Here is a 55695-nt window from a genome sequence, read left to right as displayed (position 1 = left end):
GTTCGCAGTCGCGCATTTTTAAATGCTCCACGTGGAACATCGACGTATTTAACTTTCCACAGCGGGTGTCACACTCTCCAATCGATACCCGTACCCGTAGATCGTCAACAGCTGCCAGCCGCGATCCGCCGTCAACCCTAGCTTGTTACGCAGGCGGTAGATGTGGGTGTCCAACGGCCGCGACGAGACCATTTCTTCGTGGCTCCAGAACCGCTCATACAGGTACTCGCGAGACAATGGCCGGGCCAGGTTGGCAAATAGACAACTTGCCAGGCGGTATTCCCGTTCTGTCAGGTTGATGGGTTTGCCTGCGCGTGTGACGGTCAGTTCGGCATCGTCGAATGTCAGGTCGTTAAAGCTCTGCACTTCCTGGCTAGCCGACTTCTGCAAACCGTGGCGCCGCAGGACGGCGCTGACTCGAGCTTTGAGCTCGTTGGGCCTAAACGGCTTGCTGACATAATCATCCGCCCCGCTATTCAACGCCGTCACGATGTCGCTCTCGGCATCGCGACTGGTGAGCATGATGACGGCAGGGGGCGATTCCATGTGCTCGCGAGTCCAGCGCAATAACGCTATCCCGGAGATGTCCGGCAGTTGCCAGTCGAGGATCAGCAGGTCAAAGGTTTCCCGACGTAGCTGGCGCAGCAGGTCTTCACCGCGCTCAAAGAAATGCAGAGACCAAGGCTGGTCAGCCGGGCCGGGAATCTGTCGCAGTGTCTGTTCCACCCGTCGCAACTCCGCGGGTTCGTCATCCAGTATTGCGACACGCATAGGCGGGGTCCTTCCTACAAAAATACGGGGGCTTGAATGGGGGGCACATGTTGTACAAATGCCGGCCTCTGAATCTGAATAATTATGGACGGATTCTACAGTGCTTGGATCTCTCGATACGCTGAAAGCGCCGTAAACTCAATTCACTACGATCTTCGAAGAAGATGCCGGCTCCTGTTGGTGTGGAAAAGGCTCTGTGCCGATCGCCTCGCCGGTGCCTCATGCCTGCTCCAATGTGCGGTATCGTTCATTGCGCGGTCGTGGGAAGTCCTCCAATGAGACCGAAATAAGCTTCACTGGTTTCAGAACACCGCATGCACTTCATCGCAACCCCATGGAGAGGGATCCTGGGCTTATGACACTTTTACTTAATGACCATCAATGCCTCGGCACGCTCGTGGCGGTAGCCCTGTGAACCTATGGCGCAAAGCCGAGAAACGCCAACCTACCCAGGCCCAGCTTTTGTTCCATGGGTTGGTTCGTGAATGGCTGCTGATCGGTCTGGTACTCCTACCCTTTACCGCCTACTTATCCTTGAGCGCTGGCCTGGCGCTTAACAATCCGCTCTATGACAGCCTGCGCCGCCTCACGCCCTTACCGGTAGACCCACGCATCGTTCTGGTGACCATCGATGCGCCGAGCCTGGAAGCACTCGGCCCGTGGCCTTGGCCGCGTAGCGTACATGCCGACCTGATTGAACGCCTGAACGCCGCCCAACCGGCGGGTATTTTGTTTGATGTGATCTTCAGTGAGAGCGGCAACAGTAATGACGACCAGCGCCTGGCCGATGCCGTATGCAAAGCCGGCAATGTATTGCTGCCCATCGCCGGGGATAGCAGCGTCAGCCCCAAGGCCCAGGTAACGCCGTTGTCGCCACTGCTCAAGTGCGCCAAGGGCGTTGGGCACATCAACGTCGAAGCGGATAAAGACGGTGTGGTGCGTAGCGTGTATCTACGTGAGGGCCCTGCGGGAAGCACACTCCCTCAGTTGGCGTGGCTGGCATTCGCCATGAGCGAGCATGCCGAGACGATGCCGGGCCTGCCGCAAGAGCCTACTGGAGGGCACTGGCACCAGGAACATGAGATTCGTGTGCCGTTCACTTCGGAACCAGACCATTTTCCCAGTGTGTCCTACGTCAGCGTATTACGCGGCGAGGTACCTCCCGAGTCGTTGCGGGGTCGCCTGATTCTGATCGGCGCCTCAGCCTATGGCATGGCCGATCGTTTCGTGACGCCGCTCTCTTCCACCGTGGGCACCACTGCGGGGGTTGAGATCCAGGCTGAAGTACTGAATGGTTTATTGCAGGGTCGCAGCATCGTCGATCTGCCCGGCTGGTTGGCGGCGTTGCTGGCAACGTCCCTGGTGGCCCTGTTGTTGGGCCTTCTGCTGGTGCGCCCCCGCTACGCCCTGTGGATGACCTTGGCAGGCATGGGCGCGGCGTTGCTGGGCTCATGGGCTCTATTGCGCCTGGGCCACTGGTGGAGCCCCGCAGCGTGTCTGATCGGTTTGTTGCTGAGTTACCTGATCTGGAATTGGCGACGCCTGAGCGTAATCCTCGCCTACTTTGGCTGGGAACTGGCACGCCTGGATAACGAACCCAAGGTGCTTCCGGAGCGTCGTCGCGCGCCCGCCAGCAAGGGCGATGTGTTGCAAGGGCGGATTTTTGCCCTTGAACAAGCCGTCAGCCGTACCCGCGATACGCGGCGCTTTATGGCGGACGGCTTGGAGTGCCTGCCGGTAGCGACCCTGATCACCGACCCCCAAGGCAGCATCCTGTTGGCCAACCGCGTGGCCCGTGAAGTATTCGGCAATGACCTGGTCGGTGAAAACCTCGTCGAACAGCTTGCTGATCTAGGTTATCCCCCGCTGCACAATGGTGTACGCCCTGCCCTGTCGGCGCTGGAACTGGTCGAGTTTCGCGATATCCACCAACGCAGTTTGCGCATGGAACTGGCTCCTTTGCTGCCTGCCGAAGGTGATTTTGCCCTCGGCTGGTTGTTGAGCCTCACGGACCTGAGCAAGGAGCGTGAAGCCCAGCAGCACCGCGAGACGATGCTGCGTTTCCTTTCCCACGACCTGCGTGCGCCGCACTCAGCGATCCTTGCCCTGCTGGACGTGCACAACGGAGAGTCCCCGGTGTTTTCCCAAATCGAACAGCAGGTACGGCGGGCCTTGAGCCTGACCGAATCCTTTGTGCAATTGGCCAAGGCTGAAGCGGACGGTTACCAGTTCCAACCCACCCTGTTTGCCATGCTGGTGATGGACGCCTTTGATCAAGTGGCGGTGATTGCGCAGTTGAAGGGCATCCATTTGGTTCACGACCTGGATGAGGCGGACGAGGCCATGGTCTACGCCGACCAATCGCTGCTCACCCGGGCGTTGTTCAATGTGCTGGAGAACGCGATCAAATACTCCCCATCCGGTACCACCGTCAGGTTGAGGCATAGCAGTGCGCAAGGTTGGTTGGAATGCAGGATAAGCGACCAGGGACCGGGGATTGCGCCTGAGGATCTGCCGGAGTTGTTTAACCAATACCGACGTTTCGATTCGGCTCAAGGCAGTGAGGGTCTTGGACTGGGGCTGACCATGGTTAAAGCAGTGTTGGAGCGGCACGGTGGTCGCATCGTGTGTGAAAGTGAGCTGGGCAAGGGCTCGACGTTTATCCTGCTGCTGCCGTTATTGGAGGACTGAAAAAGCGGCTTTTCTGCTGTGCATAAAAAACCGGTCACAAGGACCGGTTTTTTTATGAAGAAAAAACTTATGCACGTTTTTCCGAATTTTATGAGCTTCAGAAATATGTAAGTAAATCAGCTTGTTATGATGCAAAAAAGCCAATTCGCCAACAAAGCGTACACAGGTTATCCACAGATGCTCAAACTGCAGGCGTCTCCACCACCACCGGTTCCGGAGGCAGGGAGCCCATGGCCCGTTGCTGCGCCTCATTCCACGCCGCAGCGCGGTCGTTCAGGGCGGCGATGGCACGTGGTCCTTCGCCTTCTGCGTACATCGGTTCGCCGATCACCACGGTGATAGTGCCTGGGCGTTTGGCCCAGCCAGTCTTGGGCCAGAACTTGCCGGCGTTATGCGCAATTGGCAGCACAGGCAGGTTGGCGTTGACCGCCAAGGCGGTACCACCGCGTGAGAACTTGCCCACCGTGCCGTAGGGCACCCGCGTGCCCTCAGGGAAGATCAGCACCCAGACGCCGTCCTTGAGCAACTCATCGCCCTTCTTGGCGACATGCTTGAGCGCAGCCTTGGGGTTGTCACGGTCGATGGCGATCGGTCGCAACATGGCCATGGCCCAGCCGAAGAACGGCACATACAGCAACTCGCGCTTGAGCACCTGGCTCAACGGCGAGAAGTACGCCGAGAGGAAGAACGTCTCCCAGGTGCTCTGGTGGTTGGAGAGAATCACGCACGGTTGATCAGGGACGTTTTCAGCGCCTTTGATCTCGAAACGAATGTTCAGGAACACCTTGCTCAGCCACAACGCGCAGCGGCACCAGTAGACGTTGATAAAGCGATAGCGCGCCTTGAAGGGCAGGAACGGTGCAATAAAAAAGCTCAGGGTGCACCAGAGAAACGAACTGGCGCCCAGCAGCAGGTAAAAGAAAAAGGTTCTGATGGCCTGCAAGATCGACATGGCGGCATTTACCGTTGCGGGACACGGCCCGCCTGTTAAAAGCGCACTCCCGAACAGTCCTTGGTCAGGAAGTCGAGGGCGGCTAGTTGTTGATAAGTTCTGCGGCAACGGCCGCCAGATCGTCAAAAATCAAGGTGCCTACCGGCAGGTTTTTAGCCTGGGTCTTTTCGCCTTTCCCGGTTTTAACCAAAACTGGCTGAGAGTCGACGGCTTTGGCCGCCTCCAGGTCACCGAGGCTGTCCCCGACGAACCATATCCCAGCCAAGGGCACCTTGTAATGTTCTGAAATAATTTTCAACATGCCAGGCTTGGGCTTGCGGCAATCGCAGCCCTCATCCGGCCCGTGGGGGCAGTAAACCACCAGCCCCACCTCACCGCCCTGTTCGGCCACTAACGCGCGCAAACGCGCGTGCATGGCCTCCAGGGTCGCGATGTCGTAGTAACCGCGGGCGATGCCGGACTGGTTGGTGGCGATGGCCACCGTCCAGCCGGCTTTGCTCAACTGCGCGATGGCCTCGATCGAACCGGGCAGTGGGATCCACTCCTCCACCGACTTGATGTAAGCGTCGGAGTCGTAGTTGATCACCCCGTCCCGATCGAGAATCAGCAGTTTCAACATGGTCAGCCCAGTACGGAGATGTCGGCGATATTGATGAACAAGCCACGCAGGCGCGCGAGCATGGCGTAGCGGTTTTTGCGCACGCCAGCATCGTCGGCATTGATCATCACCGCTTCGAAGAACGCATCCACCGGCTCACGCAAAGACGCCAGGCGCGCCAACGCTTGCGCGTAGTCACGCTCGGCGATCAGCGGCTTCACGGCATTCTCGGCCTTGGCGATGGCCGAGTTCAGCGAGAACTCCTTGGCATCGGCGAACAGGCCCGGGTCGACTTCAGCAGTGCCGAGGTTGTCGGCCTTGCTCAACAGGTTCGACACGCGCTTGTTCACGGCGGCCAGGGCATCGGCTTCCGGCAGCTTGCGGAACGCTTGCACGGCTTGTACACGCTGGTCGAAGTCCAACGCCGAGCCCGGTTGCAGCGCACGTACCGACAGGTAGACGGAAACGTCCACGCCTTCGTCTTCGTAACGCGCACGCAGGCGGTCGAACACGAACTCCAGCACTTGCTCGGCCAGGCCGGCTTGCTTGACCTTGGTGCCGAACTGGCCGACGGCGAATACCACGGCCTGGGTCAGGTCGAGGTCCAGCTTTTTGTCGATCAGGATACGCAGCACGCCCAAGGCCGCACGGCGCAGGGCATACGGGTCTTTGCTGCCGGTAGGCAGCATGCCGATACCGAAGATACCCACGAGGGTGTCCAGCTTGTCGGCAATGGCCACGGCCGCACCGGTCAGGGTGCTCGGCAGTTCTGCACCGGCACCGCGCGGCATGTACTGCTCGTTCAGGGCCAGGGCGACATCATCCGGCTCGCCGTCGTTGAGGGCGTAGTAGTAACCCGCCACGCCTTGCATCTCTGGGAACTCGCCGACCATTTCGGTGGCCAGGTCGCACTTGGACAGCAAGCCGGCACGGGCGGCCCAGGCTGCGTCGCCGCCAATGCGTGGGGCAATGTAGGCCGCCAGCTTGGAAACACGCACGGCTTTGTCATAGACGCTGCCGAGTTTTTCCTGGAACACCACGTTTTGCAGGCGCAGGTTGAAGTCTTCCAGCTTCTGCTTCTTGTCTTGCTTGAAGAAGAACTCGGCGTCGGTCAGGCGCGGGCGCACGACTTTTTCGTTACCGGCGATGATCTGCTGTGGGTCTTTGCTTTCGATGTTGGCCACGGTGATAAAACGCGGCAACAACTTACCGTCCACGTCCAGCAGGCAGAAGTACTTCTGGTTGTCCTGCATGGTGGTGATCAAGGCTTCTTGCGGCACGTCGAGGAAACGCTCTTCGAACGAGCACACCAGCGGCACCGGCCATTCCACCAGGGCGGTCACTTCGTCGAGCAGGCTTGGCGGCACGATGGCAGTGCCTTCCTGCAGACGGGCCAGCTCTTCGGTGCGCTTGCTGATCAGCTCGCGACGCTCATTGGCGTCGGCCAGCACATAAGCGGCGCGCAGATCGTTGAGGTAGTTGGCCGGCGAAGTGATGCGCACGCTTTCTGGATGATGGAAGCGGTGACCACGGGAATCACGACCAGCCTTCTGGGCGAGGATGGTGCAATCGATGACCTGGTCGCCGAGCAGCATCACCAGCCATTGGGTTGGGCGCACGAACTCTTCCTTGCGCGCACCCCAGCGCATGCGCTTGGGGATAGGCAGGTCGTTCAGGGAATCTTCAACGATGGTCGGCAACAGGCTGGCGGTCGGTTTGCCGGTGATGACCTGGCTGAAACGCAGTTTCGGGCCACTTTGGTCGATCTCGCTCAGCTCTACGCCACACTTCTTGGCAAAGCCAAGGGCGGCCTGGGTCGGGTTGCCGTCGGCATCGAAAGCCGCCTGACGCGGTGGGCCGTCCAGGTTGATGCTGCGGTCCGGCTGCTGGGTTTCCAGCGCGGTCAGCAGCACAGCCAGACGGCGCGGCGCGGCGTAGACTTTTTTGGCTTCAAACTTCAGGCCGGCAGTCTGCAGGCCTTTTTCGATACCGGCCAGGAATGCATCGGCCAGGGTATTGAGGGCCTTGGGTGGCAGCTCTTCGGTGCCCAGTTCAACCAGGAAATCTTGAGCACTCATTGTGCAGCCTCCAGCTTAGCCAACACTTCATCACGCAAGTCCGGGGTTGCCATCGGGAAGCCCAGCTTGGCGCGAGCCAGCAGGTAGGCTTGGGCGACGGAACGCGCCAGAGTGCGTACACGCAGGATGTATTGCTGGCGTGCGGTTACCGAGATGGCACGGCGCGCGTCCAGCAGGTTGAAGGTATGGGAGGCCTTCAACACCATTTCATAGCTTGGCAACGGCAGCGGCTGGTCGAGTTCGATCAGCCGCTTGGCTTCGCTTTCATAGAAGTCGAACAGTTCGAACAGCTTGTCGACGTTGGCGTGTTCGAAGTTGTAGGTGGACTGCTCCACTTCGTTCTGGTGGAACACATCGCCGTAGGTCACCTTGCCGAACGGGCCGTCAGCCCATACCAGGTCGTAGACCGAGTCCACGCCTTGCAGGTACATGGCCAGGCGTTCCAGGCCATAGGTGATCTCGCCGGTGACCGGGTAGCACTCGATGCCGCCGGCTTGCTGGAAGTAAGTGAACTGCGTCACTTCCATGCCATTGAGCCAGACTTCCCAGCCCAGGCCCCAGGCGCCCAGGGTTGGCGATTCCCAGTTGTCTTCGACGAAACGGATGTCGTGCACCAGTGGGTCCAGGCCCACATGTTTCAGCGAGCCCAGGTACAGCTCCTGGAAGTTGTCCGGGTTGGGCTTCAATACCACCTGGAACTGGTAGTAGTGCTGCAGACGGTTCGGGTTTTCGCCGTAGCGGCCGTCAGTCGGGCGGCGACTGGGCTGCACATAAGCGGCGTTCCAGGTTTCCGGGCCGATGGCCCGCAGGAATGTAGCGGTGTGGAAAGTGCCGGCGCCTACTTCCATATCGTAGGGCTGAAGTACCACACAACCTTGCTCGGCCCAGTATTGCTGGAGGGCGAGGATCAAGTCTTGGAAGGTACGCACGGCTGGCGTAGGCTGGCTCACGAAATTCACCTGTTACTTGGGCTGCGATTTAAAGAGCGGGAGTATACCCGATTCGGCCCCGCCACCACTCCCTGGAGCCTTATGCCACGCTGCTTTTGGTGTTCTGAAGATCCGCTGTACATGGCTTATCACGATCAAGAGTGGGGAACGCCGCTGCGCGATGCGCAGGGTTTGTTCGAGTTGCTTTTGCTCGAAGGGTTCCAGGCGGGCCTGTCCTGGATCACCGTTTTACGCAAACGCGAGCATTATCGAAAGGTGTTGTTCGGCTTTGACGCGCAGCGTCTGGCGCAGTTGAGCGATGAAGAAATCGAGGTGCTGATGCAGGACCCGGGCATCGTGCGCAATCGCTTGAAGCTCAACGCTACCCGGCGCAACGCCGCGGCCTGGCTGGCGCTGGAGGATCCGGTGGGGTTGCTGTGGTCGTTTGTCGGCGGCAAACCCAAGGTCAATCACTTCAAGGATCGCAGCGACGTCCCGGCGATTACGCCCGAAGCCGAAGCCATGAGCAAAGCCTTGAAAAAGGCCGGCTTCACCTTCGTCGGGCCGACCATCTGCTACGCCTTCATGCAGGCCTCGGGCATGGTCATGGACCACACCCAGGACTGCGACCGTTACGCGGACTTGGTCAACGCCGGTTAGAATGCCGGCTTTGCGCACCACACACGATCAGGAGTGACCTGTGGAAAAGTTTAAAGGCGCCTTGCTGGTAGGCGCTCTTCGGTTGTTTGCCCTGCTGCCCTGGCGCGCCGTACAAGCCGTCGGCACGGGGATCGGCTGGATCATGTGGAAAACCCCCAACCGTTCCCGCGATACGGTGCGGATCAACCTCTCCAAATGCTTCCCGGACATGGACCCGGCAGAGCGCGAGCGCCTGGTGGGCCGCAGCCTGATGGACATCGGCAAGTCCCTCACCGAGAGCGCCTGCGCGTGGATCTGGCCGGCGCAGCGCTCTATCGACCTGGTCCGCGAAGTCGAAGGCCTGGAAGTGCTGCACGAGGCCCTGGCTTCTGGCAAAGGCGTGGTAGGCATCACCAGCCACCTGGGCAACTGGGAAGTGTTGAACCACTTCTATTGCAGCCAGTGCAAACCGATCATTTTCTATCGCCCGCCCAAGCTCAAGGCTGTGGACGAGTTGCTGCGCAAGCAGCGCGTGCAGTTGGGCAACCGCGTGGCGGCGTCCACCAAGGAAGGCATTCTCAGCGTGATCAAGGAAGTGCGCAAAGGCGGTCAGGTGGGCATTCCTGCCGACCCGGAGCCGGCTGAGTCTGCCGGCATCTTCGTACCGTTTTTTGCCACCCAGGCGCTTACCAGCAAGTTCGTGCCGAACATGCTTGCGGGTCACAAGGCGGTGGGTGTGTTCCTGCATGCCCTGCGGCTGCCGGACGGCTCGGGCTACAAGGTGATTCTGGAAGCAGCGCCGGAGGACATGTACAGCACCGATACCGCGACGTCCTGTGCGGCGATGAGCAAGGTAGTAGAGCGTTATGTCGGCGCTTACCCAAGCCAGTACATGTGGAGCATGAAACGCTTCAAGAAACGCCCACCGGGTGAGGCGCGGTGGTATTGATTCACTACTGACTTAAATTCGCTGCAAAACCAATGTGGGAGGGGACAGGCCTAATACCTGTAGGAGCGAGCTTGCTCGCGAAAAACCAATAGGCGCCGCGTTTATTCAGGAAGCACGCGTTATCGCTGAAGTTTTTCGCGAGCAAGCTCGCTCCTACAGGCAGCAGGCAAGCCCCCTCCCACATTTGAGTTCTGTATCAAGCCTGGCGATCGAGTTTCTTCAGGAACACTGCCATTTCTTTTTCGGCCTGTTTGTCGCCATGGGCCAACGCCGCTTCTATGCCTTTTTCCCAAGCGTGTCGTGCCCCAGCGTTATCACCCTGCCCCAATTGCGCCTTACCCAACAACTTCCACGCCGCCGAATACTTCGGATCGAACTCGACGCATCGCTGCAAATGCTCGGCCGCCTTGGCGTTGTCCTTCAGGTCCAGGTAACCCTTGCCCAGGCCAAAGCGCAGTAATGAATTGTCCACGCCCTTGGCGAGCATTTTTTCCAGGGACTCCAGCATCGGTTCACTCCTTGATCAGAAAAAGCTCAACCCCACGTGGAACAGCTTCTCCACATCGCGGATATGTTTTTTATCCACAAGGAACAAAATCACATGGTCTCCGGTGGCGATCACTGTGTCGTCGTGGGCAATGATCACTTCTTCATCGCGAATGATCGCGCCAATGGTGGTGCCCGGCGGTAGGCCGATATCGCGGATGGCCTTGCCGATGACCTTGCTCGACTTCGAATCGCCGTGGGCAATCGCCTCGATGGCTTCCGCTGCACCCCGGCGCAACGAGTGCACACTGACAATGTCGCCACGGCGTACGTGGGCGAGCAAGGTGCCAATGGTCGCCAACTGCGGGCTGATGGCAATGTCGATATCGCCGCCCTGGATCAGGTCCACATAGGCCGGGTTATTGATGATGGTCATCACCTTCTTCGCGCCCAATCGCTTGGCCAGCAAGGACGACATGATATTGGCTTCGTCATCGTTGGTCAGGGCCAGGAAGATGTCGGCGTCGGCGATGTTCTCTTCCATCAGCAGGTCACGGTCCGAGGCGCTGCCTTGCAGTACGACAGTGCTGTCGAGGGTGTCGGACAAATGCCGGCAACGCGTCGGGCTCATCTCGATGATCTTCACCTGGTAGCGGCTTTCGATGGCTTCGGCCAAACGCTCGCCGATCTGCCCACCGCCGGCGATGACGATGCGTTTGTAGCTTTCGTCGAGCCTGCGCATTTCGCTCATGACTGCGCGAATATTCGCCTTGGCGGCGATGAAAAACACTTCATCGTCAGCCTCGATCACCGTATCGCCCTGGGGCAGGATCGGCCGGTCACGGCGGAAAATCGCGGCCACGCGGGTTTCCACGTTCGGCATATGCTCGCGCAGCTGGCGCAGTTGCTGGCCCACCAGCGGCCCGCCGTAATAGGCCTTCACCGCCACCAGTTGTGCTTTGCCTTCGGCGAAGTCAATCACCTGAAGCGCACCTGGAATTTCGATCAGGCGCTTGATGTAGTGGGTCACCACCTGTTCCGGGCTGATCAGTACGTCCACCGGAATGGCGTCGTTATCGAACAGACCGGCGCGGGTCAGGTACGCCGCTTCGCGCACCCGAGCGATCTTGGTCGGGGTGTGGAACAGGGTGTGGGCGACCTGGCAGGCGACCATGTTGGTCTCGTCGCTGTTGGTCACGGCCACCAGCATGTCGGCATCGTCGGCGCCGGCCTGGCGCAGCACCGTCGGAAACGACGCGCGGCCTTGCACCGTACGGATGTCCAGGCGGTCGCCCAGGTCGCGCAAACGCTCGGAATCGGTGTCGACCACGGTGATGTCGTTGGCTTCACCGGCCAAATGTTCGGCCAGCGTGCCACCGACCTGCCCTGCTCCAAGGATGATGATTTTCATCCGGTCACTCCCTTAAAACCATTCAGCCGCGTGCGGCGGCGATCTTGATCAGTTTGGCGTAGTAGAAGCCATCGTGCCCGCCTTCTTGCGCAAGCAGTTGGCGACCGTGGGCCTGCTTGATGCCGGCCGTGGTAGCGAGGTCCAGCTCACGCGCGCCGCTGGTGCGGGCGAGGAAGGCTTGGATGACCTCGGTATTTTCGGTGGGCAAAGTGGAGCAGGTGGCGTAAAGCAGGATGCCGCCGACTTCCAAGGTGGGCCACAGCGCGTCGAGCAGTTCGCCTTGCAGCACCGCCAAGGCGGCAATGTCGTCGGGCTGGCGGGTCAGCTTGATGTCCGGATGACGGCGGATCACGCCGGTGGCCGAGCAAGGGGCGTCCAGCAGGATGCGCTGGAAGGGCTTGCCGTCCCACCAGGCGGCGGTGTCGCGGCCATCCGCGGCGATCAGCTCGGCGCTCAAGCCCAGGCGCGTGAGGTTTTCCCGCACGCGCACCAGGCGCTTGGCTTCAAGGTCCACCGCGACTACACCGGCCAGGCCTTTTTCCACTTCAAGGATGTGGCAGGTCTTACCGCCGGGCGCGCAGCAGGCATCGAGTACACGCTGGCCGGGGGCGAGGTCGAGCAAGTCGGCGGCCAACTGCGCAGCTTCGTCCTGCACACTGATCCAGCCTTCGGCAAAGCCCGGCAGGCTACGCACATCGGCAGCCGCTTCGAGCACGATGCCGTCCGTGCTGTACACACAGGGCGTGGCGTTGATGCCAGCGTCTGCCAGTAACTGCAAATACGCGTCACGGCTGTGGTGGCGGCGGTTGACCCGTAGGATCATCGGCGGGTGCGCATTGTTGGCCGCGCAGATAGCCTCCCATTGCTCGGGCCAGAAGGCTTTCAGGGATTTTTGCAGCCAGCGCGGATGGGCCGTGCGCACCACCGGATCATGTTCCAGCTCGGCCAGCAGGGCTTCGCTTTCGCGCTGGGCGCGGCGCAGCACGGCGTTGAGCAGGGCCTTGGCCCAGGGTTTTTTCAGTTTGTCGGCGCAACCGACGGTTTCACCGATGGCCGCGTGAGCGGGCACGCGGGTGTAGAGCAATTGGTAGAGACCCACCAGCAACAGCGCCTCGACATCCGCGTCCGCCGCTTTGAACGGTTTTTGCAGCAGCTTGGCGGCCAGCGCAGACAACCGTGGCTGCCAGCGGGCAGTGCCAAAGGCCAGGTCCTGGGTGAAACCGCGATCCCGGTCTTCTACCTTATCCAACTGCGTCGGCAGCGAACTGTTCAGCGAAGCCTTGCCGTTGAGGACGGCGGCGAGAGCCTTGGCGGCGGCCAGACGTGGGTTCATTGAGTGACCACCCCAAGCGTGGTGCCCAGGGCGAATTTCTCACGACGGCTATTGAACAAATCGCTGAAGTTCAGCGCCTTGCCGCCGGGCAATTGCAGACGCGTCAGGCACAGCGCCTGTTCACCGCAAGCCACCAACAGGCCGTCTTTGCTGGCGCCGATGATCTCGCCGGGAGCGCCTGTGCCATCGGCCAGGGTCGCGGCCAACACTTTCAAGGCTTCGCCGTTGAGGGTGCTGTGGCAGATCGGCCATGGGTTGAAGGCACGTACCAGGCGCTCCAGCTCCACGGCCGGGCGGCTCCAGTCAATGCGCGCTTCGTCCTTGTTCAGCTTGTGGGCGTAGGTGGCCAGGCTGTCGTCCTGGATTTCGCCTTGCAGGGTGCCGGCAGCGAGGCCGGCGATGGCCTGGATCACAGCGGGCGGGCCCAGCTCAGCGAGGCGGTCGTGCAGGCTGCCGCCGGTGTCTTGGGCGGTGATCGGCGTGGTGACCTTGAGCAGCATCGGCCCAGTATCCAGGCCGGCTTCCATGCGCATCACGGTCACGCCGCTCTCGCTGTCGCCGGCTTCAACGGCGCGTTGAATCGGCGCCGCACCGCGCCAGCGTGGCAGCAGTGAAGCATGGCTGTTGATGCAACCCAGGCGCGGGATATCCAGCACCGCCTGGGGCAGGATCAAACCGTAGGCCACCACCACCAGCAGGTCCGGTTTCAGCGCGGCCAGTTCGGCCTGGGCCTCGGCGTTACGCAGGGTCGGCGGCTGCAACACGGGAATGTTGTGCTCCAGCGCCAACTGCTTGACCGGGCTCGGCATCAGTTTTTGCCCGCGACCGGCCGGGCGATCCGGCTGGGTGTACACCGCGACGATGTCATAAGGGCTGGCAAGCAGCGCCTTGAGGTGTTCGGCGGCAAATTCAGGAGTGCCGGCAAAAACAATGCGCAATGGCTCGGTCATGGGAGTTCTCGGTTAAAAACAGTCACAAAAGAAAAAGGCTTGCCGCAGCAAGCCTTTGGAAGAAGGGCATCAGGCTTGCTGGCGATGCTTTTTTTCCAGCTTCTTCTTGATGCGGTCACGCTTGAGCGTGGACAGGTAATCGACAAACAGCTTGCCGTTGAGGTGGTCGCATTCATGCTGGATGCACACCGCCAGCAGGCCTTCGGCAATCAGCTCGAAAGGCTTGCCGTCACGGTCCAGCGCCTTGATCTTCACGCGCAGCGGGCGTTCCACATTCTCGTAGAACTCCGGCACCGACAGGCAGCCCTCCTGGTATTCGCCCATCTCTTCGGTCAGCGGTTCGAACTCAGGGTTGATGTACACCCGAGGTTCGCTGCGATCTTCCGACAGGTCCATGACCACGACGCGCAGATGCACGTTGACCTGGGTCGCGGCGAGGCCGATGCCTGGGGCTTCATACATTGTTTCAAACATGTCATCGACCAACTGACGAACCTTGTCGTCCACTACGGCCACCGGCTTGGCGATCGTGCGCAGGCGCGAGTCGGGAAATTCGAGGATGTTCAAAATAGCCATAAGCGTAATTGCTGCACATGTGAGGAAGAGACAAATCGGCGGTGGGATGGACCCATACGGCCGGTGTGAAACGCTCGGAAGCCGCGAAGGCCATGGCATTTCACGCGAACGCACATAATAAAGGAGATTCACCCCATGAGGAAATCGCTACTCGTCTTGCTGCTGTGGGCCCCGTTCGCCACGGCATTGATTGCGCAACCCACTGAGCGTCTGGATCAGGCCGCGCAACAGGCCATCCAACATTTTTTACTGCACAACCGTATTTTTGACTCCCCCCACGACCTGGACAAAGCGCCTTACATTATTGCCGCGCAAGGCGGGCGCGTGCTGGGTGCCAATGACGAGCATGTGCATGCCCGCGGTAGCCTTGACCCGGCCCAGCCAAGCTACGGGATCTTTCGGCGGGGCAAGGCCTACACCGACCCCCATACTCAGGAGCTGTTGGGTATCAATGCCGACGATATCGGCACTGCGCGCTTTGTGCTCGCTGACAGCCTCACCACCCTCGCAGTGCAACGGGTGACCCAGGAAGTTCGCCCAGGTGACCGCTTGTTGCGCGCCGAGCCTCCCGCTGCTTTGCCCAACTTGGAACCCTTAAAACCCGCACCCTTCATTACAGGGCACATCATCGACATCCCCAAGGGCGTCACGCAGATTGGCGTGCTCGACGCTGTGACCCTCAACAAGGGTCGCCGCGATGGATTGGTGGAAGGCCAACTGCTCACAGTGATCAAGGCTGGCGCCACCGTGCGAGACGCCCTCACCGGCACGCCCACTCCCCTCCCGGATGAGCGAGCCGGCACCCTGTTGGTGTTTCGCACCTATGAAAAGCTCAGCTATGCCCTGGTGCTCAGTGCTTCACGGTCGCTGGCCGTGCAAGACCGTTTCGAGACGGCTGATCAAGCGCAATAAATAGCCTGCTAAATAAGTTACCAACAGAGTTATCCACAGCTTGTTCCGGTCAAGGATGATCATATGAATCCGATAAACAGTAGCGATATTTCCCCGGCAGAGCTGGAAGCCAGGCTACGCTTGCACAGGCTGCCAGAACTGGGGCCCAAGCGTTTTCACGTATTGATCCAAGCCTTTGGTTGCGCTTCCAAGGCCCTGAGTGCTCCCGCCAGCGCCTGGCGTTCCCTCGGTTTGCCCGCCATCAGTGCCGAGGCCCGACGTAGCCCCAAAGTACGTGACGGTGCCAGTGAGGCGTTAGCCTGGCTGGCGCGCCCGGCCCAGCATTTGCTGATGTGGGACCAACCGGATTACCCGGCATTGCTCGCGCAGATCGACGATGCGCCGCCGCTGTTATTCGTTGCGGGCGACCCCGGTATTCTGGAAAAACCACAGTTGGCCATGGTCGGTAGCCGGCGTGCCTCGCGCCCAGGCATGGATACGGCAGCGGCCTTTTCCCGCAGCCTGGCGAGCGCCGGTTTTGTCATCACCAGTGGGCTGGCGGTGGGCATTGATGGCGCGGCGCACCAGGCGGCATTGGACGTGGGCGGCCATACCATCGGCGTGCTTGGCACTGGCCTGGAAAATTTTTATCCACAGCGCCATCGCAAGCTCGCCGCGGCGATGATTGCCCAAGGCAGCGCCGTGGTTTCCGAGTTTCCGCTGGATGCCGCGCCCCAGGCCGGTAATTTCCCAAGGCGCAACCGGATCATCAGCGGGTTGTCGTTAGGCGTGCTGGTGGTGGAGGCCAGTGTCGCCAGCGGCTCGCTGATCACCGCACGCCTGGCCGCGGAGCAAGGGCGTGAGGTTTACGCGATACCGGGTTCCATCCACCACCCCGCCGCCAAGGGCTGTCATCAACTGATCCGTGATGGCGCGGTGCTGGTGGAAACCATCGAGCACATTCTTGAAAGCCTGCGCGGTTGGCAGCGGTTGTCCCATGCTGCGCCGGTGCCCGTGACCCATCCGCTGGTGGCGCTATTGCACGCGGCACCGCATAGCAGCGAAGCCTTGGCGATTGCCAGCGGCCGGCCGTTGTCCCAAGTACTGGCCACCCTTACGGAGCTGGAGTTAGAGGGCCAGGTGATTTGCGAAAGCGGGCGCTGGCTGGCGCGGTGTCCGCTTTTGTAGTGGCCCGTTTTTGGCGCTAGGTTTTGTAACGAAGATCGGTAAACTGCCCAGAGCTTTAGTCCGGAGAGTAAACAATGGTCAACAGGTGGCGTGTGCTGGAAGCCGCACGGGAAATTCGCGCAGGCGCAGTGATCGCCTATCCGACCGAAGCGGTCTGGGGCCTGGGCTGCGACCCGTGGAACGAAGAAGCAGTGGATCGGCTGTTGGCGATCAAGAACCGCTCGGTCGACAAAGGCCTGATCCTGGTGGCGGACAATATTCGTCAGTTCGACTTTCTGTTTGAGGATTTCCCGGACACGTGGGTCGAACGCATGGCCAGCACCTGGCCAGGGCCGAATACCTGGCTGGTGCCCCATCAAGACTTGCTGCCCGAATGGGTCACGGGTGTGCACGACACCGTCGCGTTGCGGGTCAGTGATCATCCGCTGGTGAGAGATTTGTGCGCCGAGGTCGGCCCGTTGATTTCCACCTCGGCCAACCCCCAGGGCCGCCCGGCAGCCCGCACGCGGATTCGCGTGGAGCAGTATTTTCGCGGGCAAGTGGACTTGGTGTTGGGCGGCGCCTTGGGTGGGCGCAAGAACCCGAGCCTGATTCGGGACCTGGTGACGGGTGATGTGGTGCGCCCCTCCTGAGACCGCAGTGCACTCATCGCAGGCAAGCCAGTTCCCACATTTGATCAGTGTTCGCCGTCAAATGTGGGAGCTGGCTTGCCTGCGATGAGGCCCTTAAGGCAGCAGAATGGTTGAGCCAGTCGTGCGCCGCCCCGACAACTCCGTCTGCGCTTTGGCCGCCTCCGCCAGCGGGTAGCGCTGGTTGATATCAATGCGCACCTTGCCGCTCTTGATCATCGAAAACAGATCGTCCGCCATCGCCTGCAGGTTCGCTGGATTGTTCGCATAGGTCGCCAAAGTCGGCCGGGTGACGTACAGCGAACCCTTCGCCGACAGAATCCCCAGGTTCACCCCGTCCACCGCCCCCGACGCATTGCCGAAACTCACCACCAAACCCCGCGGCGACACGCTGTCCAGTGAGGTCAGCCAGGTATCTTTGCCGACGCCGTCATATACCACCGGGCACTTCTTGCCGTCAGTCAATTCCAGAACGCGTTGTGCGACATCTTCCTTGCTGTAGTCGATGGTTTCCCAGGCGCCCAGCGATTTGGCCAAAGCGGCTTTTTCCGGGGAGCTGACGGTACCGATCAACTTCACCCCCAAAGCCTTGGCCCATTGGCAGGCCAGGGAGCCCACGCCACCGGCGGCGGCGTGGAACAAAATGGTTTCACCGCCTTTGAGCTCATAGGTTTGGCGCAGCAGGTACTGCACGGTCAGGCCTTTGAGCATGGCACCGGCGGCCTGTTCAAAGCTGATCTCATCCGGCAGGTGCACCAGGTTGGCGGCGGGCAACACGTGCGACTCGCTGTAGGCACCCAGCGGGCCGCTGCCGTAGGCCACACGGTCGCCGACTTTGAATTGGCTGACTTCACTGCCAACGGCATCGACTACGCCAGCACCTTCCGCACCCAGACCCGATGGCAGGGCCGGCGGCGCATAGAGGCCACTGCGGAAGTAGGTGTCGATGAAGTTCAGGCCGATCGCCTCGTTGCGCACCCGAACCTGCTGTGGGCCAGGTTCCGCTGGCGTGTAGTCCACATATTCAAGTACGTCGGGGCCGCCATGGGCGCTGAACTGGATACGTTTGGCCATCTGCACTTCTCCTTGGGTTCGAATCTGCGTAGCCCCCTATCGGACTCCTAAGCTTGATCTTCGTCAACTGCCGCGCACCTAAGTGCAGTGGCATCTAAGCGCAGTGGTATCCTGTGCGCCCATTTGCCGCCGACGCCCCATGGGCCTCGCGTAGCTTTGCCCGATTCAAGGTGATGCCATGACTACCCGCACCGAGGCCGTTAAAGCCTACCTGCTTGACCTGCAAGACCGCATTTGCAGCGCCCTGGAAACCTTCGAGACGGACACTCGCTTTATCGAAGACGCCTGGACCCGGCCAGCCGGCGGTGGCGGTCGCACCCGTGTGATGGAAAACGGTTCGGTGATCGAAAAAGGCGGTGTCAACTTTTCCCACGTGTTCGGCAGCGGTTTACCACCGTCTGCCAGTGCCCATCGCCCCGAGCTGGCCGGCCGTGGGTTTGAAGCGCTTGGCGTGTCACTGGTGATCCATCCGCATAACCCGCATGTACCGACTTCCCACGCCAATGTGCGGTTTTTCATCGCTGAAAAAGAAGGCGAAGAACCGGTGTGGTGGTTCGGGGGTGGCTTCGATCTCACCCCGTATTACGGCAATGAAGAAGACTGCATTCACTGGCACCGCGTGGCCGAGCAGGCCTGTGCGCCGTTTGGCCCGGATGTGTACGCACGCTACAAGGCCTGGTGTGACACCTACTTCCACATCAAGCATCGCAACGAGCCCCGTGGCATCGGTGGGCTGTTCTTCGATGACTTGAACGAGTGGGGCTTTGACACCTGCTTCGCCTTCATCCGCGCCATCGGCGATGCCTACATCGACGCCTACCTGCCGATTGTGCAGCGTCGCAAGGCCATGGCGTACACCGAGCAACAGCGCCAGTTCCAGGAGTTCCGCCGGGGCCGCTACGTTGAGTTCAACCTGGTCTATGACCGTGGCACGCTGTTCGGCCTGCAATCGGGCGGGCGTACGGAGTCGATCCTGATGTCGCTGCCACCCCAGGTACGCTGGAGCTACGACTGGAAGGCCGAAGCTGGCAGCGAAGAGGCGCGCCTCACCGACTACTTCCTGCAAGACCGTGACTGGCTCGGCGTTGCCGCGCCCAAGGCGGCGGTGTGATGGACCGTTATGTCGTGTTCGGCAACCCCATCGGCCACAGCAAATCGCCGCTGATTCACCGTCTGTTCGCCGCCCAGACCGGCGAGCAGCTGGACTACAGCACAATGCTCGCGCCGTTGGAGGACTTCACCGCCTGTGCCCGAGAGTTTTTCCAACAGGGCCGGGGCGCCAACGTGACCGTGCCGTTCAAGGAAGAGGCCTATCGCCTGGCCAATACCCTGACCGAACGAGCCCAGCGCGCCGGTGCCGTGAACACCTTGAGCAAACTGGCTGACGGCACCTTGTTGGGCGATAACACCGACGGCGCGGGCCTGGTGCGCGATTTGACGGTCAATGCCGGGCTGACCCTGCAAGGCAAACGCATTCTGTTATTGGGCGCCGGTGGCGCGGTACGCGGTGCGCTGGAGCCGTTGCTGGCGCAGCAACCCTCGTCGTTGATCATCGCCAACCGCACCGTGGAAAAAGCCGAGTTACTGGCTGAGCTGTTCGATGACCTGGGCCCGGTGTCTGCCAGTGGTTTCGACTGGCTGCGTGAGCCGGTGGACGTGATCATCAATGCCACGTCGGCCAGCCTGTCAGGCGATGTACCGCCGATTGCCGGCAGCCTGATCGAGCCGGGCAAGACCTTCTGCTACGACATGATGTACGCCAAGCAACCCACCGCGTTCTGCCGCTGGGCGAGCGAGCAAGGCGCGGCGGTGGCGATGGATGGCCTGGGCATGCTGGTGGAACAAGCGGCGGAAGCCTTCTTGCTGTGGCGTGGTGTGCGGCCGGATTCGGCGCCGGTACTGGCCGAACTGCGCCGGCAATTGGCCTGATTCCACACTCTGATGTGGGCACCGTTAATGTGGGAGCTGGCTTGCCTGCGATAGTATAGGTCAGTTACCCATGTGCTGGCTGACCCACCGCTATCGCAGGCAAGCCAGCTCCCACAGTTTTGATCGGGTTCAGTCTTCAAAGTCGATGGGGCAGTTATCGGGCCCGTCGAGCTTTTTCAGCTCCTCAACCACCTGCGGCCTGGCCCCACGCAACGTCAAGCTACGGCCCAACCCCGCCAACCGCCGTGCCTCCTGGTGCAGCATCTCCACCCCGGAATAGTCGATAAAGTTGATCTGCTGCGCCTCGATCACCACCCGCTCGCCCTGCAAGCGTTGCAAGCGCACTTGCAGGTAATGGCTGGCGCCAAAAAAGATCGAGCCGCCTACGCGCAACACATCTGCCTCACCGTCGCGCCAGTGTTGAACCCGTGGCTGCGAGGTACGCTTGAGGTAGAAAAACAACGACGCCAGCACCCCGGCGTAGATCGCCGTTTGCAACTCCAACAACAAGGTGGCGACGCAGGTCAGGCTCATCACCACGAATTCGGCGCGGCTGACCCGGAACAGCGCGCGAATGCCGCGGTGGTCCACCAGGCCCCAGCAAATCAGCAGGATGCTCGCCGCCATGCTCGGGATCGGAATATGCGCGATCAACGCTGCGCCAAATAACGCGAATAACGCCACCCACAGGGCCGAAAACACCCCCGCCAGCGGCGAACAGGCGCCCGCCTCGTAACTGAGGCCCGAGCGGGTGAATGATCCGGCTGACAGGTAGCCGGAAAAAAATCCGCCCACGATGTTGGATAAACCCTGGGCGCGAACTTCCTGGTTGGCGTCGAGCAGTTGTTGCGAGCGGGCCGACAGCGAGCGGGCAATCGACAGGCTGGTCACCAACCCCAGCATCCCCACCGCCACGGCGCTTGGCAGCAGGCGCAACACTAGGTCCAGGTCCATCGGCAACGGGCTGAACGGCGGCAATTTGCCGATAAACGAACTGACCCGTGCCACATGCCCGAACATCGCCGGCCACAGCCATGCCACTAGGCTGCCCAACACCAAGGCGATCAACAGTGTCGGCCAGCGTGGCACCAGGTACTTGAGCAGCATGCCTGCCAGCAACGTCCCCAGCCCCAGGGCCAGGGATGCCTGATCCCACTCGCCACGATGATCAATCAACGCCAGCAGGCTGTTGATAGCCGTGGCCTGGCTGGGCAAATCCAACCCGAGCAGGTTGGGCAACTGCCCCAGGGCAATCACCACAGCGGCGCCCAGGGTGAAACCCAGCACCACCGAATGGGAGACGAAGTTCACCAACGCGCCGAAGCGCAGCAGGCCGAGTAACCATTGGAACACCCCGGCGAGGAAGGTCAGCAACAGGATGAGGGTGATGTAGTCCTGGGAGCCTGGCACGGCCAATGGGCTGATGCTGGCGTAAAGCACGATGGAGATGGCGGCCGTGGGCCCGCAGATCAGGTGCCAGGACGAGCCCCACAGGCACGCGATCAATACCGGGATGATGGCGGCGTAGAGCCCGTATTCGGGTGGGAGGCCTGCGATCAATGCGTAGGCAATCGACTGCGGCAGCGCAAGCACCGCGCCGCTGAGGCCGACGATGGCATCCCGGCCGACGCTGGCGCGGGTTTGGCGCGGCAGCCAGCGCAGGAAGGGCAAGAGTGTATGGCGGGTGGGCCGGGGCATGAGTCGCTCGAAATACTGTAGGAGCGAGCTTGCTCGCGAAGAAGGGTAACGATAACGCGTGCTGTCTGAAAAAACGCGGCGTTTTCGAGTTCTTCGCTGGCAAGCCAGCTCCTACAAGGAGGATTAGAGTTTGGCTTTTACCGCTGGCAACGCCTCCTGGCCATCCAGGGTTTTCACGCCCTCCAGCCACTGGTCCAGCACCGCCGGGTTGGCCTTGATCCACGCCTTCGCCGCCTGCGCATTGCTGACCTTGTTGTTGGCCACGTCGGCCATGATGCTGTTCTCCATGGCCTGGGTGAAACTCAGGTTGGTCAGCAATTTGCCGACATTGGGGCAGGCTTGTGCGTAGCCCTTGCGGGTCAGGGTATACACGCTGCCGGTGGCGCCAAAGTACTGCTCGCCGCCCTTGAGGTAGTGCATTTTCAGTTGCACGTTCATCGGGTGCGGAGTCCAGCCGAGGAAGGTGACGAAACGCTGTTTCTTCACCGCTCGCGAGACCTCTGCGAGCATCGCCTGTTCGCTGGACTCGATCAGCTTCCACTGCCCCAAGTCGAAATCATTTTTCTTGATGATTTCCTGCAACGAGATATTGGCTGGCGCGCCGGAGCCGATGCCGTAGATCTTCTTGTCGAACTTGTCGGCAAATTTATTCAGGTCGGCAAAGTCATGCACCCCGGCGTCCCACACATAGTCCGGCACGGCGAGGGTGAACTCGGTGCCCTCCAGGTTCTTCGCCAGTTGCACCACATCGCCGTTGGCCACGAACTTGTCGTAGAAGCCTTGCTGCGCCGGCATCCAGTTGCCGAGGAAGACATCCACCTGGCCGTCTTTCAGCCCGCCGAAGGTAATCGGCACTGCCAGCGTGTCGACCTTGGGTCGGTAGCCCATGCCCATCAGCAGGAAACTGGTGATGGCGTTGGTGGCGGCAATATCGCTCCAGCCTGGATCGGCCATCTTTACCGTTTCGCAGCGAGTGTCTGCGTACACCTGGGCGCTGCTGAGCACCACCAAACTCAGTACCACGGTCAACTTTTGCATGGCCTTCCCTCTGTCTACTTATTGGTTTTGGCAGGGTTGTGGAAAACGTGCCTTGCGCTCCAGGTCATCGAGGTCGATATGGTTGCGCATGTACTGCTGACTGGCGTCTACCAGTGGCTGGTGATCCCAGCTCTTGAGTTTGCCTTGGGTCAGCGCTTCAAACACCAGGCGGCGACGGCGTTGGCTGGCGAGCACCTGTTGATGGATCGCCGGGATGTCCCATTTCGCCCGCGCTTCACGCACGAACGCTTCGAACAGCGAGCGATGTTCGGCTGACTGGCTGAGGTTTTCCTGCTCGTTCGGGTCGTTGTGCACATCGAACAATAGGCAAGGATCGTCCTCGCTGTAGATGAATTTGTAGGCGCCCCGGCGAATCATCATCAACGGGCTGACGGTGCCTTCGGCCATGTATTCGCCAAACACTTCGTCATGCCCGCCCTGCCCTTGCAAGTGCGGGACCAGTGAGCGGCCGTCCAGCGGCAAGTGCGGGTCCAACGTGCCGCCGGCCAATTCCACCAGGGTCGGCAACAGATCGGCGGTCGATACGGCCTGGGTGACGCGGCCAGCGGCGAACTGCCCCGGCGCACTGACCAGCAGCGGCACGCGGGCGGCCATTTCAAACCAGTGCATTTTGTACCAGAGGCCGCGCTCGCCAAGCATGTCGCCGTGGTCGCCGGAGAAAATGATCAGGGTGTCGTCGGCCAGGCCGGTGTCCTCCAGGGTCTGCAGCAGCTTGCCGACGTTGCTGTCGATGTAGCTGCAGGCACCGAAGTAGGCGCGGCGGGCGTCGCGGATCTTATCCACCGGCAGCGGTTTGTCCCACAAGTCATAGACCTTGAGCAGCCGCTGGGAATGCGGGTCGAGGTCGGCCTGGGGCGGCGTCGCGGGCATTGGAATCTCGGTGTCGGCGTACAGGTCCCAGAACGGCTTGGGAATGGTGTACGGGTCGTGGGGATGGGTCATCGACACGGTCAGGCAGAACGGCTGGCTGCCCTCCTCGCGGATATGATCGAACAGGTATTGCTGGGCCTTGAACACCACCTCTTCGTCGAAATCCAGCTGGTTGGTGCGCACACACGGGCCGGCTTGCAGCACCGAGGACATGTTGTGATACCAGGTAGGGCGTACGTCTGGCTCATCCCAGTTCACCGCCCAGCCGTAGTCGGCGGGGTAGATGTCGCTGGTCAGGCGTTCCTCATAGCCGTGCAACTGGTCGGGGCCGCAAAAGTGCATCTTGCCCGACAGCGCAGTGCGGTAGCCGAGGCGACGCAGGTAGTGGGCATAGGTCGGTACATCGGCGGGGAAATCGGCGGCGTTGTCGTAGGCGCCGATCTTGCTCGGCAATTGGCCACTCACCAGGGTGAAGCGCGACGGTGCGCACAACGGGCTGTTGCAATAGGCGGCGTCGAACACCACACCTTGCGCCGCCAGGCGGCTGAGGTTGGGCAGCTTGATCGGGGAAGGCCCGTAGAACGGCAGCATCGGCGCGGCCATCTGATCGGCCATGATGAAAAGAATGTTCTTGCGCTTCATGGTTTCTCGGCATTCCATAGGCGGTGTTTATGCCAATGAGCATGCGGTCCATGAATACATGGGTAAAGCCCATGCGCGGCAATGACTAGGATAAGTTGAGCTTATGTATGAAGCGCTGGGTGACCTCTCTCTCGATTTGCTGCGAGCCTTTGAGGCAGCGGCACGCCATCGCAGTTTCACCGCGGCCGCGATGGAACTGGGCACCACCCAACCGGCGGTCAGCCAGCAGATCAAGCGTCTTGAAGAGCAACTGGCGATCCGCCTGTTTGACCGCATTTATCGCGGCATCGAACTGACCGACGCCGGCGCCCTGCTGTTCGAGCATGTGCAAGGCGGCCTGCAAAACATCAACCAGGGCCTCGGCGCCATCACTCAACAAAGCCAGCATGAAGTGCTGCAAGTCGCCACTGACTTCGCCTTTGCCGCCTATTGGCTGATGCCGCGCCTGCATCGCTTCCACCAGGCCAACCCGCAGGTGGATGTCAGCCTAGTCACCAGTGAGCGCAACCACGCCACCCTGCGCAGCGATATTGATGTGGCGGTGCTGTTTGGCGATGGCCGTTTCAAGCAGGGCGAGAGCCTGTGGTTGTTCAATGAGGAAGTGTTCCCGGTGTGCAGCCCGCAGTGGCTCAAGGAACAAGCTGCGCCCCTGACGGTGCAGACCTTGCAAGGCTGCCCGTTGCTGCACCTGCGCCAGGAAAACAACAGCCAGTGGTTCGACTGGAACGGCGTATTCCGCGAACTGGGTATCACCGCTGCGCCGACACCCGGGCAATTGCGCTTCGACAACTACACCTTGCTGATCCAGGCCGCGATTGCCGGCCAGGGTGTCGCCATCGGCTGGCGCCACCTGGTGGATAACCTGCTGGAGCAGAATTGGCTGTGCCGACCGATCAGCCCCACGGTGACGTCGCGATTTGGCTATTACGTGGTGCAGCCCCAGCGCAAACGCCGTGGGCAGTTGGTGGACCGCTTTGTCGAGTGGCTGGTGGCGGAACAGGCCAGCAGTGCGCAGTCGTTGACCGGGCTGGCCCTGCCGTCGATTGCGGTCTAGGATCGGCGCACAGTGGAACCGGAGTCCGTCATGCAACGTATCAAGGGCTACCACGCCCATATCTACTTCGACGCCAGTACGATCGAGCAGGCGCGCAGGCTCTGTGAAGACGCCGCCAGGCTGTTCCCGTTGCGTATGGGCCGCGTGCACGAGCGGCCCGTAGGCCCGCACCCGGATTGGAGTTGCCAGCTGGCGTTCGAGCCGGAATATATCGGCGTGGTGTTGCCATGGCTGGCGCTGCACCGTGATGGTCTGGTGGTGTTCCTGCACCCGGAAACCGGTGATGACCTCAAGGACCACACCGATTACGCCATCTGGATGGGCGCGATGCGCGAATTGGACCTGTCGATTTTTTAACCATCCCTACCCGATAAACCCGCATCTTTCCCTAAGTAAAAACCGGAAGGGTTGTGGGATTTATCTTCTCGAATCTCATTATATGGGATTGATATTTATATATTGAGATATCCAGCTCCCTAGGTTTATATTCGCCCATCTGCTTTTTTCAGCACCCACTCATTTCAGGTGAAGCGATGCAGGCGCAATTGATCGCGCTCGATTGGGGGACCAGCTCCCTTCGTGCTTACAAACTCGGCCCCGCGGGCGTTGTGCTGGAACAGCGCTCGCTGGCTACCGGCATCATGCATTTGCCCACAGAGCCTCGGGAAATTGCCGGTGTGCTGTGCACCGACGGCTTTGAACTGGCGTTCGATAGTGCCTGCGGCGATTGGCTCGACGCCCAGCCCGGGCTGCCGGTGATCGCGTGCGGCATGGTCGGCAGCGCACAGGGTTGGAGCGAGGCGGCCTATCGCAGCACGCCCGTGGATGTCGCCAGCCTTGGCCAGGCGTTGCATGGCATACGCAGCCTGCGCGGGGTGCAGGTGCACATCGTGCCGGGGGTGATCGAGCAAGTGGGGCTGCCCAATGTGATGCGCGGCGAAGAAACCCAAGTGCTCGGCGTGCTGCAAGGGCTTGGGCCCCAGGTGTTGATCGGCCTGCCCGGCAGCCATTCCAAATGGGTCGAGGTGGTGGAAGGCCGCATTACCCATTTCGATACCTTCATGACCGGCGAAGTGTTTGCGGTATTGAGCAAGCACAGCATTCTGGGGCGCACCCAACAGGCCAGCGAACAGTTCCAGGCCGATGCGTTTGATCGAGGCGTGCACGTGGCGCTGTCCAACGATGGCCAGCGTGGCGTGCTCTCGACCCTGTTCAGTGCCCGTACCCTTGGGCTCACTGCGCAGCTGGCGCCCGACCAGCAACCCGATTACCTGTCCGGCCTGCTCATAGGCCATGAACTCGCCGGCCTGCCAGATTCCGCCAAACACCAGCCGATCATCCTGTTCGGCGCTGCTCCACTCTGCGCCCGCTATCAACGTGCCCTCGCCCTTTGCGGATTTGCCCACGTCAGCCTGGCGCAAGAAGCCACCGAGCGTGGCCTGTGGCAACTGGCGCAAGCCGCCGGGCTCATTCGACCTGTACTGGAGGCCTGACATGCTCAAGCAAGCACTCGCACAAAACGGTTTGATCGCCATCCTGCGCGGCCTACGCCCCGACGAAGCCCAGGCGGTCGGCCAGGTGCTGTACGACGCGGGGTTTCGCGTGATCGAAGTGCCGCTCAACTCGCCAGACCCTTACACCAGTATCCGTACCCTGCGCGACAGCTTGCCCGCCGATTGCCTGATCGGTGCCGGTACGGTGTTGACGCCTGAGCAGGTCGAACAGGTCAAGGCGGCCGGAGGCCAGGTGATCGTCATGCCCCACAGCGATGCCAAGGTGCTGCGCGCGGCCAAAGCGGCGGGCCTGTATTTGTCGCCTGGGGTAGCCACGCCCACCGAAGCCTTTGCCGCACTGGCCGAAGGCGCCGATGTATTGAAACTGTTCCCGGCCGAGCAAATGGGCCCTTCAGTGATCAAGGCGTGGCTGGCGGTATTGCCGGCGGGCACGTTGCTGCTGCCGGTGGGCGGCATCACCCCGGACAACATGCAGGTGTTTACCGACGCCGGCGCCAAGGGCTTCGGATTGGGTTCCGGCCTGTTCAAGCCGGGCATGACAGTGGATCAGGTTGCGAGCCGTGCCCAGGCGTATGTCGCCGCCTGGAAAGCCCTCGGCTGAGAGCATATTCCGCGCCCACAGGCGCTGCATCTATAAGAGAGACAAGAGATGAAAATCACCAAACTGACGACCTTTATCGTTCCGCCGCGCTGGTGCTTCCTCAAGGTCGAAACCGACCAGGGTGTGACCGGTTGGGGTGAGCCTGTGGTCGAGGGCCGCGCTCACACGGTGGCCGCTGCCGTCGAGGAACTGTCCGACTACCTGATCGGCAAAGACCCACGCAACATCGAAGATATCTGGACCGTGCTCTATCGCGGCGGCTTCTACCGAGGCGGCGCGGTGCACATGAGCGCCCTCGCCGGCATCGACCAGGCGTTGTGGGACATCAAGGGCAAGGCCCTGGGTGTGTCGGTCAGCGATCTGCTGGGCGGCCAGGTGCGCGACAAAATCCGCGTGTATTCATGGATCGGCGGTGACCGCCCCGCCGACACTGCCCGTGCCGCCAAAGAGGCTGTGGCCCGTGGCTTCACAGCGGTAAAAATGAACGGCACCGAAGAATTGCAGTTTGTCGACAGCTTCGAAAAAGTCGACCTGGCCCTGGCCAACGTCGCTGCCGTGCGCGATGCGGTCGGCCCTAACGTGGGGATCGGCGTCGACTTCCATGGCCGGGTGCACAAGCCGATGGCCAAGGTGCTGATGAAAGAACTCGACCCGTACAAACTGATGTTCATTGAAGAGCCGGTGCTCAGCGAAAACTACGAGGCGCTGAAAGAACTGGCACCGCTGACCAGTACGCCGATCGCCCTGGGTGAGCGCCTGTTCTCGCGCTGGGATTTCAAGCGCGTGCTCAGCGAAGGCTATGTCGACATCATCCAGCCGGACGCTTCCCACGCCGGCGGGATTACCGAAACCCGCAAGATCGCCAACATGGCCGAAGCCTACGACGTGGCCCTGGCCCTGCACTGCCCGTTGGGCCCGATTGCCTTGGCGGCGTGCCTGCAACTGGATGCGGTTTGCTACAACGCGTTTATCCAGGAGCAGAGCCTGGGCATTCATTACAATGAAAGCAACGATCTGCTCGACTATGTGCGAGACCCGGGCGTGTTCGACTACGACCAGGGCTTTGTGAAGATCCCCAACGGCCCGGGCTTGGGCATTGAGATCAACGAGGAGTATGTGGTTGAGCGCGCGGCCATCGGCCATCGCTGGCGCAACCCGATCTGGCGCCATGCCGATGGCAGTTTTGCCGAGTGGTGATGCCTGACTGACGGAACGCGGTAAAACATGTGGGAGCGGGCTTGCTCGCGAATGCTGTGTGTCATTCAACACATCTGCGGCTGAACCACCGCATTCGCGAGCAAGCCCGCTCCCACATTTTTGATCCGGTTTCTTCAGTCAGCTCATTTTCAGACCTCAACAAACATATAAAAAGAGGCACCCCCCATGCACCCTGAATCCCTCACCGGGCAGGCTTCTTTAGTCACGCCTAGCAGAAAGCGCTTTTTCATCATGGTGCTGCTGTTCATCACCGTGGTCATCAACTACCTTGACCGCAGCAACCTGTCGATTGCCGCGCCGGCGCTGACCAGCGAACTGGGGATCGACCCGGTGCAAGTCGGGCTGATTTTCTCTGCCTTCGGCTGGACCTACGCCGCCATGCAAATCCCGGGTGGCTGGTTGGTAGACCGGGTGCCGCCGCGCATTCTCTACACGGCGGCCCTGCTGCTGTGGTCGATTGCCACCGTGATGCTCGGTTTCGCCGCCAGCTTTATCGCGCTGTTCGTGCTGCGCATGGCCGTTGGCGCGTTGGAGGCACCGGCCTATCCCATCAACAGCCGCGTGGTCACCACCTGGTTTCCCGAGCGCGAGCGCGCCACGGCTATCGGCGTCTACACTTCTGGGCAATTCGTCGGCTTGGCGTTCCTCACCCCGGTACTGGCGTGGCTGCAACATCAGTACGGCTGGCACATGGTGTTTGTGGTGACCGGTGGCGTCGGCATCCTGTGGGCCGCGATCTGGTACGCGGTGTACCGCGAGCCCAAAGATTTCAAAGGCGCCAACGAAGCCGAAATCCAACTGATCCGCGACGGTGGCGGGCTGGTGGACATGCAGGCTAAAACCGTCAAGGCACCCTTCAGTTGGACCGACCTCGGCATCGTGCTGAGTAAACGCAAGCTCTGGGGCATCTACCTGGGCCAGTTTTGCCTGAACTCCACGCTGTGGTTCTTCCTGACCTGGTTTCCGACGTACCTGGTGAAATATCGCGGCATGGACTTTATCCAGTCTGGCTTGCTGGCCTCCTTGCCGTTCCTCGCCGCGTTTGTGGGTGTGCTGTGTTCGGGGGTGTTTTCCGATTGGCTCATTCGCCGTGGGGCGTCGGTGGGCTTTGCGCGCAAGTTGCCGATCATCAGCGGGCTGCTGATTTCCACGGCGATCATCGGGGCCAACTATGTGGACTCCACGGGGTGGGTCATCGCGTTTCTGGCGGTGGCGTTTTTCGGCAATGGCCTGGCGTCGATCACCTGGTCGTTGGTGTCGACCTTGGCGCCTGCCCGTCTGCTGGGGCTGACCGGCGGGGTGTTCAACTTCATTGGCAACCTGGCGGCGATTGCCACGCCTATCGTGATTGGCTTTCTGGCCAGTGGTTCGTCCTTTGCGCCGGCCATTACCTATATCGCGGTCTTGGCGTTGCTCGGCGCACTTTCCTACATATTGCTAGTAGGCAAGGTCGAGCGGATCGAGTTGTAAAAAAGGGCGACCTTCGGGTCGCCCTTTTTCGTTCTACGGCACCGACATCTCGTTACGAAATACATTGCGCGGGTCCCAGCGCTGCTTGGTACGGCGCAAGCGGCTTTCGATCATCAGGTCGGGATAATTGATGGACTCCTAAGAGCCAAGAATGACTTCTGATGCGGCTAACTTAACGACCGAGGGGCAAGGACTGCGGGGCTTGCGAAGGTGGTTAGACGGCAAAGGGCACGAAGTGAGCTAAAAAGGAGAGACGCGATGCTTAGCCCTGTGTAGGAGCGAGCTTGCTCGCGAAAAACGTCAACGATAACGCGTGTTCGCTGAATGAACGCGGCGCCTGTAAGTTTTTCGCGAGCAAGCTCGCTCCTACACATTAGGCGAGATGTCCGCCTCCTTCTGAAGCCTAGCGTATAGGTCGGTGATATTTGGGCAGTCTGATCACCGACCGAACAGGCAGTTACTTGCGTGCGTTGCGCACACCTTCCGACAGCGCCGCGCACAGCGTCAGCACGCCATCAATGGCTTGCTGGTCGTTCTTGGCCGTGGCGATGTGATCGATCAGCGCCGAACCCACTACCACCCCGTCTGCCAGGCGTGCGATGGCCGCTGCCTGCTCTGGTGTGCGGATACCAAAGCCGATGCTGATCGGCAGGTCGGTATGGCGGCGTAAACGGGTCACGGCTTCTTCGACGTGTTCCAGGGTGGCGGCGCCGGCACCGGTTACTCCCGCGACCGACACGTAATACACAAACCCGGAGCTGCCATTGAGCACAGTAGGCAGGCGCACGTCATCGGTGGTTGGCGTGGTCAGGCGGATAAAGTCGATGCCTGCAGCCTGGGCCGGGTCGCACAGCTCGCCGTTGTGCTCAGGCGGCATGTCCACCACGATCAGGCCGTCGACACCGGCTGCCTTGGCATCGGCAATGAACTGCGACACGCCATATTTGTGGATCGGGTTGAAATAACCCATCAACACCAGCGGGGTGTCGTTGTTGTCCTGGCGGAACTCGCGAACCATCTGCAGGGTTTTCAACAGGTTCTGCTTGGCGCCCAGGGCGCGGATATTGGCCAGCTGGATGGCCGGGCCGTCGGCCATCGGGTCGGTGAAGGGCATGCCTAGTTCGATCACGTCGGCGCCGGCGGCCGGCAAGCCCTTGAGGATCGCCAGCGAAGTGTCATAACCGGGGTCGCCAGCGGTGACGAAGGTCACCAGGGCGGCACGGTTCTGTTCTTTAAGTTGCGCAAAGCGGGTTTGCAGGCGGCTCATCAGTGTTTCTCCTGCTTGGACTGTTCCATATGGTGCATCACGGTCTGCATGTCTTTGTCGCCACGGCCCGAGAGGTTGACCACCATCAGGTGATCCTTGGGCAGGTTTGGCGCGCGCTTGAATACTTCAGCCAGGGCGTGGGCGCTTTCCAGGGCAGGAATGATCCCTTCCAGGCGGCAGCATTTGTGGAAGGCTTCCAAGGCTTCGTCGTCCGTCACCGAGGTGTACTGGACGCGGCCGATGTCATGCAACCAAGCGTGTTCCGGGCCGATGCCGGGGTAGTCCAGGCCTGCGGAAATCGAGTGGGCGTCGATGATCTGGCCGTCGTCGTCCTGTAGCAGGAAGGTGCGGTTGCCGTGCAGCACGCCGGGAACGCCGCCGTTGAGGCTGGCGGCGTGCTTGCCGGTTTCAATGCCATGGCCGGCTGCTTCAACGCCGATGATTTCGACGCTGGTGTCATCCAGGAACGGGTGGAACAGGCCCATGGCGTTGGAACCACCGCCGATGCACGCCACCAGGCTGTCCGGCAGGCGGCCTTCCTGGGCTTGCAGTTGGGTACGGGTTTCCTTGCCGATCACGGCCTGGAAGTCACGCACCATGGCCGGGTACGGGTGTGGGCCGGCCACGGTACCGATCAGGTAGAAGGTGCTGTCGACGTTGGTGACCCAGTCACGCAGGGCTTCGTTCATGGCGTCTTTGAGGGTGCCGGTGCCGGCGACCACGGGGATGACTTCGGCGCCCAGCAGCTTCATGCGGAACACGTTGGCCTGCTGGCGCTCGATGTCGGTGGTGCCCATGTAGATCACGCATTGCAGGCCAAAGCGCGCCGCCACGGTGGCGGTGGCCACGCCGTGCATGCCAGCGCCGGTCTCGGCGATGATGCGTTTTTTGCCCATGCGCCGGGCCAGCAGGATCTGGCCGATGCAGTTGTTGATCTTGTGCGCGCCGGTGTGGTTGAGCTCTTCGCGCTTGAGATAGATCTTGGCGCCGCCGCAGAACTCGGTCAGGCGTTCGGCAAAGTACAGCGGGCTTGGGCGCCCGACATAGTCGCGCTGGAAGTAGGCCAATTCTTCGTTAAACGCCGGATCTACCTTGGCCGCTTCGTATTCACGGGCCAGGTCGAGGATCAACGGCATCAGGGTTTCAGCGACGTAGCGGCCACCGAACGCACCAAACAGGCCGTTGGCATCAGGGCCGTTGCGTAGATCGGTCTGGGACTGAGTCATGGGACGCTCCAGGAAAGAATGTATTTAAAGGCAATGACGGTCACTCTACGCGTGACGCCTTGGCCTGAAAACCGATAAGATCGCCGCAACCTGTCAGGAAAACTCACAGATGAGCCGCGACCTCCCTCCCCTCAACGCCCTGCGCGCTTTTGAAGCCACCGCCCGCCTGACCAGCGTCAGCCAGGCTGCGGAGCTATTGCACGTGACCCACGGCGCCGTCAGCCGCCAGTTGAAAGTGCTGGAGGAGCATTTGGGCGTGAGTCTGTTCGTCAAGGACGGGCGCGGCCTTAAACTCACAGATGCGGGTGTAAGGCTTCGCGACGCGAGCGCGGAAGCTTTCGAGCGTTTGCGCGACGTGTGCGCCGAATTGACCCAGCGCGGCGCCGATGCACCTTTCGTACTCGGCTGTTCAGGCAGCTTGCTGGCGCGCTGGTTTATCCCTCGGCTGGGGCGGTTGAATGCCGACTTGCCGGATTTACGCTTGCACCTGTCGGCGGGCGAAGGCGACCTGGACCCGCGCCGCCCTGGGCTGGATGCCTTGCTGGTGTTCGCTGAGCCGCCGTGGCCGGCGGATATGCAAGTGTATGAGCTGGCCAGCGAGCGTATCGGCCCGGTTATGAGCCCACGCTTCGCCGATTTTGAACAGCTGCGCCAGGCTCCGGCGTCGGCACTGGCCGAGCAAGCCTTGCTGCACACCACTTCAAGGCCGCAGGCCTGGCCCAGTTGGGCACGGCAACACGGCATCGAGCCCGGCGCGTTGAAACTCGGCCAGGGGTTTGAGCATTTGTATTATTTGCTGGAAGCGGCGGTTGCCGGGTTGGGGGTGGCAATTGCGCCAGAACCGCTGGTGGCAGAGGACCTGCGAGCGGGTCGCCTGGTGGCGCCGTGGGGCTTCAGCGAAACCCCGGCGCACCTGGCGTTGTGGCTACCCAAGCGCGCCGCGGATGGGCGCGCCGGGCAGTTGGCGCAATGGCTCAAGGCTGAGCTGTTGCGCCAACCGGTTTAACCGGTCAATCAGTCACCGCGTTTGCACAGCAGGTAAGCCGCCAGCAGGCCCAGTGCGCCCACGGGGACGCCAGCGGTCGTCCATGGATGCTCTTGAGCGTAGTCACGGGTGGCAGCGCTGGTTTCACGGATTTTGACTTTGCTCTCTTCGTAGGCGTCGCTGATCAGGTGACGAGAGTGCTTGAGCGCGTTCTCGGCATTGCTTTTCAAGGCCTTCAGCGTTTTGCGCGACTCATCGGACGCGTCGTCCTTGAGGCTCTCCAGAGATTTGAGCAGGCTTGAAATCTCGGCTTCCATGCTTTCCAGCGACGCTTTGCGTAAAGAAGTGTTGGCCATGTGGACATCTCCTGAAGTGATTGAGTGGCGTGTGTAGATACCGACTGCGCCGGTTTCAGAAAGTGCAGTAATTCTGAACTTTCGCCTCCCAACGGTCGCCTGAAGCAGTACGCACATTCGCTGCTAGTCTTGATTGACGACCTAAAGGAGAAACGCCATGAGTGATCATCACACGTACAAGAAAGTCGAACTGGTAGGCTCTTCCACCACCAGCATCGAAGACGCGATCAACAATGCCCTGGCCGAAGCCAACAAAAGCATCAAGCATCTGGAGTGGTTTGAGGTGACCGAAACCCGTGGTCACATCAAGGATGGCAAGGCTGCGCACTTCCAGGTCACGCTCAAAGTGGGATTCCGCATTGCCAGTAGTTGATCGGCAGAGTTGAACTTTGCCCGCTGGCCGATTGCCATAACCTGCGCTACAAACAACGGGTGCCGATGCGATGAGCGTCGGCACGCTCTTTTTGATCAGCGCAAGGAAAGTAACGGATGAAGACGTTTCTGTTGGCGGTAGGGTTGTTGAGCATTGCGGGTACCGCTATGGCGGCGGGCAAGCCTTGTGAGGAGCTGAAAAGCGAAATTGCCGCGCAAATCGACGCCAAGGGTGCTTCGGGGTATTCGCTGGAAGTGGTGGACAAAGGTGCTACGCCAAGTGACCACACAGTAGTTGGCACCTGCGAAGGTGGCACCAAGGAAATTGCCTACAAGCGCGGTTAATCTCGTGTTGTGGACATAAAAAACCGACGCCAGTGCGTCGGTTTTTTTCGCCTGGATTTCAGCCCTTCATCACTTGTGCAAGCAGCTCGTAGGAATGAATCCGATCGGCGTGCTCATACAGGTCACTGGTAAAAATCAGCTCATCGGCGCCGGTCTGCTCGATCAACACCTCCAGCTTGCCGCGAATCTTCGCCGGGCTGCCCACCATGGCCAAACCAAGAAAGCTACCGACCGCGTCTTTTTCATGGGGCAACCACAGGCCGTCCATGGTTTTGACTGGAGGGCGCTGCACCAGGCTCTGGCCGCGCATCAACGCGAGAATACGCTGGTACACCGAGGTGGCCAGGTAATCGGCCTGCTCATCGGTGTCGGCCGCCACCAGCGGAATGCCGAGCATCACGTAGGGTTTATCCAGCACCGCCGAAGGCTTGAAGTGATTGCGATACACGCGAATCGCCTCATGCATCAAGCGAGGTGCGAAATGCGAAGCGAAGGCGTAAGGCAAGCCCCGCTCACCGGCCAATTGCGCACTGAACAGGCTCGACCCCAGCAGCCACACCGGCACATTGGTGCCGGTGCCCGGCACGGCGATAACTCGTTGGTCTGGCGTACGCGGGCCCAGGTAGGCCATCAACTCGGCCACATCTTCGGGGAAGTCATCGGCACTGCCGGAGCGTTCACGGCGTAGGGCGCGGGCGGTCATCTGGTCGGAGCCGGGCGCGCGCCCCAGGCCCAGGTCAATACGGCCAGGGTAAAGGCTTTCCAAGGTGCCGAACTGCTCGGCGATCACCAGTGGCGCGTGGTTAGGCAGCATCACGCCGCCGGAACCCACGCGAATGGTCGAGGTGCCGCCTGCCAGGTAACCGAGCAGTACCGAGGTGGCCGAACTGGCGATGCCGTCCATATTGTGGTGCTCGGCTACCCAGAAACGGTGGTAGCCGAACTTCTCCACATGCTGGGCCAGGTCCAGGGAATTACGCAGCGACTGCGCCGGGCTGCCGTTGGCGCGTACGGGCACCAGGTCGAGGGTCGAGAACTTTACGTCGGACAGCGATTTCATAAGCCTGCTTCTCCAATAGGGCGCACAGGCTTTTGTAAACGAGCCAAAACCTGCCGCTGCATGTGCATGTTCTATGCAATGAGGGCATATACCCGAGATTCAATAGGAGGCTCTGAATTTTCCTACTTGATTGCTAGGTTTTTCCGACAAGATGAACTTTGCCGTGGCGTCTATCCTCAGAACCCTTACCGACGCAAAACCACCGTTCGAGGAGAAAGCTATGAGTATCGTTAAAAAGGCATCCGCGCATTGGGAAGGCGACCTGAAGACTGGCCTGGGCTCCATTTCCACGGAAACCGGCGTGCTGCGCGAAGCGCCATACGGCTTCAAGGCCCGTTTCGAGGGCGGCAAGGGTACCAACCCTGAAGAATTGATCGGCGCAGCTCACGCCGGCTGTTTCTCCATGGCGTTTTCCATGATTCTCGGCGACGCTGGGCTCAAGGCTGACAGCATCGACACCCAGGCCGAAGTGACCCTGGACCAGGTCGAGGGCGGCTTTGCGATTACAGCAGTGCATCTGATCCTGAAGGCCAAAATCCCAGGCGCGAGCCAAGCGCAGTTCGATGAACTGAGCAAAAAGGCCAAGGAAGGGTGCCCGGTGTCCAAGGTGCTGAATGCGACCATCACCTTGGATGCCACGCTGGTCAACTGACACAGCAGTCATCTTATGTGGGAGCGGGCTTGCTCGCGAATGCGGTGGATCAGCCGATATCTTCGGTGACTGATACTGCGTATTCGCGAGCAAGCCCGCTCCCACATTTTTAGTTCTGCGTTAAATCAGAACTCGTGTTCGCAAAATGTGGTCGAATAGCCCATGCAGCCTAGGCGCACACTCGTGCGCAGCGCATTCAGGGAGCTCCACACATGAAACGTTTTGCCTTGGCAATCATCTGCGGTGTATTGGCCACTTCGGCCGTGGCCGCGCCAAAAGATTGTGAAGAGCTCAGGAAAGAAATCGAAGTGAAGATCCAGGCCAAGGCGATTCCGTCCTACACCCTGGAAATCATCACCGCCGAAGAAGCCAAGAACCATGACTCAGCCATGATTGTTGGTTCTTGCGAAAACGGCACCAAGCGCATCATCTACCAAAAAAACAACGACTGACTCAGATGCAGTTCACGCTGCGCTCTTCGGCCAATAACTGGCGGCTTGAGTCGTACAGCCGAATGTTGGGCGTGAACGCCAGTGAGCGCCCTTCCAGCACATAGCGCTGGCCGGCCTGAAAGTGGTCGTACTGCAGCGTCATGAAGCAGGTGCGATACATCATCTGGCTGAGGCCACCCAAACCGCCGCCGGCGGGCACTTCAAAGTCAAAGCGCACCATCAGCTCGTGAGGGCCGGGAGGCATTTGAAAAAAGCGCCCGTCGTCGAGGTTTTTCCCGTCAAGGCGCTGAGCCATCACCAACTTTGAACCCGGTGTCGGCGTGGTGAAATCGACCCAGGCCTGCTGCGGGTCCACAGGGGGGATGGGGGTAGAGGCGCAAGCGCTGAGGAATACAGCGGCGAGGGGAAGCACAAGCTGGCGCATGGCAGGTACTCAACACGAAGAGAGGCTTGAGTATAAACACGCCACGCCGTGGAAAAATCCCCTGCAAGCGCGATAGTCTGGCGAACCAATCACCCAGGAGCAGTCAGTGCATGATCAGGCGTTTTCTTCCAGGGCTGATGGTTGCGCTGCTCAGCGGCTGCTCCAGTGTCAGTTATTACGGCCAGTTGGCGAGCGGCCAGTGGCAGCTGTTGCGGGCCCGGGAGCCGGTTGCCGAGGTGATCGCCGACCCTGCTCGCCCGCCAGTGCTGCGCGAGCATCTGGCTCAATCGCAGAAAGCCCGAGCCTTTGCCAGTGAACAGCTGCATCTGCCTGACAACCAAAGTTATCGGCTGTATGCCGATATCGGCCGACCCTATGTGGTCTGGAATGTCTTTGCCACGCAGGAATTTTCTCTGTCACCACAGAACCATTGCTTTCCCATCGCCGGTTGCGTCGCCTATCGCGGCTACTACAACCAAGGTGCGGCGCGGGGCGAGGCGGCACTGTTGCGGCAACAGGGCATGGATGTGTCGATCGGTGGCGTGGAGGCCTATTCCACGCTGGGCTGGTTCAACGACCCGATCATGAGCTCGATGATGAGCTGGGGCGATGAGCGCCTCGCCACGCTGATCTTCCATGAGCTGGCCCACCAGCGCTTCTACGTGAAGGACGACACCGAGTTCAACGAGTCCTATGCCAGTTTTGTCGAGCAGGAAGGCACGCGACAATGGCGTGCGGCGCGGGGCCTGGCGCTTGTCGGCGATGCGGCGTTGAAGCAGCGTGACCAATTTATCCGGCTGATTCTCGATACCCGTAAACGTCTGGAGGCGTTGTACGCGCAGCCGTTGGCATCGGACGCCATGCGCCGGGCCAAAGCGACGCAATTCGAACAGTTGCGCAGCGAATACCGGCACCTGCGCGATAGCCAATGGGGTGGTGACAAGCGTTATGACGCCTGGATCAACCAGCCGATGAACAATGCCCGACTGTTGCCGTTTGGGTTGTATGACCAATGGGTGCCGGCGTTTGCGGCGTTGTTTGCGCGGGAAGGTGGGGATTGGGTGAGGTTTTATACGGCGGTGGAGACGTTGGGGGGGCTGCCAGTGGAGCAGCGTAAAGCAGCGTTGAGGCAGTTGGAGAAGGTTGGCCGTTAGGGCCTTATCGCAGGCAAGCCAGCTCCCACAGTTGACCGCGTTCTCATGTTGAAAATCGGTCAGCTGTGGGAGCTGGCTTGCCTGCTAAAGCGCTCTTAAGACCGCTGCAAAAACGCCTGATGCATCTGGTCCAACGTCTCGAAATGCCAGGTCGGTGCCTCGGCATTCAGCTCTTCAAAACTCCCAAACCCATACCCCACGGCGACCGAATCCAGCCCATTGCTGCGTGCCCCGATCAGGTCATGCTTGCGATCGCCGATCATCAAGGTGGTGGCCGGGTCCAGTCGTTCCTCACGCATCAAATGCGCGATCAATTCCACCTTGTTGGTGCGCGTACCGTCCAGCTCGCTGCCGTAGATCACCTTGAAGTGCTTGGCAAAGTCGAAATGCCGCGCAATCTCGCGGGCAAATTCCCACGGTTTGGAGGTGGCGACGTACAGTTGGCGCCCTTGGCTGTTCAACTCTTCCAATAACGGCATAACGCCGTCGAACACGCGGTTTTCATACAGGCCGGTAACCTTGAAGCGCTCACGGTAGAAATTCACGGCCTCCCATGCCTTGGCCTCGTCGAAGGCGTAAAACTGCATGAACGCCTGCAACAAGGGCGGGCCGATGAAGTGTTCGAGCTTGGTCAGGTCAGGTTCATCAATGCCTAGTTTGGCCAGGGCGTACTGGATCGAACGGGTAATGCCCTCGCGCGGGTCGGTGAGGGTGCCGTCCAGGTCGAACAGGACGGTGGGGTGATGCAGGGTCATTGATCGAATCCTTCGGCCAGGTGCAGATCTTTGAGCTTCACGTAGTTCGCGGCGCTGTAGGTGAAAAAGGCGCGCTCTTTGTCAGTCAATGCGCGAATCTGTTTAACCGGGCTGCCCACATACAAAAAACCGCTGTCGAGTTTCTTGCCTGGCGGCACCAGGCTGCCGGCACCGATGATCACGTCGTCTTCAACCACGGCGCCATCCATCACGATACTGCCCATGCCGATCAGGACGCGGCTACCCACGGTGCAGCCATGCAGCATGACCTTATGGGCGATGGTCACATCGTCGCCGATCAGCAACGGGAAACCCTCAGGATTGAACGGCCCGGCATGGGTGATGTGCAGCACACAGCCGTCTTGCACGCTGGTGCGCGCACCGATGCGGATGCGGTGCATGTCGCCGCGAATCACTGTCAGCGGCCAAACCGAGCTGTCAGTGCCGATTTCGACATCGCCGATCACCACCGCCGAAATATCGACAAACGCCCCGGCGCCGAGGGTTGGCGTGTGGTTCTGATAGGTGCGAAGGGTCACGATAGCCTCTCTCTGTTGTGCTGATAGCTGCGGTGGGTGTTGATTGTAATTAAGATGGCCCCATCTTTGTTCTACATGTTTCTTCAGCCAAGGTGCCCACCGTGAGCGCGAACAACCCTCTTTTGCAGTCCTACGACCTGCCGCCGTTCTCGGCGATCCGTGCCGAACACGTGCAGCCGGCCATCGAACAGATCCTCGCCGACAACCGCGTGGCAATCGCAGAGATCCTGCAAAGTCAGGGTAAAAATCCGACGTGGGCCGGCCTGGTCCTGGCCATGGACGAACTCAATGATCGCCTGGGTGCGGCCTGGAGCCCGGTCAGCCACCTCAATGCCGTGTGCAACAGCGCCGAACTGCGCGAAGCCTACGAGGCGTGCCTGCCGGCCTTGAGCGCTTACTCTACCGAAATGGGCCAGAACCGTGAGCTGTTCCAGGCCTTCGAAGCCCTGGCCAACAGCCCGGAAGCCGCCGGTTTCGATGTGGCGCAAAAAACCATTCTGGAACACTCCCTGCGTGATTTCCGCCTGTCGGGCATCGACTTGCCGCCGGAGCAGCAAAAGCGCTATGCCGAGGTGCAGAGCAAGCTGTCCGAGCTGGGCAGCAAGTTCTCCAACCAATTGCTGGACGCCACCCAGGCCTGGACCAAGCACGTCACCGATGAAGCCACCCTTGCCGGCCTGACCGACTCGGCCAAGGCACAAATGGCCGCCGCCGCCCAGGCCAAGGGCCTCGACGGCTGGCTGATCACCTTGGAATTCCCCAGCTACTACGCCGTCATGACCTACGCCCAGGACCGTGCCCTGCGTGAAGAGGTGTACGCCGCCTACTGCACCCGTGCGTCGGACCAAGGCCCGAATGCCGGTCAGAACGATAACGGCCCGGTGATGGAACAGATCCTCGACCTGCGTCAGGAACTGGCCCAATTGTTGGGTTATGCGTCGTTCTCCGAGCTGAGCCTGGCCACCAAGATGGCCGAGTCCAGCGACCAGGTGCTGAGCTTCCTGCGTGACCTGGCCAAGCGCAGCAAACCGTTTGCTGCTCAGGACCTGCAACAGCTCAAGGCCTACGCCGCCGAGCAAGGCTGCCCTGATCTGCAAAGCTGGGACAGCGGTTTTTACGGCGAAAAACTGCGTGAGCAGCGCTACAGCGTGTCCCAGGAAGCCCTGCGCGCCTACTTCCCCATCGACAAAGTGCTGGGCGGCTTGTTTGCCATTGTGCAGCGCCTGTACGGCATCGAGATTGCTGAGCTCAAAGGCTTCGACACCTGGCACCCGGATGTTCGTTTGTTCGAAATCAAGGAAAACGGCGAGCACGTCGGGCGTTTCTTCTTCGACCTGTACGCCCGCGCCAACAAGCGTGGCGGTGCCTGGATGGATGGCGCCCGTGACCGCCGCCGTACCGTTGATGGCGTGCTGCAAAGCCCCGTCGCCAACCTGGTGTGCAACTTCACTCCGGCCGACAGCGGCAAGCCTGCCCTGCTGACCCACGATGAAGTCACCACCCTGTTCCACGAATTCGGCCATGGCCTGCATCACCTGCTCACCCGCGTGGAACATGCCGGCGTATCCGGTATCAACGGTGTGGCGTGGGACGCGGTGGAGCTGCCGAGCCAATTCATGGAGAACTGGTGCTGGGAGCCTGAAGGCCTGGCGCTGATCTCCGGCCACTACGAAAGCGGCGAGCCCCTGCCCCAGGACCTGCTGGAGAAAATGCTCGCGGCGAAAAACTTCCAGTCCGGCCTGATGATGGTGCGTCAGCTGGAGTTCTCGCTGTTCGACTTTGAACTGCACGCCACCCATGGCGATGGTCGCAGTGTGGCCCAGGTGCTGGAAGGCGTGCGCGATGAAGTCTCGGTGATGCGCCCACCGGCCTACAACCGCTTCCCCAACAGCTTCGCGCACATCTTCGCCGGCGGCTATGCGGCGGGTTACTACAGCTACAAGTGGGCCGAAGTGCTGTCGGCGGACGCGTTCTCCAAGTTCGAGGAAGACGGCGTGCTCAATGCCCAGACCGGGCGTGCGTTCCGTGAAGCCATCCTGGCGCGTGGCGGTTCCCAGGCGCCGATGGTGCTGTTCGTCGACTTCCGCGGACGAGCGCCGTCGATTGACGCACTCTTGCGCCACAGCGGCCTGAGTGAGGACGCAGCAGCATGAGTGAAGGGCCTGTGATCACCAAAAAGCAATTTATCGCCGGGGCTGTCTGCCCGGCGTGCAGCGAGCCGGACAAGTTGAAGATGTGGACCGAAGACAACGTGCCGCACCGTGAGTGCGTGGCCTGTGGGTATACCGATACGCTGAATGATCAAGGCCTGTCGGTGCCCAAGGAATTGGGCACAAGGGTCAATACCTCCGCGTTGAAAGCGCCGACGGACCCTAAAGTGCAGGCAGTGCAGTTCTTCCCAAACCCGAAGCTGAAAAAAGACTAACCCCGCACCCCCTGTAGGAGCGAGCAAGCTCGCTCCTACAGTTTTTTCTCTTCCTGGCCCGTAGTGGTGATCCAGTCTTTCATTGAGCACAACGCAAACGCGCTGGTGCTGCAATCCCCATTCGCCAAAGCTGTGCGCAATTTGTCGACATCGGCTTTCATCATGTAGCGAACGCCATCCTTGAAGCCATTGCTGCTGCCAAAGCCGCCCAAGGTCATCTCGTTCAGTGCATCCTCCTTGCTCCACCCCTGAACCACCACCCGATACATCGCCGCCATCAGGCCGGTGCGGTCGGCGCCGTGCTTGCAGTGCATCAACACCGGGCCATCGGCCTCTGCTGCCTGAATCGCTCTGATCGCCGCCAGCACGTCGGAATCGTCGACGTGGTTGGTGCGATAGCTCAACTGCACCTGTTTGATATCAGATGATTGGAGCCACTGCGCATCAGATTCCGGCAGGAAGTTGATGACCGTAGCGATCTTGAGTGTTTGCAACAGGGGCAGCGCACGCTCATCCGGCAATGCACTGCGATAGAGCGTGGGTGTCATTTGGTGCAGGTTGTATTGGCTACCCACCGGCTGGGCCCATTCCGGCGAGCGGATCGACGCAGCCTCATCGGCTTGTACGGTGTTGAGCAGGCTCATGAGCGCCAGGCCTAGAACGAGCAGTATGCGTGTGTTGAACATGAACGTTGTGACCGAGCGAGGAAGTGGCTGATGGGCCACAGACTCACTCAAGGCGGGTCAATACGGCGTGAGGTCCGTGTCAAAGAATCGTGATGCTTGCGATCTGATCCGGTGTTTTTGTCGTCGAATTGACGCCTCTGAATTCTTAGCCTGCTATCATTTGTAACTAATGTTTGCCATTGTGCTGTATCTGCTTGGATCCAATTAGCCGCAAGCCTTCACGCTGCTCCCAGAAGCGGCGGATAAACCCGTGACCACATGATGAGGTGTACCCATGTCTGATCAAGATCAAGACAACCCCCGGCGTGACTTTTTACGCAAATCCTTGACCTTGATCCCGGTGGTCACGGTTGCCAGCACCGGCCTTGGCGGTTCGATGCTGATGGCCACGCCGGAACCGGCCCAAGCCGAACCGGCCAAGCCTGCGGTCAGCGATAAAGCCTATGAGCCAAGCTATTTCACGGCCGAGGAATGGGCGTTTATCAACGCTGCCGTCGAGCGCTTGATTCCCGCTGATGCCCAGGGCCCGGGTGCCTTGGAGGCTGGCGCGCCGGAATACATCGACCGCCAGATGAACACCCCTTACGCCAGTGGCGCCCTGTGGTTCATGCAAGGCCCGTTCAACGCCGATGCGGCGCCGGAGATGGGCTGGCAGAGCAAATTGGTGCCCAAGGAGATCTATCGTCTGGGTATTGCTGCCACGGATGCCTGGTCGAAAGCGTTCAACGGTAAAGCTTTTGCTGCACAAGACAGCGCTACCCGAGACGATATGCTCAGGCGTCTGGAGGCTGGCGGCAGCGAAGTGGCGGCGCATTTCGATGCCGTGCCGCCCAAGATGTTCTTCAACCTTTTGCTGCAGAACACCAAGGAAGGCTTCTTCTGCGACCCTATCCACGGTGGCAATAAAGGCATGGTCGGCTGGACCATGATCGGCTTCCCCGGCGCCCGCGCCGACTTCATGGATTGGGTGGAACGCAACGAGCAATACCCCTTCCCGGCTGTTTCCATTCGCGGCGAGAGGGCATAAACGTGGCGACCATCATGAAGAAAGTGGATGCAGTGATTGTGGGCTTCGGCTGGACGGGCGCGATCATGGCCAAGGAGCTGACGGAAGCGGGCCTCAACGTGGTAGCGCTGGAGCGCGGCCCGATGCAGGACACTTACCCAGACGGCAACTATCCCCAGGTCATCGACGAATTGACCTACAGCGTGCGTAAGAAGCTGTTCCAGGACATCTCCAAAGAAACGGTGACCATTCGCCACAGCGTAAATGACGTCGCCCTGCCCAATCGTCAGTTGGGCGCTTTCTTGCCGGGTAATGGCGTCGGTGGTGCGGGGCTGCACTGGTCAGGCGTGCATTTTCGCGTCGACCCGATTGAGCTGCGCATGCGCAGCCATTACGAAGAGCGCTACGGCAAAAACTTTATTCCCAAGGACATGACCATCCAGGACTTCGGCGTCAGCTATGAAGAGCTGGAGCCGTTTTTCGACTACGCGGAAAAAGTCTTTGGCACCTCCGGCCAGGCCTGGACGGTCAAGGGCCAACTGGTCGGCGAAGGCCGCGGCGGCAACCCCTACGCGCCGGATCGTTCCAACCCGTTCCCGCTTGAAGCGCAGAAAAATACCGTCTCCGCCCAGCTGTTTCAGAAAGCGGCGACCGACGTCGGTTACAAACCTTACAACCTGCCGTCGGCCAACACGTCGGGGCCGTACACCAACCCCTACGGTGCGCAGATGGGTCCGTGCAACTTCTGCGGCTTTTGCAGTGGCTACGTGTGCTACATGTACTCCAAGGCCTCGCCGAATGTGAACATCCTGCCGGCCCTGCGCCAGGTGCCGAACTTCGAGCTGCGGCCCAATTCCCACGTGCTCAAGGTCAACCTCGACAGCACCAAGAAGAAAGCCACCGGCGTGACCTACATCGACGCTCAGGGCCGCGAATGTGAACAGCCGGCGGACCTGGTGATTCTTGGCGCCTTCCAGTTCCATAACGTGCGTTTAATGCTGCTGTCCGGCATCGGCAAACCCTATGACCCGATTACCAATGAAGGCGTGGTCGGCAGGAACTTCGCCTACCAGAACATGGGCACCATCAAGGCGTTCTTCGACAAGGACACCCACACCAACAACTTTATCGGCGCGGGCGGCAATGGCGTGGCCATCGACGACTTCAACGCCGACAACTTCGATCACGGCCCTCACGGCTTCGTGGGTGGCTCGCCGATGTGGGTCAACCAGGCCGGCAGCCGGCCGATTGCCGGTACGTCCAACCCGCCGGGCACGCCGGCCTGGGGCAGCGCCTGGAAGCGCGCCACCGCCGATTACTACACCCATCAGGTCTCCATGGACTCCCACGGCGCCCATCAGTCCTACCGCAGCAACTACCTGGATCTGGACCCGGTTTACCGCGATGCCTACGGCCTGCCACTGCTGCGCATGACCTTCGACTGGCAAGAAAACGACATCAAGATGAACCGCTTCATGATGGAAAAAATGGGCAAAGTGGCCCAGGCCATGAACCCCAAGGCCATCGCCGTGCTGGGCAAAAAGGTCGGTGAGCATTTCAATACCGCCTCCTACCAGACCACCCACCTCAACGGTGGCGCGATCATGGGTACCGACCCGAAAACCAGTGCGTTGAACCGCTACTTGCAGAGCTGGGATGTGCACAACGTATTTGTCCCCGGTGCTTCCGCTTTCCCACAAGGGCTGGGCTACAACCCTACCGGCCTGGTGGCAGCGTTGACCTATTGGTCGGCGCGAGCGATTCGCGAGCAGTACCTCAAAAACCCCGGCCCACTGGTTCAGGCATAAGGAGCGATGACCATGAAAGCACTCGTTATCGCCTCCCTGGCGCTGTTCAGCAGCTGCTCGATCAGCGCCGCCGAAACCGACTTGATCAAGCAGGGCGAGTACCTGGCGCGTGCCGGTGACTGTGTCGCCTGCCATACCGCCAAGGGTGGCAAGCCCTTCGCTGGTGGCCTGCCGATGGAAACACCGATTGGCGTGATCTATTCCACCAACATCACCCCGGACAAGACCGGGCTGGGCGACTACAGTTTCGAGGATTTCGACAAGGCCGTGCGCCATGGCGTCGCCAAGAACGGTAGTACGCTTTACCCGGCGATGCCCTACCCGTCTTACGCGCGCGTCAGCGACAGCGATATGCAAGCGTTGTATGCGTACTTCATGAAGGGGGTCGAACCGGTTGCCCAAGAAAACAAGGACAGCGATATTCCCTGGCCCTTGAGCATGCGTTGGCCATTGGCGGCCTGGCGCTGGATGTTCGCCCCGGCGGTCGAGGCGCATCAGCCGCAAGCCGCTGCCGACCCGGTGATTGATCGCGGCGCCTACCTGGTGGAAGGTCTCGGCCATTGCGGCGCCTGCCATACGCCGCGTGCCCTGACCATGCAGGAAAAAGCCTTGAGTGCCACGGACGGCAGCGCCTTCCTGTCTGGCAGTGCGCCGTTGGAAGGCTGGATTGCCAAAAGCCTGCGCGGCGATCACAAGGATGGCCTCGGCAGCTGGAGCGAAGAGCAGTTGGTGCAGTTCCTCAAGACCGGTCGCAGCGACCGCAGTGCGGTGTTCGGCGGCATGAGTGATGTGGTTGTGCACAGCATGCAGTACATGTCCCAAGAGGACCTGACCGCTATCGCCCGCTACCTCAAGAGCCTGCCGGCGGTCGATCCCAAGGACCAGCCGCACCAGTACGACAAGCAGGTAGCGCAAGCGCTGTGGAAGGGCGATGACAGCAAGCCGGGTGCGTCGGTGTATATCGACAACTGCGCGGCCTGCCACCGTACCGATGGCCATGGCTATACGCGGGTATTCCCGGCGCTGGCGGGCAACCCGGTGTTGCAGACGGCAGATGCCACGTCGTTGATCAACATTGTGTTGAACGGCGGCACCTTGCCGGCCACCCATGCGGCGCCGTCAACCTTCACCATGCCGGCGTTCGCCTGGCGTCTGTCGGACCAGGAAGTGGCGGATGTAGTCGGTTTTATCCGTGGTAGCTGGGGCAACCAGGGCGCGCCGGTCAAGGCGAGCGATGTGGCGGATCTGCGCAAAAACGATCTGCACACCACCTCGGGCGATGATCTGGGGCAGGTGACGCAAAAGCACTGATAAGTTCGCTGGCCGCCCAACGGCACTGGTCAGAAACCTCGCGCCTCGATACTGTATATAAAAACAGTATCGAGGCGTTTTCATGTCTACTGCGCTGCCGCCCCGTGGCCGGGGTACGGCCACCAACCTGCACAATCGGTTTGCACCCACCGTCAGCGTGGCCGAGGACGACGGTTGGTACCAGGAAGTGCCGCCGACCCAAGGCACCGAAGTGCGTATCGAAACGGCCAAGACCATCATCACCCGCAATAACTCGCCGGACTTGCCGTTTGATCGGTCCATCAACCCGTATCGCGGTTGTGAGCATGGTTGCATCTACTGCTATGCGCGGCCCAGCCATGCCTATTGGGACATGTCGCCCGGGCTGGACTTTGAAACCAAATTGATTGCCAAGAGCAACGCGGCCGATGTGCTGGAACAGCAGCTGTCCAAGCCGGGCTACGTGTGCGCACCGATCAACCTGGGCTCCAATACCGATCCGTACCAGCCAATCGAGCGTGAATACCGGATTACCCGGCAGACCCTTGAAGTACTGCTGCGCTACCGCCACCCAGTGACGATCATCACCAAGGGCTCGCTCATCCTGCGCGACCTCGACCTGCTGACCGAGTTGGCCCGCCAGCGCCTGGTAGCGGTGATGATCAGCCTCACCAGCCTGGATGATGAACTCAAGCGCATCCTGGAACCGCGCACGGCAGCGCCCAAGGCGCGGCTGCGGGCGATTCGGGTGATGCGCGACGCGGGCATTCCGGTGGGCGTGCTGTGCTCGCCGATGATCCCGATGATCAACGACAGTGAACTGGAGAGCCTGCTTACCGAAGCTCACGCTGCCGGTGCACAAAGCGCGGCGTATATGATGCTGCGCCTGCCGTTGGAGGTGGCGCCGTTGTTCGAGGAGTGGCTGGCGGCCCATTACCCGCAGCGTGCGGCCCATGTGATGAGCCTGGTGCGCCAGGTACGCGGGGGGCAGGTGTATGACAGCCGGTTTGGCGTGCGCATGCGCGGTGAGGGGCCGTTTGCCGATTTGCTGGCGCAGCGTTTCACCAAGGCAATCAAACGCCTTGGGCTGAATCGGCGGGAAGGGTTCAACCTCGATTGCACAGCGTTTTGCCCACCGGGCAGGCAGATGGCTTTGTTGTAGACTGATGGGGAAACGTGCACCTTTGCTGTAGGAATAGTCGCGTTTTGACATCACTGAAACCCGCGTTCTAGAGCGGTTCATTCAGTTTGAGTTAAGTTTCGGCGGTTACCTTGTTCAGCGAGTGACTGATGAGTCGGCGGCTTGGCCGGTGTGTGTTTTACAACTATTTCACCGCCATGGCGTCGAACTGACCTGAACCCTCCCCTGCATTGATCAAGAGGATGAATCATGAGTGACAAGGATAAACAGCCGTTGGCTGCGTCGGCTTCAGCCCCTCAGGTGGCGGAATCCGCCGATGCAGCGCTGCAGCATATCGTTGACGGCTTTTTGCATTTCCATCACGACGTCTTCCCCCAGCAGGAAGAACTCTTCAAGAAACTCGCCACTGCCCAGAGCCCACGGGCAATGTTCATCACCTGCGCCGACTCGCGCATCGTGCCCGAGCTGATCACCCAGAGCTCCCCAGGCGACCTGTTCGTGACCCGTAACGTCGGTAACGTGGTGCCGCCTTACGGCCAGATGAACGGTGGTGTTTCCACCGCTATCGAGTACGCGGTGCTCGCCCTTGGCGTACAGCACATCATCGTGTGCGGGCATTCGGACTGCGGCGCCATGCGTGCCGTGCTCAACCCCGACAGCCTGGAAAAGATGCCAACGGTCAAGGCCTGGCTGCGTCACGCCGAGGTCGCCAAGACCATGGTCCATGACAACTGCGACTGCGCCAACGAAGGCGAGAGCATGGCGGTGCTGACCGAAGAAAACGTCATCGCCCAACTGCAACACTTGCGCACCCACCCTTCCGTGGCTTCGCGCATGGCCAATGGTCATTTGTTTATCCATGGTTGGATCTACAACATCGAGACCAGCGAAATACGGGCCTACGATGCGGACAAAGCGGCGTTCCGACCGCTGAACGGCACCGAGCCGATCCCTTCAGCGACGCCTAAAGCGCGCTTCTAAAACACTTCCCTGCCGGGTAATGCGGTGGCTGCCATGGATGCAGCCAGGCTTTACCGCGCCCGGCGAATGCCTCGGGAGAGTCATCATGCGTGCTGCTCAATTGAAAGCTGTATTGCCACGGGAGCTGCTCGCCTCGGTGGTTGTTTTTCTGGTCGCCTTGCCACTGTGCATGGGCATCGCGATTGCGTCCGGCATGCCGCCGGCCAAGGGCCTGATCACTGGCATCATCGGTGGCCTGGTGGTGGGCTGGCTGGCCGGCTCGCCGCTGCAGGTCAGCGGCCCGGCGGCAGGTCTGGCGGTGTTGGTGTTCGAACTGGTACGCCAGCACGGCATGCTGATGCTGGGGCCGATCCTGTTGCTGGCCGGCTTCCTGCAATTGGTGGCCGGGCGTTTGCGCCTGGGCTGCTGGTTTCGCGTCACCGCGCCAGCGGTGGTCTACGGCATGTTGGCCGGCATTGGCGTGTTGATCGTGCTGTCGCAGATCCATGTGATGCTCGACGGCGCGCCCAAGCCGTCAGGGCTGGATAACCTGGCAGGCTTCCCGGCAGCGCTGGCTGAAGCGATTCCTACCTTCGGCGGCGGGCTCGGCTGGCAGGCTGGCGTACTCGGCCTGTCGACGATGATGGTGATGTACCTGTGGGACAAATTCCGCCCGCAACCACTGCGGTTTGTGCCTGGCGCGTTGCTTGGCGTGGGCCTGGCGACCGTCGCCAGCCTGGTGCTGGCGCTGCAGGTCAAGCGCGTGGAAGTTCCGGAAAACCTGGCGGACGCTATCGACTGGCTGCGCCCCAGCGACCTGCTGAACCTGGCTGATCCACAGCTGCTGATCGCGGCGTTCGCCGTGGCGTTTATTGCCAGTGCCGAAACCCTGCTGTCTGCCGCAGCGGTGGACCGCATGCACAGTGGTCAACGTTCCGATTTCGACAAGGAATTGTCGGCCCAAGGGGTGGGTAACATGCTTTGCGGCCTGGTGGGTGCATTGCCAATGACCGGCGTGATCGTACGCAGCTCGGCTAACGTCCAGGCCGGTGCTACCACACGTCTGTCGGCGATGTTCCATGGCCTGTGGCTGCTGGGCTTCGTACTGTTGCTGTCGAGCGTGCTGCAAAGCATTCCGGTCGCGAGCCTGGCGGGTGTGCTGGTGTACACCGGCATCAAACTGGTAGACGTCAAGGCGTTCAAGGCGCTGGGCCGCTATGGGCGGATGCCGATGTTCACCTATGCGGCCACCGCGCTGGCAATCATCTTCACCGATTTGCTGACCGGCGTGCTGGTGGGCTTCGGGCTCACATTGCTCAAGTTGGCCTTCAAGGCTTCGCGCCTGAAAGTCAGCCTGATCGACCTGCCCCAGGAAGGTGAGATGGAGCTGCGTTTGACGGGGGCGGCGACCTTTCTGAAGGTGCCGGCGTTGACTCAGGTGCTGTCGGCTGTGCCTGCGGGGACCACCTTGCATGTGCCGCTGAGTAACTTGAGTTACATCGACCACTCTTGCCTGGAGTTGCTGGAAGAATGGGGTCGAGCCAATGCCGCCAAGGGTTCGACGTTGGTGATCGAGGCGCGTGGGTTGAAGCGTCGGCTGGAAGGTCGGGTGAGAACGACAGTGGGGATCGGCTCAGCCCCTGCCTGAACAGCACAATACCCGGTTCTTTGTAGGAGCGAGCTTGCTCGCGAAAAACCCTAACGATAACGCGAACTTGCTGAATAAACGCGGCATCTGTGAGTTTTCCGCGAGCAAGCTCGCTCCTACAAAAAGCGTGTCCAGCTCCCCTGTTGGAGCCGTGATTTATGCCGGCTGATCCAGCGACAGCTCAACCCCAAGCTGGCGCGACAGGCACGGCCAGCGCTTCCAGGACGCTTCGGTCTGCGGGCTCTTGAGCTGTTCGCGATAGGCCTCGACCGACTCCAGCGCAAAGCTGTCCTCGTTAAGCATCTCATCCACCGCCAGGTGTACGGCTTCATCCAATTGGTTGGCGAAGTCTTCACCGATCAGTCGATGGGCGATCACGTTAGCCACGGTGGTATCCGCTGGGATCAACGGCTGGCCGAAATGCTTGATGTACAGATCGTTCACTTCTTCGACCAGGCGATGCGCCAGGTAGGCCTCATCCAGCAGGCCATCAAGGCCGTCGTGGCCGGCCAGGATCGCGGGCGGCTGCAGGAAGAAATGTTCAGCGATTTTCAGTACTGGTTTGATCTGGCTTTCAATCCCGGCCTCACGGGCCACGTCATTGGCGGCGTCGAGCAAATCAGGAACCAGGTCGATGTAGGCAGTCACAAAGCGCGTCATGACGATGTTGCGATCACCGTCTGCCAGAGAAATGGCCGAGTGCAGGTGCGGCAATTGTTGTTCCAGCTGAATGGCAAGTTGGCCGGTGGTGGCTTCGTGTTGATGGGCACGGGAAATCTGCTCGCGCAATGCGGCGGTGTTCATGAGGGCTCCAGTGAAGCAGGCGTAGGAAAAGGGAAAAGACAAGGTAGTTCGTTTATACGAGCGCCTAAGACGCATTTGTCATAATTATTTCATGGTTATAGGCAGGGGCTATATCGAAATGCCATCGTTCGTCGGATAAACGATTCCGCCGCCCATTTTACGGGCTCCGTCTGTCTGTTTCTATTCATTTGCCCCCACACATTGCGGGGTTGCTACGGCTGTCTATACTCGATTTTGTACGCAATTAGCTGATGACGCCCAACTGCATGACGCAGGCAAGGCTTGGCGGTTGTAAGCAGTATGGAAGCCGCTCCCTTCGCCGCAGGTGCAAACCGGCGGGATAACAAGAAACATAAAGGGGAACCCGCAATGACGCGACATCCACACGTTTGGATGGGCCTCCTGTTGTGGTCGGTATTCGGCCAGGCGCACGCCGCCTGGACTACGAATATGGCGCCAGGGGCTACTGAAGTCAGCCACGCTGTGTTTGACCTGCACATGACCATTTTCTGGATCTGTGTGGTGATCGGCATCGTCGTGTTTGGCGCGATGTTCTGGTCGATGATCCTGCACCGCCGATCCACGGGCCAGGTAGCGGCCAAGTTCCACGAAAGCACCACCGTGGAAATCCTCTGGACGGTGGTGCCCTTGCTGATTCTGGTGGCCATGGCCATTCCGGCCACCAAGACCCTGATCAACATCTACGACAGCAGTGAGTCGGATATCGATATCCAGGTCACCGGGTATCAGTGGAAGTGGCATTACAAATACCTGGGCCAGGATGTGGAGTTCTTCAGCAACCTGGCCACGCCCGCCGAGCAGATCCATAACCAGGCTACCAAGGGTGAACACTACCTGTTGGAAGTCGACCAGCCGCTGGTATTGCCGGTGGGTGCCAAGGTGCGCTTTCTGGTGACCGCCGCCGATGTGATCCACTCATGGTGGGTACCGGCCTTTGCGGTCAAGCGCGACGCCATCCCCGGCTTCGTCAACGAGGCCTGGACTCGCGTCGAGAAGCCCGGCATCTACCGTGGCCAGTGCGCCGAACTGTGTGGCAAGGACCATGGCTTCATGCCCATCGTGGTTGAGGTCAAGTCCAAGGCTGACTACGACACCTGGCTGGGCGAGCGCAAGGAGGAGGCGGCCAAGCTCAAGGAGCTGACCTCCAAGGAGTGGACGCTGGACGAACTGGTGGCCCGTGGTGACAAGGTCTATCACACCACTTGCGTGGCCTGTCACCAGGCCGAGGGCCAAGGTTTGCCACCGATGTTCCCGGCGCTCAAGGGCTCGAAAATCGCCACGGGGCCGGCCAAAGACCATCTGAGCATCGTGTATCACGGCAAGCCCGGCACCGCGATGGCCGCCTTTGGCAAGCAACTCTCTGAAGTGGATATCGCCGCCGTGGTGACCTATGAGCGTAACGCCTGGGGCAATAACAAAGGCGACATGGTCACGCCCAAAGACGTGCTGGCTCTGAAACAGGCCCAAAGCAAATGACGACTTTCATTGCCAATGCCCTGAATCGCCCCGCTCACTCGCTTGCAGGAGAACGGCCATGAGCACTGTGATCGACCATGGTCATGCCGACCACGCCCATGGGCCCGCCAAAGGCTTGATGCGCTGGGTGCTGACCACCAACCACAAAGACATCGGCACCATGTACCTGTGGTTTGCCTTCACCATGTTCCTGCTCGGTGGCTCGTTTGCCATGGTGATCCGCGCCGAGCTGTTTCAGCCAGGCCTGCAGATCGTGCAACCGGCGTTCTTCAACCAGATGACCACCATGCACGGCCTGATCATGGTGTTCGGCGCGGTGATGCCGGCGTTTGTCGGCCTGGCCAACTGGATGATCCCACTGATGATCGGCGCGCCGGACATGGCCCTGCCGCGCATGAACAACTTCAGTTTCTGGCTGCTGCCGGCGGCGTTCCTGCTGCTGGTGTCTACCTTGTTCACGCCCGGCGGCGGGCCGAATTTCGGCTGGACCTTCTACGCTCCGCTCTCCACCACCTATGCGCCGGAAAGCGTGACGTTCTTTATCTTTGCCATCCACCTGATGGGCATCAGTTCGATCATGGGCGCGATCAACGTGGTCGCGACCATCCTCAACCTGCGCGCGCCAGGCATGACCCTGATGAAAATGCCGCTGTTCGTGTGGACCTGGCTGATCACCGCGTTCCTGCTGATCGCGGTGATGCCGGTACTGGCGGGCTGTGTGACCATGATGCTGATGGACATTCACTTTGGCACCAGCTTCTTCAGTGCGGCCGGTGGTGGCGATCCGGTGCTGTTCCAGCATGTGTTCTGGTTCTTCGGCCACCCCGAGGTGTACATCATGATCCTGCCGGCCTTTGGCGCGGTCAGCTCGATCATCCCGACCTTCTCGCGCAAGCCACTGTTCGGTTACACCTCGATGGTCTACGCCACTGCGAGCATCGCGTTCCTGTCGTTCATCGTGTGGGCGCACCACATGTTCGTGGTGGGCATTCCGCTGGTCGGTGAGCTGTTCTTCATGTACGCCACCCTGCTGATCGCCGTGCCCACCGGGGTGAAGGTGTTCAACTGGGTCAGCACCATGTGGCAAGGCTCACTGACGTTCGAGACGCCGATGTTGTTTGCGGTGGCCTTTGTGATCCTGTTTACCATTGGCGGCTTCTCCGGGCTGATGCTGGCGATTGCCCCGGCGGACTTCCAGTACCACGACACCTACTTTGTGGTGGCGCATTTCCATTACGTACTGGTGCCCGGCGCGATCTTCGGGATCTTCGCCTCGGCCTACTACTGGCTGCCGAAATGGACCGGCCACATGTACGACGAAACCTTGGGCAAGCTGCACTTCTGGTTGTCTTTCGTGGGCATGAACATGGCGTTCTTCCCCATGCACTTCGTAGGGCTGGCCGGTATGCCGCGTCGGGTGCCGGACTACAACCTGCAGTTCGCTGACTTCAACATGGTCTCGTCCATCGGTGCCTTCATGTTCGGCGCCACGCAGATCTTCTTCCTGTTCATTGTCATCAAGTGCATCCGTGGCGGCCCGCCTGCGCCGGCCAAGCCGTGGGATGGCGCCGAGGGCCTGGAATGGAGCGTGCCCTCGCCGGCGCCGTATCACACGTTTACAACGCCGCCGGAGGTCAAATGAACAGACGGTTGCGTTGCGAACCGGGTCAGTGTGGGAGCGGGCTTGCTCGCGAAGACGGTGTGTCAGTCAACGTTTTCGTTAGCTATGAAACCGCTTTCGCGAGCAAGCCCGCTCCCACATTGACCGAGTTCGGCTCGGGTGGGCGCCATGGCTGACTCCGTACCGCTCAAGCGCCTGGTCACCCGCCTGCTGATTTTGGTGTTGGCGATGTTCGCCTTCGGCTTCGCCCTGGTGCCGATCTATGACGTGATGTGCAAGGCATTCGGCATCAACGGCAAGACCGCCGGGCAGTACGAAGGTGAGCAAAGGGTCGACCCCTCGCGCCAGGTGCGGGTGCAGTTCCTGTCCACCAACGCCATCGACATGGTCTGGGAATTTCATTCCAAGGCCGACGAGATTGTGGTCAACCCCGGGGCTGTCAACGAGATGCTGTTCGTGGCCTACAACCCCACCGATAAGCCGATGACCGCCCAGGCGATACCCAGTATTTCCCCGGCCGAAGCCGCGATGTACTTCCACAAAACCGAATGCTTTTGCTTCAGCCAGCAAGTGTTGCAGCCCGGTGAGCGCATTGAGATGCCCGTACGTTTCATCGTCGACCGCGCGATGCCCAAGGATGTGAAGCATTTGACCCTGGCGTACACGCTGTTCGATATCACTGCGCGCCAGCCGCCCGTGGCCGTCAGGACCGGGGGCTAGCTACTGTTTGACCCCTCAATCAGGAGAGCGAATACATGTCGACTCATGATACGTACTACGTACCAGCGCAAAGCAAATGGCCAATAATTGCCACGATTGGCCTGCTGGTCACCGTGTATGGCCTGGCCGTGTGGTTCAACGACTTGAAGGCCGCGCGCCCCGAATCCCACGGGCCGTGGATCTTTTTCGTGGGCGGTTTGCTGCTGGCCTACATGCTGTTTGGCTGGTTTGGCGCGGTGATCAAGGAAAGTCGTGCCGGGCTGTACAGCGCGCAGATGGACCGCTCATTCCGCTGGGGCATG

The 55695-nt window shown here is 60.5% G+C and carries 55 protein-coding genes and 1 pseudogene (1 of these 56 cut by a window edge); 32 read left to right on the top strand and 24 right to left on the bottom strand.

Annotation, left to right across the window (positions count from 1 at the left end; all coding sequences use genetic code 11):
• Positions 1-48: 48 nt before the first annotated feature.
• The gene (locus MF6394_RS05045; protein WP_003187255.1) at positions 49-771 is read right to left on the bottom strand and encodes a response regulator transcription factor; all 723 of its coding nucleotides are present in this window, start codon (positions 769-771) and stop codon (positions 49-51) included.
• A 411-nt stretch (positions 772-1182) separates the two neighbouring features.
• On the opposite strand from MF6394_RS05045, the gene MF6394_RS05040 reads away from it, so the two are divergent.
• A complete protein-coding gene (locus MF6394_RS05040) occupies positions 1183-3462 on the top strand; it encodes a CHASE2 domain-containing protein (protein ID WP_078466271.1) in 2280 nt (759 codons plus the stop codon).
• Between the two features lie 181 nt (positions 3463-3643).
• On the opposite strand, the gene MF6394_RS05035 is transcribed toward MF6394_RS05040, so the two are convergent.
• The 4 genes and pseudogenes from MF6394_RS05035 to glyQ form a co-directional block, all read right to left on the bottom strand.
• Positions 3644-4414: a lysophospholipid acyltransferase family protein gene (locus MF6394_RS05035; protein WP_078466270.1), complete on the bottom strand. Its 771-nt coding sequence runs from the start codon at positions 4412-4414 to the stop codon at positions 3644-3646.
• Between the two features lie 100 nt (positions 4415-4514).
• Positions 4515-5063 (bottom strand): annotated as a pseudogene (gene gmhB / locus MF6394_RS05030) (D-glycero-beta-D-manno-heptose 1,7-bisphosphate 7-phosphatase); the annotation flags it as partial.
• A complete protein-coding gene (glyS, locus tag MF6394_RS05025) occupies positions 5036-7090 on the bottom strand; it encodes a glycine--tRNA ligase subunit beta (protein WP_003187261.1) in 2055 nt (684 codons plus the stop codon). The pseudogene gmhB and the gene glyS, both read right to left, overlap by 28 nt.
• The gene (gene glyQ / locus MF6394_RS05020; protein ID WP_003187265.1) at positions 7087-8040 is read right to left on the bottom strand and encodes a glycine--tRNA ligase subunit alpha; all 954 of its coding nucleotides are present in this window, start codon (positions 8038-8040) and stop codon (positions 7087-7089) included. The genes glyS and glyQ overlap by 4 nt, the downstream gene beginning before the upstream one ends.
• Positions 8041-8121: 81 nt before the next feature.
• On the opposite strand from glyQ, the gene MF6394_RS05015 reads away from it, so the two are divergent.
• Complete coding sequence (locus MF6394_RS05015; RefSeq protein WP_003187266.1) at positions 8122-8679, top strand: DNA-3-methyladenine glycosylase I; 558 nt, start codon at positions 8122-8124, stop codon at positions 8677-8679.
• A gap of 40 nt (positions 8680-8719) precedes the next feature.
• A complete protein-coding gene (locus MF6394_RS05010; RefSeq protein WP_014716285.1) occupies positions 8720-9607 on the top strand; it encodes a lysophospholipid acyltransferase in 888 nt (295 codons plus the stop codon).
• A 196-nt stretch (positions 9608-9803) separates the two neighbouring features.
• Here MF6394_RS05010 and MF6394_RS05005 read toward each other — a convergent pair whose 3' ends face one another.
• The 5 genes from MF6394_RS05005 to def all read right to left on the bottom strand — a co-directional run bounded on the left by MF6394_RS05005 (position 9804) and on the right by def (position 14363).
• The gene (locus MF6394_RS05005; protein ID WP_069556950.1) at positions 9804-10115 is read right to left on the bottom strand and encodes a tetratricopeptide repeat protein; all 312 of its coding nucleotides are present in this window, start codon (positions 10113-10115) and stop codon (positions 9804-9806) included.
• Between the two features lie 15 nt (positions 10116-10130).
• Complete coding sequence (gene trkA / locus MF6394_RS05000) at positions 10131-11504, bottom strand: Trk system potassium transporter TrkA (RefSeq protein WP_003187270.1); 1374 nt, start codon at positions 11502-11504, stop codon at positions 10131-10133.
• 22 nt (positions 11505-11526) lie between these two features.
• Positions 11527-12837, bottom strand: coding sequence for a 16S rRNA (cytosine(967)-C(5))-methyltransferase RsmB (gene rsmB, locus MF6394_RS04995; protein ID WP_078466269.1), 1311 nt, complete (start codon positions 12835-12837; stop codon positions 11527-11529).
• Entirely contained in the window at positions 12834-13787 is a 954-nt protein-coding gene (gene fmt, locus MF6394_RS04990; RefSeq protein WP_047712785.1) for a methionyl-tRNA formyltransferase, read from the bottom strand. The genes rsmB and fmt overlap by 4 nt, the downstream gene beginning before the upstream one ends.
• 69 nt (positions 13788-13856) lie before the next feature.
• The gene (def, locus tag MF6394_RS04985; RefSeq protein WP_003187273.1) at positions 13857-14363 is read right to left on the bottom strand and encodes a peptide deformylase; all 507 of its coding nucleotides are present in this window, start codon (positions 14361-14363) and stop codon (positions 13857-13859) included.
• Between the two features lie 135 nt (positions 14364-14498).
• Between def and MF6394_RS04980 the strand changes: the two genes are divergently transcribed.
• From MF6394_RS04980 to MF6394_RS04970, 3 genes are all read left to right on the top strand, one after another.
• The gene (locus MF6394_RS04980) at positions 14499-15275 is read left to right on the top strand and encodes a peptidoglycan-binding protein (protein ID WP_078466268.1); all 777 of its coding nucleotides are present in this window, start codon (positions 14499-14501) and stop codon (positions 15273-15275) included.
• A 63-nt stretch (positions 15276-15338) separates the two neighbouring features.
• A complete protein-coding gene (gene dprA / locus MF6394_RS04975) occupies positions 15339-16442 on the top strand; it encodes a DNA-processing protein DprA (protein WP_078466267.1) in 1104 nt (367 codons plus the stop codon).
• A gap of 74 nt (positions 16443-16516) precedes the next feature.
• Positions 16517-17074, top strand: coding sequence for an L-threonylcarbamoyladenylate synthase (locus MF6394_RS04970; RefSeq protein ID WP_003187278.1), 558 nt, complete (start codon positions 16517-16519; stop codon positions 17072-17074).
• Between the two features lie 93 nt (positions 17075-17167).
• Here MF6394_RS04970 and MF6394_RS04965 read toward each other — a convergent pair whose 3' ends face one another.
• On the bottom strand, positions 17168-18145 hold the full coding sequence (locus MF6394_RS04965; RefSeq protein ID WP_044270216.1) for a quinone oxidoreductase family protein: 978 nt from the start codon (positions 18143-18145) through the stop codon (positions 17168-17170).
• A 178-nt stretch (positions 18146-18323) separates the two neighbouring features.
• Between MF6394_RS04965 and hemF the strand changes: the two genes are divergently transcribed.
• Together hemF and aroE are read left to right on the top strand one after the other, a co-directional pair.
• Positions 18324-19256 carry an oxygen-dependent coproporphyrinogen oxidase gene (hemF, locus tag MF6394_RS04960; protein WP_003187281.1) on the top strand — a complete coding sequence of 311 codons (933 nt, stop codon included), beginning with the start codon at positions 18324-18326 and terminating at the stop codon, positions 19254-19256.
• Positions 19256-20074: a shikimate dehydrogenase gene (aroE, locus tag MF6394_RS04955; RefSeq protein WP_044270218.1), complete on the top strand. Its 819-nt coding sequence runs from the start codon at positions 19256-19258 to the stop codon at positions 20072-20074. Before hemF ends, aroE begins: the two co-directional genes overlap by 1 nt.
• Positions 20075-20203: 129 nt before the next feature.
• Here aroE and MF6394_RS04950 read toward each other — a convergent pair whose 3' ends face one another.
• From MF6394_RS04950 to betC, 3 genes are all read right to left on the bottom strand, one after another.
• Positions 20204-21772 (bottom strand): SulP family inorganic anion transporter, encoded by a 1569-nt coding sequence (locus tag MF6394_RS04950; RefSeq protein WP_032894360.1) that lies wholly within the window; start codon positions 21770-21772, stop codon positions 20204-20206.
• Between the two features lie 123 nt (positions 21773-21895).
• A complete protein-coding gene (choX, locus tag MF6394_RS04945) occupies positions 21896-22810 on the bottom strand; it encodes a choline ABC transporter substrate-binding protein (protein ID WP_078466266.1) in 915 nt (304 codons plus the stop codon).
• Positions 22811-22828: 18 nt separating this feature from the next.
• Entirely contained in the window at positions 22829-24343 is a 1515-nt protein-coding gene (gene betC, locus MF6394_RS04940; RefSeq protein WP_047712790.1) for a choline-sulfatase, read from the bottom strand.
• Between the two features lie 103 nt (positions 24344-24446).
• Here betC and MF6394_RS04935 point away from each other — a divergent pair, with 103 nt between their 5' ends.
• The 6 genes from MF6394_RS04935 to MF6394_RS04910 all read left to right on the top strand — a co-directional run bounded on the left by MF6394_RS04935 (position 24447) and on the right by MF6394_RS04910 (position 30200).
• The gene (locus MF6394_RS04935; protein ID WP_003187289.1) at positions 24447-25397 is read left to right on the top strand and encodes a choline sulfate utilization transcriptional regulator; all 951 of its coding nucleotides are present in this window, start codon (positions 24447-24449) and stop codon (positions 25395-25397) included.
• 30 nt (positions 25398-25427) lie between these two features.
• On the top strand, positions 25428-25754 hold the full coding sequence (locus MF6394_RS04930) for a DOPA 4,5-dioxygenase family protein (RefSeq protein WP_044270228.1): 327 nt from the start codon (positions 25428-25430) through the stop codon (positions 25752-25754).
• Positions 25755-25930: 176 nt separating this feature from the next.
• Entirely contained in the window at positions 25931-26890 is a 960-nt protein-coding gene (locus MF6394_RS04925) for a 2-dehydro-3-deoxygalactonokinase (RefSeq protein WP_078466265.1), read from the top strand.
• A 1-nt stretch (position 26891) separates the two neighbouring features.
• Positions 26892-27512, top strand: coding sequence for a 2-dehydro-3-deoxy-6-phosphogalactonate aldolase (locus MF6394_RS04920; protein ID WP_003187296.1), 621 nt, complete (start codon positions 26892-26894; stop codon positions 27510-27512).
• 48 nt (positions 27513-27560) lie between these two features.
• Positions 27561-28709, top strand: a complete 1149-nt coding sequence (dgoD, locus tag MF6394_RS04915; protein WP_003187297.1) for a galactonate dehydratase — start codon at positions 27561-27563, stop codon at positions 28707-28709.
• Between the two features lie 186 nt (positions 28710-28895).
• Positions 28896-30200: an MFS transporter gene (locus MF6394_RS04910; protein WP_032894350.1), complete on the top strand. Its 1305-nt coding sequence runs from the start codon at positions 28896-28898 to the stop codon at positions 30198-30200.
• A 33-nt stretch (positions 30201-30233) separates the two neighbouring features.
• Here the strand turns inward: MF6394_RS04910 and MF6394_RS04905 are convergent, their stop codons facing one another.
• From MF6394_RS04905 to trpB, 3 genes are all read right to left on the bottom strand, one after another.
• Complete coding sequence (locus MF6394_RS04905; protein ID WP_234454829.1) at positions 30234-30314, bottom strand: BBE domain-containing protein; 81 nt, start codon at positions 30312-30314, stop codon at positions 30234-30236.
• Positions 30315-30657: 343 nt separating this feature from the next.
• A complete protein-coding gene (gene trpA / locus MF6394_RS04900) occupies positions 30658-31467 on the bottom strand; it encodes a tryptophan synthase subunit alpha (RefSeq protein ID WP_044270232.1) in 810 nt (269 codons plus the stop codon).
• A complete protein-coding gene (gene trpB, locus MF6394_RS04895; protein ID WP_014716306.1) occupies positions 31467-32693 on the bottom strand; it encodes a tryptophan synthase subunit beta in 1227 nt (408 codons plus the stop codon). The genes trpA and trpB overlap by 1 nt, the downstream gene beginning before the upstream one ends.
• 109 nt (positions 32694-32802) lie before the next feature.
• On the opposite strand from trpB, the gene MF6394_RS04890 reads away from it, so the two are divergent.
• Positions 32803-33699, top strand: coding sequence for a LysR family transcriptional regulator (locus MF6394_RS04890; protein WP_078466264.1), 897 nt, complete (start codon positions 32803-32805; stop codon positions 33697-33699).
• 8 nt (positions 33700-33707) lie between these two features.
• Here the strand turns inward: MF6394_RS04890 and MF6394_RS04885 are convergent, their stop codons facing one another.
• The gene (locus MF6394_RS04885) at positions 33708-34034 is read right to left on the bottom strand and encodes a DUF883 family protein (protein ID WP_078466263.1); all 327 of its coding nucleotides are present in this window, start codon (positions 34032-34034) and stop codon (positions 33708-33710) included.
• A gap of 157 nt (positions 34035-34191) precedes the next feature.
• On the opposite strand from MF6394_RS04885, the gene MF6394_RS04880 reads away from it, so the two are divergent.
• Together MF6394_RS04880 and MF6394_RS04875 are read left to right on the top strand one after the other, a co-directional pair.
• A complete protein-coding gene (locus MF6394_RS04880) occupies positions 34192-34407 on the top strand; it encodes a dodecin (RefSeq protein WP_005783406.1) in 216 nt (71 codons plus the stop codon).
• Between the two features lie 116 nt (positions 34408-34523).
• Entirely contained in the window at positions 34524-34751 is a 228-nt protein-coding gene (locus tag MF6394_RS04875; protein WP_078466262.1) for a DUF1161 domain-containing protein, read from the top strand.
• A 58-nt stretch (positions 34752-34809) separates the two neighbouring features.
• On the opposite strand, the gene MF6394_RS04870 is transcribed toward MF6394_RS04875, so the two are convergent.
• The gene (locus MF6394_RS04870) at positions 34810-35811 is read right to left on the bottom strand and encodes an LLM class flavin-dependent oxidoreductase (protein WP_034129211.1); all 1002 of its coding nucleotides are present in this window, start codon (positions 35809-35811) and stop codon (positions 34810-34812) included.
• A gap of 220 nt (positions 35812-36031) precedes the next feature.
• On the opposite strand from MF6394_RS04870, the gene MF6394_RS04865 reads away from it, so the two are divergent.
• Together MF6394_RS04865 and MF6394_RS04860 are read left to right on the top strand one after the other, a co-directional pair.
• Positions 36032-36463 (top strand): OsmC family protein, encoded by a 432-nt coding sequence (locus tag MF6394_RS04865; RefSeq protein WP_003187311.1) that lies wholly within the window; start codon positions 36032-36034, stop codon positions 36461-36463.
• 212 nt (positions 36464-36675) lie between these two features.
• Positions 36676-36915, top strand: a complete 240-nt coding sequence (locus MF6394_RS04860; RefSeq protein ID WP_016969660.1) for a DUF1161 domain-containing protein — start codon at positions 36676-36678, stop codon at positions 36913-36915.
• A gap of 1 nt (position 36916) precedes the next feature.
• Here the strand turns inward: MF6394_RS04860 and MF6394_RS04855 are convergent, their stop codons facing one another.
• Positions 36917-37339, bottom strand: a complete 423-nt coding sequence (locus tag MF6394_RS04855) for a PA0061/PA0062 family lipoprotein (RefSeq protein ID WP_044270239.1) — start codon at positions 37337-37339, stop codon at positions 36917-36919.
• Positions 37340-37449: 110 nt separating this feature from the next.
• On the opposite strand from MF6394_RS04855, the gene MF6394_RS04850 reads away from it, so the two are divergent.
• On the top strand, positions 37450-38493 hold the full coding sequence (locus MF6394_RS04850; protein ID WP_078466261.1) for an aminopeptidase: 1044 nt from the start codon (positions 37450-37452) through the stop codon (positions 38491-38493).
• A 95-nt stretch (positions 38494-38588) separates the two neighbouring features.
• On the opposite strand, the gene MF6394_RS04845 is transcribed toward MF6394_RS04850, so the two are convergent.
• Positions 38589-39248 carry an HAD family hydrolase gene (locus tag MF6394_RS04845; RefSeq protein WP_032894340.1) on the bottom strand — a complete coding sequence of 220 codons (660 nt, stop codon included), beginning with the start codon at positions 39246-39248 and terminating at the stop codon, positions 38589-38591.
• Complete coding sequence (locus tag MF6394_RS04840) at positions 39245-39787, bottom strand: gamma carbonic anhydrase family protein (protein ID WP_078466260.1); 543 nt, start codon at positions 39785-39787, stop codon at positions 39245-39247. The genes MF6394_RS04845 and MF6394_RS04840 overlap by 4 nt, the downstream gene beginning before the upstream one ends.
• Positions 39788-39888: 101 nt before the next feature.
• On the opposite strand from MF6394_RS04840, the gene prlC reads away from it, so the two are divergent.
• Together prlC and MF6394_RS04830 are read left to right on the top strand one after the other, a co-directional pair.
• The gene (gene prlC, locus MF6394_RS04835) at positions 39889-41940 is read left to right on the top strand and encodes an oligopeptidase A (protein WP_032894337.1); all 2052 of its coding nucleotides are present in this window, start codon (positions 39889-39891) and stop codon (positions 41938-41940) included.
• The gene (locus MF6394_RS04830; RefSeq protein WP_044270247.1) at positions 41937-42212 is read left to right on the top strand and encodes a YheV family putative zinc ribbon protein; all 276 of its coding nucleotides are present in this window, start codon (positions 41937-41939) and stop codon (positions 42210-42212) included. Before prlC ends, MF6394_RS04830 begins: the two co-directional genes overlap by 4 nt.
• A gap of 35 nt (positions 42213-42247) precedes the next feature.
• Here the strand turns inward: MF6394_RS04830 and MF6394_RS04825 are convergent, their stop codons facing one another.
• Complete coding sequence (locus MF6394_RS04825; RefSeq protein ID WP_044270331.1) at positions 42248-42898, bottom strand: dual specificity protein phosphatase family protein; 651 nt, start codon at positions 42896-42898, stop codon at positions 42248-42250.
• A gap of 274 nt (positions 42899-43172) precedes the next feature.
• Here MF6394_RS04825 and MF6394_RS04820 point away from each other — a divergent pair, with 274 nt between their 5' ends.
• The 6 genes from MF6394_RS04820 (at position 43173) to MF6394_RS04795 (ending at position 50751) form a co-directional block, all read left to right on the top strand.
• The gene (locus MF6394_RS04820; protein WP_003187325.1) at positions 43173-43925 is read left to right on the top strand and encodes a gluconate 2-dehydrogenase subunit 3 family protein; all 753 of its coding nucleotides are present in this window, start codon (positions 43173-43175) and stop codon (positions 43923-43925) included.
• A gap of 2 nt (positions 43926-43927) precedes the next feature.
• Complete coding sequence (locus MF6394_RS04815) at positions 43928-45712, top strand: GMC family oxidoreductase (protein WP_032894333.1); 1785 nt, start codon at positions 43928-43930, stop codon at positions 45710-45712.
• 12 nt (positions 45713-45724) lie between these two features.
• Complete coding sequence (locus MF6394_RS04810; protein WP_078466259.1) at positions 45725-47023, top strand: cytochrome c; 1299 nt, start codon at positions 45725-45727, stop codon at positions 47021-47023.
• Between the two features lie 82 nt (positions 47024-47105).
• On the top strand, positions 47106-48164 hold the full coding sequence (locus tag MF6394_RS04805) for a PA0069 family radical SAM protein (RefSeq protein ID WP_032894331.1): 1059 nt from the start codon (positions 47106-47108) through the stop codon (positions 48162-48164).
• 228 nt (positions 48165-48392) lie between these two features.
• The gene (locus MF6394_RS04800; RefSeq protein ID WP_003187331.1) at positions 48393-49124 is read left to right on the top strand and encodes a carbonic anhydrase; all 732 of its coding nucleotides are present in this window, start codon (positions 48393-48395) and stop codon (positions 49122-49124) included.
• Positions 49125-49209: 85 nt separating this feature from the next.
• Positions 49210-50751, top strand: coding sequence for a SulP family inorganic anion transporter (locus MF6394_RS04795; protein WP_047712800.1), 1542 nt, complete (start codon positions 49210-49212; stop codon positions 50749-50751).
• A gap of 156 nt (positions 50752-50907) precedes the next feature.
• On the opposite strand, the gene MF6394_RS04790 is transcribed toward MF6394_RS04795, so the two are convergent.
• Positions 50908-51555 (bottom strand): hypothetical protein, encoded by a 648-nt coding sequence (locus MF6394_RS04790; RefSeq protein ID WP_044270258.1) that lies wholly within the window; start codon positions 51553-51555, stop codon positions 50908-50910.
• Between the two features lie 369 nt (positions 51556-51924).
• On the opposite strand from MF6394_RS04790, the gene coxB reads away from it, so the two are divergent.
• From coxB to MF6394_RS04770, 4 genes are all read left to right on the top strand, one after another.
• Positions 51925-53052, top strand: coding sequence for a cytochrome c oxidase subunit II (coxB, locus tag MF6394_RS04785; RefSeq protein ID WP_014716323.1), 1128 nt, complete (start codon positions 51925-51927; stop codon positions 53050-53052).
• 58 nt (positions 53053-53110) lie between these two features.
• Positions 53111-54694, top strand: a complete 1584-nt coding sequence (gene ctaD / locus MF6394_RS04780; protein WP_003187339.1) for a cytochrome c oxidase subunit I — start codon at positions 53111-53113, stop codon at positions 54692-54694.
• Between the two features lie 147 nt (positions 54695-54841).
• Positions 54842-55393, top strand: coding sequence for a cytochrome c oxidase assembly protein (locus MF6394_RS04775; protein ID WP_078466258.1), 552 nt, complete (start codon positions 54842-54844; stop codon positions 55391-55393).
• Between the two features lie 35 nt (positions 55394-55428).
• Positions 55429-55695, top strand: the 5' end (the start) of a protein-coding gene (locus MF6394_RS04770) for a cytochrome c oxidase subunit 3 (RefSeq protein WP_044270265.1). The gene runs 621 nt beyond the window's last position; 267 of the gene's 888 nt are visible here — the first part of the coding sequence; the start codon lies at positions 55429-55431; its stop codon lies off the right edge, out of view.

Source organism: Pseudomonas sp. MF6394 (genome assembly GCF_002018845.1).
Lineage (GTDB): Bacteria > Pseudomonadota > Gammaproteobacteria > Pseudomonadales > Pseudomonadaceae > Aquipseudomonas > Aquipseudomonas lactis.
Note: the sequence above shows the minus strand (reverse complement) of the source record. Positions and strands in the feature narration are given on the sequence as shown.

Bases quoted from the DNA above. Each gene is read 5' to 3' on its own strand.
- trkA (WP_003187270.1), bottom strand. From the start codon at position 11,504: ATGAAAATCATCATCCTTGGAGCAGGGCAGGTCGGTGGCACGCTGGCC.
- MF6394_RS04920 (WP_003187296.1), top strand. From the start codon at position 26,892: ATGCTCAAGCAAGCACTCGCACAAAACGGTTTGATCGCCATCCTGCGC.
- MF6394_RS05035 (WP_078466270.1), bottom strand. From the start codon at position 4,414: ATGTCGATCTTGCAGGCCATCAGAACCTTTTTCTTTTACCTGCTGCTG.
- MF6394_RS04905 (WP_234454829.1), bottom strand. From the start codon at position 30,314: ATGATCGAAAGCCGCTTGCGCCGTACCAAGCAGCGCTGGGACCCGCGC.
- MF6394_RS04880 (WP_005783406.1), top strand. From the start codon at position 34,192: ATGAGTGATCATCACACGTACAAGAAAGTCGAACTGGTAGGCTCTTCC.
- MF6394_RS04775 (WP_078466258.1), top strand. From the start codon at position 54,842: ATGGCTGACTCCGTACCGCTCAAGCGCCTGGTCACCCGCCTGCTGATT.
- MF6394_RS04795 (WP_047712800.1), top strand. From the start codon at position 49,210: ATGCGTGCTGCTCAATTGAAAGCTGTATTGCCACGGGAGCTGCTCGCC.
- MF6394_RS05015 (WP_003187266.1), top strand. From the start codon at position 8,122: ATGCCACGCTGCTTTTGGTGTTCTGAAGATCCGCTGTACATGGCTTAT.
- aroE (WP_044270218.1), top strand. From the start codon at position 19,256: ATGGACCGTTATGTCGTGTTCGGCAACCCCATCGGCCACAGCAAATCG.
- MF6394_RS04970 (WP_003187278.1), top strand. From the start codon at position 16,517: ATGGTCAACAGGTGGCGTGTGCTGGAAGCCGCACGGGAAATTCGCGCA.
- ctaD (WP_003187339.1), top strand. From the start codon at position 53,111: ATGAGCACTGTGATCGACCATGGTCATGCCGACCACGCCCATGGGCCC.
- coxB (WP_014716323.1), top strand. From the start codon at position 51,925: ATGACGCGACATCCACACGTTTGGATGGGCCTCCTGTTGTGGTCGGTA.
- MF6394_RS04935 (WP_003187289.1), top strand. From the start codon at position 24,447: ATGTATGAAGCGCTGGGTGACCTCTCTCTCGATTTGCTGCGAGCCTTT.
- MF6394_RS04885 (WP_078466263.1), bottom strand. From the start codon at position 34,034: ATGGCCAACACTTCTTTACGCAAAGCGTCGCTGGAAAGCATGGAAGCC.
- trpB (WP_014716306.1), bottom strand. From the start codon at position 32,693: ATGACTCAGTCCCAGACCGATCTACGCAACGGCCCTGATGCCAACGGC.
- rsmB (WP_078466269.1), bottom strand. From the start codon at position 12,837: ATGAACCCACGTCTGGCCGCCGCCAAGGCTCTCGCCGCCGTCCTCAAC.
- MF6394_RS04825 (WP_044270331.1), bottom strand. From the start codon at position 42,898: ATGTTCAACACACGCATACTGCTCGTTCTAGGCCTGGCGCTCATGAGC.
- MF6394_RS04890 (WP_078466264.1), top strand. From the start codon at position 32,803: ATGAGCCGCGACCTCCCTCCCCTCAACGCCCTGCGCGCTTTTGAAGCC.
- trpA (WP_044270232.1), bottom strand. From the start codon at position 31,467: ATGAGCCGCCTGCAAACCCGCTTTGCGCAACTTAAAGAACAGAACCGT.
- glyS (WP_003187261.1), bottom strand. From the start codon at position 7,090: ATGAGTGCTCAAGATTTCCTGGTTGAACTGGGCACCGAAGAGCTGCCA.
- hemF (WP_003187281.1), top strand. From the start codon at position 18,324: ATGACTACCCGCACCGAGGCCGTTAAAGCCTACCTGCTTGACCTGCAA.
- fmt (WP_047712785.1), bottom strand. From the start codon at position 13,787: ATGACCGAGCCATTGCGCATTGTTTTTGCCGGCACTCCTGAATTTGCC.
- MF6394_RS04830 (WP_044270247.1), top strand. From the start codon at position 41,937: ATGAGTGAAGGGCCTGTGATCACCAAAAAGCAATTTATCGCCGGGGCT.
- MF6394_RS04805 (WP_032894331.1), top strand. From the start codon at position 47,106: ATGTCTACTGCGCTGCCGCCCCGTGGCCGGGGTACGGCCACCAACCTG.
- MF6394_RS05005 (WP_069556950.1), bottom strand. From the start codon at position 10,115: ATGCTGGAGTCCCTGGAAAAAATGCTCGCCAAGGGCGTGGACAATTCA.
- MF6394_RS04950 (WP_032894360.1), bottom strand. From the start codon at position 21,772: ATGCCCCGGCCCACCCGCCATACACTCTTGCCCTTCCTGCGCTGGCTG.
- MF6394_RS05045 (WP_003187255.1), bottom strand. From the start codon at position 771: ATGCGTGTCGCAATACTGGATGACGAACCCGCGGAGTTGCGACGGGTG.
- MF6394_RS04980 (WP_078466268.1), top strand. From the start codon at position 14,499: ATGAGGAAATCGCTACTCGTCTTGCTGCTGTGGGCCCCGTTCGCCACG.
- MF6394_RS04790 (WP_044270258.1), bottom strand. From the start codon at position 51,555: ATGAACACCGCCGCATTGCGCGAGCAGATTTCCCGTGCCCATCAACAC.
- def (WP_003187273.1), bottom strand. From the start codon at position 14,363: ATGGCTATTTTGAACATCCTCGAATTTCCCGACTCGCGCCTGCGCACG.
- MF6394_RS04870 (WP_034129211.1), bottom strand. From the start codon at position 35,811: ATGAAATCGCTGTCCGACGTAAAGTTCTCGACCCTCGACCTGGTGCCC.
- MF6394_RS04860 (WP_016969660.1), top strand. From the start codon at position 36,676: ATGAAACGTTTTGCCTTGGCAATCATCTGCGGTGTATTGGCCACTTCG.
- dprA (WP_078466267.1), top strand. From the start codon at position 15,339: ATGAATCCGATAAACAGTAGCGATATTTCCCCGGCAGAGCTGGAAGCC.
- MF6394_RS04925 (WP_078466265.1), top strand. From the start codon at position 25,931: ATGCAGGCGCAATTGATCGCGCTCGATTGGGGGACCAGCTCCCTTCGT.
- MF6394_RS04810 (WP_078466259.1), top strand. From the start codon at position 45,725: ATGAAAGCACTCGTTATCGCCTCCCTGGCGCTGTTCAGCAGCTGCTCG.
- MF6394_RS04845 (WP_032894340.1), bottom strand. From the start codon at position 39,248: ATGACCCTGCATCACCCCACCGTCCTGTTCGACCTGGACGGCACCCTC.
- MF6394_RS04965 (WP_044270216.1), bottom strand. From the start codon at position 18,145: ATGGCCAAACGTATCCAGTTCAGCGCCCATGGCGGCCCCGACGTACTT.
- MF6394_RS04875 (WP_078466262.1), top strand. From the start codon at position 34,524: ATGAAGACGTTTCTGTTGGCGGTAGGGTTGTTGAGCATTGCGGGTACC.
- betC (WP_047712790.1), bottom strand. From the start codon at position 24,343: ATGAAGCGCAAGAACATTCTTTTCATCATGGCCGATCAGATGGCCGCG.
- MF6394_RS04855 (WP_044270239.1), bottom strand. From the start codon at position 37,339: ATGCGCCAGCTTGTGCTTCCCCTCGCCGCTGTATTCCTCAGCGCTTGC.
- MF6394_RS04800 (WP_003187331.1), top strand. From the start codon at position 48,393: ATGAGTGACAAGGATAAACAGCCGTTGGCTGCGTCGGCTTCAGCCCCT.
- MF6394_RS04820 (WP_003187325.1), top strand. From the start codon at position 43,173: ATGTCTGATCAAGATCAAGACAACCCCCGGCGTGACTTTTTACGCAAA.
- dgoD (WP_003187297.1), top strand. From the start codon at position 27,561: ATGAAAATCACCAAACTGACGACCTTTATCGTTCCGCCGCGCTGGTGC.
- MF6394_RS04910 (WP_032894350.1), top strand. From the start codon at position 28,896: ATGCACCCTGAATCCCTCACCGGGCAGGCTTCTTTAGTCACGCCTAGC.
- choX (WP_078466266.1), bottom strand. From the start codon at position 22,810: ATGCAAAAGTTGACCGTGGTACTGAGTTTGGTGGTGCTCAGCAGCGCC.
- MF6394_RS04850 (WP_078466261.1), top strand. From the start codon at position 37,450: ATGATCAGGCGTTTTCTTCCAGGGCTGATGGTTGCGCTGCTCAGCGGC.
- MF6394_RS04865 (WP_003187311.1), top strand. From the start codon at position 36,032: ATGAGTATCGTTAAAAAGGCATCCGCGCATTGGGAAGGCGACCTGAAG.
- MF6394_RS04930 (WP_044270228.1), top strand. From the start codon at position 25,428: ATGCAACGTATCAAGGGCTACCACGCCCATATCTACTTCGACGCCAGT.